Here is a 56,499-nt window from a genome sequence, read left to right as displayed (position 1 = left end):
CGATGTCGTGCAGGGCGGTGGTCAGGCCGGCCTCGCCGATGACGTAGGCGCTGCCGCCGGGCCGCTGGTCGTCCAGGAACTGGGCGGTGGCAAGCGCCGAGGTCCAGATGTTCTCCACCGGCACGTCGAGCCCCATCCGCCGCAGCCGTGCGTGCAGGTCACGGGCGGTGTAGATGGAGTTGTTGGTGAGCACCAGGAAGGGCCGCCCGGACTCCCGCAGCTTCTTCAGGAAGGCGTCCGCTCCGGGGATCGGAACCCCCTCGTGGATGAGGACCCCGTCCATGTCGGTGAGCCATGACTCGATGGGCTTGCGCTCTGCCATGTGGTGCGTCTCCTGGCGTGCGGATGGCGGACGTGCGGTCATGCATGAGCTGTCGTGCATGAGCCTGGGGCGCCGGAACCACGGCGTACCGACGCCCCCAGCCTAGCCAGGACCGCCTCAGTGCGACCCCGTCGATCACCCGGTATCAGTTGCTGCCGCCCGTGTACGACGTTTCCGTCGTGGGCGACGCTCACCGAGTCGAAGCGGATGCCGCTGGTCGTCCGAGCGCGCCCGGCAGGTCCGCGACGCTCTCCAGCACCCGGGTCGCCCCGGCCGCTCGCAGCGCGTCCGCGTCGTGCGCGCCGGTCAGCACCCCGGCGACCAGGCCCGCTCCGGCGCGGACGCCGGTGAGCATGTCGTAGGAGGTGTCGCCGACGACGGCGACCTGACGGACGTCGTCGGCGGCGGCCGTGCGCAGCAGCGCGGTGAGGACCATGTCGGGGTAGGGCCGGCCACGGCCCCCGGCGTCGGCGGGGCACAGGGTGAGCGGCACCAGGTCCTGCCAGCCGAGGGCGGCGAGGATCGCGTCCTGGGTGGCCCGGGCGAACCCGGTGGTGAGGACGACGGTGCGGCCGTCCGCCTGGAGCCTCTCGATGGTCTCGCGGGCGCCGGGCAGGGCGTGCACCAGGCCGCCGTCGACGAGTTCGGCGTAGGCCGCCTCGAAGGCCCGGTTGGCCTCCTGGGCCTTGGCCTCCGCCCCGAACAGGTGCCGGAAGACGGAGATCTTCGACTCGCCCATGGTGGCGCGGACGTGGTCGATCAGCCGGTCGGGGTCGGCGCCCAGACGGCGGGCGGCGGTCGTGAACGCCCGCTCGACGAGCCCGCCGTCCGCGACGGTCGTGCCGGCCATGTCGAGTACGACGAGCCGGATGTCCACGGTGGTCCCTGTCCTGTCGGTCATCTCTGTCACCAGCCCAGTTCGTCGGCGGTCGTCTCGGCTATCGCCGGCGAGCAGGTCATGCCGCGCCCGCCGGGCCCGGTGACCAGCCACACGCCGTCGGCCACCTGCTGGCGGTGCACGACCCGGGTCGGGTCGGTGCACTGCGCGTACACCCCGGCCCAGCGGTGCCGGATGCGCGGCAGCGGCCGGCCGAGGAGGGACTCGACGACCCCGGTGAGGTGCTCGTAGGGCTCCTCGACGGTGTCGAAGGCGAAGGGGTGCTCGTATGCGTGGGTGTCGCCGACGGTGAGGCCGCCGTCGGCGCGCTGCACCATGAGCAGCTGCATGCGGTGGGCCGCCGCCGTCTCCGGCTGCGGCGAGCGGGCGTTGAGCTCGTCCAGGGCCGGGGAGGCGTACGCCGGGTAGTAGCGGAAGCTGTCGGCGTCGGCGACCGAGGTGGGGAGGGGTTCGCCGAGCGGGTCGGTCTGCATCATCTGGAGGCGGACCCGGCGCACCGGCAGGTCGGGTCCGGCCAGCTCGCGGACCAGGCCGCCGAGCCAGGCACCGGTGCACAGGACGACGGCGTCGGCCTGGTGGACGTCGCCGTGGTCGTCGCGGACCGTGCCGGGGCCGGTCACCTCGCGGACCTCACGGCCCGGCAGGAAGGTGTAGTTCGGTGACTTCCGCAGCTCGGCGCGGAGGGCGAGCTGGGCGGTGCGCGGCTCGACGGCCGCGTCCCGCTCGCAGTACAGGGCGGCGTCGAACTCGCCGCGCAGGGCGGGGTTCAGGGCGCGGGCCTCGGCGGGGGTGAGCAGCTTGTGGCCGCGGGCGGCCGCGTCGTCGCGGGCCACGGCGGCCTCGGCGACGGCGAGTTCGTACGCGCCGCGCACCGGGGTCAGCGACCCGTTGGCGCGGAAGCCGAGCGCGGGCACCCGGCCGCCGATCTGTTCCCACAGTTCCCTCGCCCGCAGGGCGGTTCCGAGTTCCGCGCCGCCCGCGCGGCCGCTCACCCAGATCTGCCCGAAGTTGCGCAGCGAGGCACCGCGGGCCTCGGCCTCGCGCTCGATCTGTACGACCTCGTGGCCGCGTTCCACTGCCTGCCAGGCGTGCATGGTGCCCACCACGCCCGCTCCGACGACGGTCACTCTCACGACGGCCACGCTCCTCGCGACTGGGGAACCGGACGGGTCCGGCTGACAGGGAGAGCGTGAACCGGTCACCGCATTTGGGCTAGACCTGTTACCTATTCGTAATACTTAATCACGGCCGGAAACGCCGCAATCGATACTTTTCAGCCTCCGAGGTGGGCCGAGAACGAGAACCGGTCTCCCCGGTACAGCGACCGCACCCGCTCCAGCGGCCGTCCCCCGGTGTCCCGTGACACCCGGTGGATCAGCAGCATCGGCAGGGCCGGCGGGGTGCCGATGAGCAGCGCCTCGCGCGGGGTGGCCAGCACGGTCTCGATGCGTTCGTCGGCGTCCCCGAACGCGATGCCCTTCTCGTGCAGGTAGCCGTAGAAGGAGGAGTCGGGGTGGAAGTCGGTGTCGAGCTGCGGGACCCGGGCGACGGCCACGTACGTGCTCTCCAGGCCGACCCGCTCGTCGTCGGCGAGCAGCACGCGCTCCAGGTGCCAGACGGGTTCGCCGCGCTCCAGGCCGGTCTCGGCGGCGAGGGCGGCCGGGCAGGGGAAGCGGTCGAGGGTGACCAGGCTCCGGCCGGGGGTACGGCCCTGCCGCCGTACCCCCTCGGTGTAGCTGGCCAGGGAGAGCGGCTGCTCCAGCTTGGGCCCCGCGACGACCGTGCCCCGCCCCTGCCGGCGCAGCTTGCCCTCGAGGACCAGCTCGCGCAGGGCCTGCCGGACGGTCTCGCGGGCGACCCCGTACTCCTCCGACAGATCGCGTTCGGTGGGGATGACGCTGCCTTCCGCCAGCGCGCCGACGAGCTGGTCGATCCGCGTCTTCACCGCGTAGTACTTCGGGATGCGGCCGTGCTCCGGGATGCCGGAGCGGACGGGGGCGCCGGGGGCCTGGTCGTTCGGGTAGTCCACGCAGGGATCGTCGCAGACGGCGCGGTCCGGCCGGACCGGGGTCACCGCCGCCGGCGGGCCAGCAGGAAGGCGCTCGCCCCCACGGCGAGCAGGGCCACGGAGGCCGTGAACAGCCCGTGGGCCAGGCCCAGGCCGGTGCGGGCCAGTTCCCGGGCGCGCTCCCCGGCCTCCCAGGGTCCGTCGGCGCCGTCCCAGGCGCCTCCTCGGTCGTCCCAGGCTTCCCGGCCCTCTTGGCCCTCTTGGCCCTCTTGGCCCTCCCGGCGGCCGTCCGGGTTTCCGCCGGCCTCGTCGGTGAAGGGCGCGGCGCTGTCGCCGGGGGAGGCCGCGGGGGTGGCTCCGGGGCTGGCCCCCTGACTGCTGTCGGGGCTGGCGGGGCCGGTCCCCGAGGGTCCGGGGCTCTGCGAGGACGTCTCCGGGCCGGCCTGCGTGGATGCGCCGGACGGGACGGCGGGGGCGATGCTCGCGGGTGGCGGCGGGGGTTCACCGCCGATGCCGAAGCGGTAGTCGTTCGACTCCCCCACCCAGGCGCCGTCCGACCCCTGCCGCTGCACGGCGGCCGCGTTGGCCGTGACCCCGTTCCGTACGGCGTCGGAGGTGATCGCCAGTCTCACCTTGACCGAGACGGTCGCCCCGGGTGCCACGGTGAGCCCCGGGAAGTCGGTCCCGTCGAAGACGCCGACCAGCTCGGACTCGTCGGTCTCCGTCAGCGGGACCGGGCGGGTGCGCGGGCCGTCGTAGAACTCCAGCTCGGTCTGGGACGGCTTGAGGGCCTTCTTGTCGTCGACGAGGACGACGACCGGGTGGACGTCGGCGCAGGTGTGGCCGGTGGTGTTGGTGAGGTCGAGGTACCAGGTGCCGAAACCACCGCCGGGTTCGTAGGACGAGGGGCCGTCGTGCAGGCGGGTGGTCAGGGGGAAGCCCTGCTGATCGGCGACCGCGCAGGAGGCCTCGGCGACGGCGGGGGCGGCCGTCGCCTGCGGGGCGGGGGCGAGTACGGCGGCTGCGGCGGCCAGGCAGAGGGACAGGGGGGTGCTCAGTCGCATGCGCATGAACAGGTGAGCCTGCCGTGCACGGCCCAGCACCACCGAGCGCCACTCCGCAAAACCCCCCACACTCCGCCCAATCGGCCCTCCCTCGCGCCCGATCGGCCCTCCCCACGCCCGGTCCGCCTCCCTCGCACCCGGTTGACCGCGGCCGCCGGTTCGGCTGAACGCCGCACTTCCCCACCCCGCCGCGACGGCGACCAGCCACAACGGCGGATCCCGACGGCGCCGAACGGCCCACGGCGTCCTGCCGGCCGTTCGGCGCCGGCCGCGCAGCTCCCCGCACCCCTCGGGCGACCGCGCCCACGCTGCCCAGAACACCCCGCCAGTTCCACCGAACGCCGCACCCCCCACCCCGCCGCAACAGCCACCAGCCACAACGGCGGAACCCGGCGGCACCGAACGGCCCGCGAGGGCCGGCCGCGCAGCTCCCCGCACCCATCGGGCGACCGTGCCCACGGCGTTCAGAACGCGCCGCCGGTTCGGCTGAGCGGGACCCCGGTGACGGGCGGTCAGCTGGTCGCGCGGCCGAACAGGGGGGCGAGGAGGAGTTGGGCCGCGCCCTCGGCGACACCGCGGTCGCCGCCGGGAGCGAGGCGGACGGGGACGGTCGTGCGCAGGCTTCCCTCCCGTCGGGTGTGGGCGTCGAGGACGGCGGCGACCCCCCGTACGAAGGGCTCGGGCGTGGCGGCGATCGTGCGGCCGCCGAGCAGCACGAGGTCGATGTCGAGCAGGCCGGCCAGGTTCGCGGCGCCGACGCCGAGGACCCGCGCCGCCTCGGCCACGTCGCCCCGGGCCACCGCCGCCAGGCACAGCGCCTCGATGCAGCCGCGGTTGCCGCAGTGGCAGGGCGGCCCGTCGAGCTGGACAACCTGGTGGCCGAACTCCCCGGCCCCGGTGCGCGCCCCCCGGTGCACGCTGTCGCCGATCACCAGGCCGGCGCCCAGCCCGGTGCCGAGGAGCAGGCAGGCGAAGGAGCCGCCCTCGCCGCCGACGGCGAGTCCGAGGGCCGCCGCGTTGCTGTCCTTGTCGACGACGACCGGCACCCCGAGCCGCTCGGCGAGCGCGTCCCGCAGCGGGAAGCCGTCCCACTCGGGGAACCCGGTGACCCGGTGCAGCACCCCGCGGCTGTGGTCGAGCGGCCCGGGCGCCCCGACCCCGACCCCGAGCAGGGTGTCGCCACCGCGCTCCACCAGCTCACCGGCCAGTTCCACGACCGCGCCGAGGACGGCCTCCGCCCCGGCGCCCATGTCCACCGCCGCCTGCCGCTCCGCGACCACCGTGCCGTCGAGGTCGACGAGCACCGCCCGCAGTTCGTCCCGGTCGAGCTGGATCCCCACCGCGTGCCCGGCGTCCGGCACCAGCCGGAGCACGGTGGCCGGCTTGCCGCCCGTGGACGCGCGCCGCCCGGCCTCCGCCGCCAGCCCGTCCTCCCGCAGCCGGGCGGTGATCTTGCTGACCGCCTGCGGGGTGAGCCCGGTCCGCTCAGCCAGTTCGAGCCGGCTGATGCCGTCCTCCCCCGCCGTGCGCAGCAGGTCCAGCACCAGCGCGCTGTTGTGGCTGCGCATGGCCGGCAGATTCGCCCCGACCGCCCCGGGCCGCCCGCTCCTCGTCCTGTTCACGCCACTCATTCTCCCTCCCACTTGCACTTTGGCAACAGCGTTGCGAAAGTAGGACGCATGACAGCAGCTGCCACTCCCCTCCGCGTCGGCCTCATCGGCTACGGTCTCGCCGGATCCGTCTTCCACGCCCCCCTGATCGCCGCCGCCGAGGGCCTCGCCCTGGACACGGTGGTCACCTCGAACCCCGAGCGACAGGCGCAGGCGAAGGCCGAGTTCCCCGGCGTCCGGACGGTCGCCGGGGCCGACGAGCTGTTCGACCGGGCCGACGGACTCGACCTGGTCGTCATCGCGTCGCCGAACAGGACGCACGTCCCGCTGGCGACGACCGCCCTCAAGGCGGGCCTCCCGGTCGTGGTCGACAAGCCGGTCGCCGGCACCGCCGCCGAGGCGCGCGAGCTGGCCGCCCTCGCCGAGGAGCGCGGTCTGCTGCTCTCCGTCTTCCAGAACCGCCGCTGGGACAACGACTTCCTGACCCTGCGCGGCCTTCTCGACGAAGGCGCGCTGGGCGACCCCTGGCGCTTCGAGTCCCGTTTCGAACGCTGGCGTCCGCAGCCCAAGGGCGGCTGGCGCGAGTCCGGCGACCCGGCAGAGATCGGAGGTCTCCTCTACGACCTCGGCAGCCACGTCGTCGACCAGGCCCTGGTCCTCTTCGGTCCGGCCACCGAGGTGTACGCCGAGTCGGTGATCCGCAGGCCCGGCGCCGAGACGGACGACGACACCTTCATCGCCGTCACGCACGCCGGGGGCGTCCGCTCCCACCTGTACGTCTCGGCCACGGCGGCCCAGCTCGGCCCGCGCTTCCGGGTGCTGGGCTCGCGGGCCGGCTACGTCAAGTACGGCCTGGACCCGCAGGAGGACGCCCTGCGCAAGGGCGAGCGCCCCGGCACCGCGGCCGCCTGGGGCCACGAACCCGAGTCGCTGTACGGCCGGGTCGGCGCCGGCGAGTCCCCGGTCACCGGCGGCGGCCGTCCCGTCCCGACCCTCCCCGGTGACTACCCCGCGTACTACGCGGCCGTGGCCGAGGCCCTGCGGGGCGAGGGCCCCAACCCGGTGACCGCGCTGGAGGCGGCCGCCGCCCTGGACGTACTGGAAGCAGCCCGCCGTTCGGCGCGAGACAAGGTGACGGTGACCCTCTGATGCACCACCCGCAGCTCACCCCGAAGACCACTCCCGAACTCACCCCGCCCGTGGAGGAGTTGGAGAAGCAGGAACGCCGCCTGGTGTTCCGGCAGTTCACCTACGACGACGCGTGGGCGCTCGGCTCCCTGCTGGTGGAGATGGCCCGGGAGCGCCAGGCCCCCGTCGCCGTCGACATCCACCGCGCGGGCCAGCAGCTCTTCCACGCGGCCCTGCCCGGCTCCACCCCGGACAACGACGCCTGGATCACCCGCAAGCGCCGCGTGGTGGAGCGCTACGGCTCGGCCTCCTACCTGGTCGGCGCGCGCTTCCGCGCCAAGGGCACGACCTTCGAGGAGTCCTCCCGCCTGGACCCGGACGAGTACGCGGCCCACGGCGGCTCCTTCCCGATCACCGTGGAGAACGTCGGCGTCATCGGCTCGGTGACCGTCTCGGGCCTCCCCCAGCTCCAGGACCACCGCTTCGTGGTGGAGGCCCTGGAGAAGTTCCTGGAGCTGTAGACGCCGACGCCTGCAGCGCCCCTTCCGGGGCGCTGGGGGTACCCCCGGCCGAAGGCCGGGGGAGGAACTGCGCGACCAGCCGCACCCGGGCCGCGGCCGAACGACCGGCGCAGTTCCCCGGCCCTCCCGGCGGAGCGCCTACGCGTCCTTGAACTCCTGCCGCTGACGGCCGAGCCCCGCGATCTCCAGCTCCACCACGTCCCCGGCCCGCAGGTAGGGCTTCGGCTCCGGCGCCCCCATCGCCACCCCCGCCGGAGTACCGGTGTTGATGACGTCTCCGGGGTACAGCACCATGAACCGGCTGACGTAGCGCACCACTTCGGCCACCGAGAAGATCTGCTCGGCGGTGCTCCCGTCCTGCTTCGGCTCGCGGTTCACCCAGAGCTTCAGCGACAGGTCCTGCGGGTCGGCGACCTCGTCGGCCGTCACCAGCCACGGCCCGAGCGGGTTGAACGTCTCACAGTTCTTCCCCTTGTCCCAGGTCCCGCCCCGCTCGATCTGGAACTCCCGCTCGGACACGTCGTGCGCGACCGCGTACCCGGCGACGTACGCCAGCGGGTCCTCGTCGTCGGCCACGTAACGCGCCGTACGCCCGATGACCACCGCCAGCTCCACCTCCCAGTCGGTCTTCACCGACCCGCGCGGCACCAGCACGGTGTCGTTCGGCCCCACGACCGTGTCCGCGGCCTTGAAGAACACGACCGGCTCGGCCGGCGGCTCGGCCCCCGTCTCACGGGCGTGGTCGTGGTAGTTGAGCCCGATGCACACGACCTTCCCGATCCGCCCCAGCGGCGGCCCGATCCGCAGCCCGGTCGCGTCGAGCACCGGCAGCTCCCCGGTCTCGGCGGCCGTCCGGATCCGGCCGAGCGCCGCGGCGTCGGCGAGCAGCGCCCCGTCGATGTCGTCGACGATTCCCGTCAGGTCCCGCAGGACACCCTCGGCGTCGAGCAGCGCGGGCCGCTCCGCCCCCGCTGTACCGACTCGCAGCAGCTTCATGGTCGTCACCATCTCCCTTGACAGCAGTCGCCCGGCCGATGGGTGCAGCCATCGGAGGACTGGTCGATCCTCCAAGATGAGCGTGCAGCGGGCAAGAGTCTGTTCATGTACTGGACCGTAGGCATCATGGTCCTCACCTGTACAGCACCGCGCGCTCCACCGCGCTCCACGTCGTGCTGGTCACCACGTAGAGCGCGGCGGCGAGCGGTACCACGGCCACGGTGACGAGCGTGGCGTACGACAGGTACGGCATGGCCCTGGTGACCGCGCCGACCCCGGGCACCTGCTGGTCCGCCTCGCCCGCCACGGCCCCCGCTCCCGCGGCGGCCTGCCTGGCGCGCCGGAAGTTCACGGTGGCGACGGCCGCGACCACGGCGAACAGCGCCAGGTAGACCAGCCCGGCGCTGCCGAACCCTCCACCTCCCGCACCGGCGAGGACATCGCTCCACCGCCCGCCGAGCGGGGCGCCGAGCAGCTCGTGGGAGAGCAGGCCGTTGCCGTGACCGCCGATCGCCGGGTTGGAGAAGAGGTGGTAGAGCAGGAAGAACGCGGGCAGTTGGAGCGCTCCGGGCAGGCAGCCGGACAGCGGGGACACCTTCTCCGCCGCGTGCAGCTCCAGCACGGCCTGCTGGAACGCCTCCCGGTCCTTGCCGTGCCGCTTGCGCAGTTCGGCGACCCTCGGCTGGAGCGCGGCCCGGGCACGCTGCCCGCGGGCGGCCGCACGGGACAGGGGATGGACGAGCAGTCGTACGAGCGCGGTGAACAGGACGATCGCGGCGGCGGCCGCGGAGGCGTGGAAGAGCGGCTGGAGCAGGTCGGCGAGGTGCTGGACCAGGCCGGCGAAGACCGACATGGGACCGGACAGGTAGGCGGACATGGGTGGGAGCCCTCCGAGGGGTCTCGTCGTGCCGTGGATGAAGAGGCGGGACGGCGTGACGACGCGCGCGAGACCACCCGGGGCGCCGAGGGGCGGGAAGCCGGAGGCGGGGGCCGGGTGGGCTACGCGGGGGTCGCCGGGAGGGCGTGTCCAGGTGCTCGCGGGCGGCTGCGGCCCTTCGCGTCCGGGTCGCGCTGCGGCAGGAAGGCGGTGCGCCGGGCCCGGTCGCGGATCGCCGTGCGGACCCGGGTGGGCGGCACGGCGGGCGCGGATCGGGCGGCGCGCAGCGCGCAGACGGCGAGGGCCGAGCCGGCGGCGGCGGTCGCGGCGAGCGCGACGGTGGTGAAGAGGCTGCCGGAGTCGAGCAGCAGGAGGTCGAGCAGGAGGAGCAGCACAAGGGCGGCGGGCCGGGACGGCAGCAGCCAGCGGTTGCCCGACGTCAGTGCCCGACGGCTCTTCGACGCCGGCACCCGGCCGCTGTGCACGCGCATGTCCACCCCCCGGTCCTTCTCACTTCCGTTTATACATGATCCAGCTCCAGCGGCTCCAGGAGCCTCTTGGGCTTGAGGAGCGCCCTGCTGACCGGATCGGCCGGGTCGGGGTCGAGCCCCGGGCCCGGTGCGACGACGACGTCCGCGACGGGGACGACGGTTCCGCAGGCGGGGCATTCGCCGTGCGGGCCGAGCTCGGTCCCGCAGTCCGCGTGCCGGAAGTAGCGCAGCCGCCGGTCCATGAGGTGCTCGCGCCCCCAGACGGCGAGGGTGCGCAGGACGGGCCAGAGCTCCGTGCCGCGCTCGGTGATGACGTACTCGTCCCGGGGCGGCGACTCCTGGTACCGGCGCCGGTCCAGGATTCCCTCCTCGGTGAGCGTCTTCAGGCGGGCCGACAGGACGGCGCGGGGGATGCCGAGGTGGACGAGGAAGTCGTTGTAGCGCCGGACGCCGTAGAGCGCGTCGCGGATGACGAGCAGGGTCCAGCGCTCGCCGACGACCTCCAGTGCGCGGGCGATCGAGCACTCCTGTGTCGCGTAGTCCTTGCCCAGTGCCATGCGGACCACCTTAGTCACGTTCCCGATTGTGGGTTCAATGAACGAACCCACAGTGCTACGGTACCCCCATGCCTAGGTTCAATGAAAGAACCATCAAGCCCGCGGGTCCCGCACCCGCGCCTGTCACCGATCCGGCCCCCGCCCAGGGCGGCCGCCCCGCGCTGGCCCTCACCAGCGCCGCGACCGCCGTCGCCCTGATGACGTACACCGCCCCGGTGGTCACCCTCCCGAACACGGTCGCCGCCCTGCACACCCCGCTCTCTGCGCAGGCCTGGCTGCTGAACGGCACCCCGCTCGGCCTCGCCGCCCTCCTCCTGGTCGCGGGCAGCCTGGCCGACGACTACGGCCGCCGCCGGATCTTCGTCGCCGGCACCCTCGCCCTCGGCCTGACCACCGCCGCCGGCGGCCTGACGACCTCCACCTGGGCGTTCACCCTGGCCCGGGTCGCGCAGGGCGCGGCGAGCGCGGCGATCCTGGCGAGCAGCCTGGGCCTGCTGGTCGCCGCGTTCCCGAGCCCGCGCGGCCGGCTGCACGCGACGGGCGTGTGGGGCGCGTTCGTGAGCGGCGGCATCGCGCTGGGCCCGCTGGTCGCCGGCGCGATGCCCAGCTGGCGGGTGGCGTACGCCGTGCTGGGCGCCGCCGCCCTCCTGGTGGCCGCGGTCTCCTCCCGCACCCTGACGGAGTCCCGCTCACCGCGTGGCGGCCGCCCGGACGTCGCCGGCGCCCTCGCCTTCGGCCTCGCGCTGGTCTCCCTGGTGGCGGCCCTGACCCTGGGCCGGGACGGCTGGCTGCGCGCCCCGGTGGCCCTGCTGCTGGCGGCGACCGTCGTCATGCTGGGCGCCTTCGCCCTGATCGAGCGCCGCTTCGCCGCCACCCCGATGATCGACCTGGCCCTCTTCCGCGCCCCCCGTTTCCTGGTCTCCTCGCTCAGCGGACTGGTCACGGGCCTGACGGTGATAGGCCTGTTCAGCTATCTCCCGGCGCTGCTCCAGCAGACGCTGCGGATGTCCGCGATGGACACGGCATGGCTGTTCCTGCTCTGGTCCGGGCTGTCCTTCACGGTGGCCCTGCAGGCGAAGCGCCTGGCCGGCCGGGTCTCGCCCCGCCGGCAACTGGCCGCCGGTTTCCTGCTGCACGCGGTCGGCGCGCTGACCATGCTGGGCGCCCTGGACGCGGGCTCCTGGCCCCGCCTGCTGCCTGGCCTGGTCCTGGGCGGCGCCGGCAGCGGCCTCCTCAACGCCGCGCTCCCCCTCCAGGCGGTGGAGTCGGTCCCCGCCGCCCGAGCCGCGATGGGCTCGGGCGCCCAGCAGACCTTCCGCTACATCGGCTCCTGCGCGGGCGTGGCCCTGACCATCGCCCTCGCCACGTCGTCCGGCGGCGGTCCGGCGCACGGGGCGGACGTGGCGATGGCGGTCTCGGCCGGCCTCGCGGTACTGGGAGCGGCGGGGGTGGTGGGGCTGCGGGAGCGGGCGTGACTACCCGGCGGCGACGACCTGACCGGCCGTGACCTGGGGCGGGTTGGGAAGCAGCGACGCGAGCTGGTCCCGCACGAAGGCGGCGGCCCTCCTGACCGACTCCTCGGCGCCGGCCTGGTCGTCGTAGACGCTGGTGGAGAGCATCACCCCGTCCCCGGCGTCGACCCAGTAGTAGGCCACGAAACCGGGGACCTGCCGGAGGAGGGCGACGAACCCCTCGTCCACCCGGCGTCCCGCCTCGGCAGGATCCGTCACCCCTTCGTACCGCCGAACCACCGCGTACATAGCCGATCTCCTCACGGATCTGCCGAAGTCACCTTCCTCGCTTCGACATTTCCCCCGACGTGCGCCTCCCCCTCGCGGCAGGTCCGGAAGCCCCCCGGACAGCCGCACCGGTCACCTGGACCACCGCGGCCGCGTTCCCCGCCCTACGCCCGCGGCCGCGTCGACACGAGCTTCCCCCACACCACCATCCGGTACCGGGACGTGAACTCGGGCGTGCAGGTGGTGAGCGTGATGTAGTACCCCGGCTCCCGGTACCCGTACGACGGCTTCACGACGGAGCGCGGTACGGGCCGTACGACCCCCGAGTCACGCGCCGACGTCTGCGGCAGGATCTGGTCGACGACGTACGTGTAGGTCGCCGACGCCGTCTCGACCTCGACCGGGTCCCCGAGCCGGAGCCGCGGCAGGTACCGGAACGGCTCGCCGTGGGTGTTCCGGTGCCCCGCGAGCGCGAAGTTCCCGGCCTGGCCGGGCTGTTGGGTGCCGGGGTAGTGGCCGACGTACCCGTGGTTGAGCACCTTCGGCTTGCTGACCCCCTCGGCGACCGGGACGCGCAGCCCGAGCCGCGGGACGACGAGGACGGCGTACGCCTGGGAGGCGACGACCCGGGTGGTGTACGACGTCCGCGCCCCGCCGGAGCCGGCGGCCCCGCCGGACGCCGCGGACCCGGCGGCACCGGACCCGGCCTTCCCGCCGCCGCCCCCCGGTGCCCCGGAGCCCTGCACCGCCCCGCCCGCACCGCCCCACTCCCGCTCCAGGGCCTCGACCTTGCGCGCGGCCCCCTGCTTGGCCTCCCGGTTGGTCCACCACAGCTGGTGCACGACCAGGAGCATCAGCACCACGCCCACCGTGACGAGCAGTTCGCCCCCGGTCCACAGCGCCCGCCGCCGCCGTGCCCGCCACCGCCGCTCACCGTGCCCCACGACCCGCACCACGCACCTCCCGCCGGCCCCCGGCCGGTCCCGCACGATAGGGGGCCCGCCGCGAACTCACCAGAGCCGCGGGGATTCCCGTCCGCGGGAGCCGGCCGCCACCGGTCCGGCGCACGCGCCGTGATCAGCTCTCGGTGATCCCGGCGCCGTCGAGAAGAGCCGTGTACGCGCCCTCGGCGAGACGGCCGGGAGCCGTGTCCTGCGGGGTGTGCGCCAGGAACTCCGACGTGGTTCCGGTCTGCAGGATCCGGCCCGCGTGGAGGACCGTGACGTGGTCGGCCTCCTCCGCGAGATCCTGGATGTCGTGCGTGGACATCAGGATCGTCACCTCACCCGACAGTGCGGCCAGCACGTCCCGGAACGCCCGGCGCTGCTGTGGGTCAAGGCCCGCGGTCGGCTCGTCCAGGAGCAGCACCCGGGCATCGTGGACGAGCGTGGCGGCCACCCCGAGCCGCCGCAGCTGCCCGCCCGAGAGCCGGTGGGTCTTCACCCCTGCCTGTCCGGAGAGATTGACCCGGTCGAGCGCGACGGCGGCCCTGTCGTGGGCCACGCCCGTCGCCATTCCCTTGAGCCAGCCCGCGTAGGCGACGTACTCGTGCGCGGTGAGCTGTGGCATGGGCTGCACGTGCTGCGGCAGCCAGCCGACCAGGCGCCGGTACGCGCGGGCGGTGGAGGGTGTCCCGTCGAGTGTGACCGTGCCGCGGGCCGGCCGGGCGGTACCGGCGGCGAGCCTCAGCAACGTGGACTTCCCCGCCCCGTTGGGCCCGAGGAGGACGGTCAGCCCGCCGGGAACCGTGTAGGTGAAGTCGGCGAGGACCGGTTTGCTCCAGCGCCGGTACGCATACGTCACGTCGTCGATGCGGATCGTCATGAGAGCTCCTGGCGGGCACGGAGGAGAACGGTCAGGCCGGCGACCAGCGCAACGGCCGCCGCGACAGCGGCATGCCCGGACGCGGCGGGTTCGGGCAGGACGGTCCAGGGGTCCGGATCGGGATAGGGACGGTGCGAGAAGAAGACGACGAGCGCGATCCAGACGAGCGGGACCGTCACGGCCGCCTGCCGTGCCCACGGCCTCGCCAGCAGCATCAGCCCGGTCAGGAAGGCGGCGTTGCGGGCCACGGACACCCCCGTCGCCGACCGGAGGACCGCGGCCAGGAGCAGGCATGCGGCGATCGCCGCCAGGACCAGCAGTACGTCACGGGCCGGCACGCGGCGGACCGCGGCCGCCTCGACGGCGGCCAGCCTCGAGTCCAGGGACAGCGCGAGCGCCGCCACGACGGGGACGGGAAGGAACACGGTCAGTACCGCCTGCTGGCTGCTGGAGAAGAAGGACGGCAGCAGGACGTACTCGCCGCCGATCCACACCGTCAGACCCATCGACAGCACGATCAGTCCCGCGAGGACGGTCGACGCGCGCCGCGCCTTGAGCCACCACCACATCAGGCGCACGCCTTTTTGGAGGTGCTGAGGAACCAGGCGGCCTGTTCCGCGGGCGGGCGGCTCAGGACGCTGCGGAGCACGCCGTCGACGTCACCGGGCGAACCCTGCCGGTCGATGATGTCCCGCAGTCGTTCCCAGGACCGGGTGGTGCCGGTGATGTGGGCGGCCCATGCGATGGCCTCCCGGCGCAGGAGGGGGTCGGGGCGCGCGCAGTTCATGTCCGTGGCGGCGACGGCGACGGCGAACACGGCGTCGTGGCGACCGGTCGCGACGGTGAGGGAGACCCGCCACGTCGAGGCCGTCGACGGCAGGGCGAAGCGTCCCTCGGGCAACGTGTCCACCACGGTCTCCGGGTGGCGCGGGACACCGGCACGCTCGAAGTCGGCCAGCACCGTGCGGGTGGCGGCCACGGCCTGGGGCAGTGCGCCGGCCGTCTGTTCGGGCATGCAGACGGCGGTCGGCCCCGCGTGCCCGCATGTCATCGTGACCGCGTAGTTGCGCAGGGGCGGCGTGTAGTCGTAGTCCTTGACCGCCTCGTAGGTGCTCGTGACACCGGCGACGGCGACGACCAACGCGGCCGTGGCCACCGTCGCGGGGCGCAGCACCGGGGACCAGGCCACGATCAGGGCGACGGCGATGCTGCCGGTGAACGCGACGTGCGGCCACAGAGCGCCCCAGGTCGGCGCTTCGCCGAACATCAGCTCCTCCGGGAACGCGCCGGACACGTGGCGTACCCAGGGCGCGTCGACGGTCACGGTGAACGCCACGGCGACCCAGGTCACTACCGCGAGTACCGGTGCCGCGATCACCTTGGGCAGCCGTCGGCCGACGGTGAAGCCGATGACGGCGTGCTCCACGCACACGACCATGCCCACGACCAACGGCGAAACGCTGTCCCAGGTCGGCCACGCCCCCGCCACGGCCAGCGCGACCGCCGCGGGGAGGATCAGCATCAGCCAGGCCAGCGTGACGACGGGGAGCAGGGCCTGGGCGGCGATCCGGTACCGGGACCTGGCGTGGTTCATGTCCCACACGCCGGCCTGCCGCAGCGTCCCGGACACCCAGGCGGCCAGCGCCGAGGTGACGGCGTAGGCGAACGGGTAGGCGAAGCGCAGCGGGTACGACGTGATCTCCGGCGCGTAACCGTAGGTGCCAGGCGGCGGGTGCCCCGGGCCGCCCAGGTAGTACAGCAGCGGCAGGGCGAGGGCGACAGGGGCCGCCCACAGGGCGGGGGACGTGCGGTACAGGGTGGTGAGCTTCACGGTCTTCCCGGTCGGAGCGGTGAACGAGACGGGTGGCCGTCCCCGTTCTTCCGACGGGGACGGCCACCGACTTGCGCGGTTCGCACAGGTTCTAGTCCGCCGCGGTGTTGTCGACCATGATGACCTCGACGTCCAGCTTCCCCACGCCGCCCCATACGCCGTTGACACTGAAGTAGTAGTCGCCCTTGGGGAGATCGTGCCATGCACCGTCGCTCTGGTGCATGTAGCCCTTGAAGCACTCGGTGTAGGTCTTGGTGTCGTAGTCCGCATCCGGCCAGGCCGAGATGTCCCGGTGCATCTGGATCGTCGTCTGGTACGGCGTGCTGCCGCCCGAACTCTCGGGGCCGCTGCAGTTTCTGTACATGACTTCCGAGTACTGCTCGTCAGCCCACCTGCGCGACTCCTGCCCCTTGCTGACGTTGTAGAAGTAGCTGCTCCACAGGAAGTCCTCGGCACACGCCGTCGACATGGACAGCATGGTCACCCCCGCCGTCACCGCGGCGACGATCCCCCCGCGTCGTATTCGCACGTACTCAGCCCCCACTGGTCGTCTGAATATGTCAACACCCGCACCGAACCGATCAAGTTCGGCCAGGAGCGCGGCACTCTAGCCACGTGATCGACACCGGGTCCAGGTATTAGTACCGAACATGACAAGCCCGAATGACCAAGCGGAAACCCTCTGTCCACCCCCCGGACGCCCAGGTGCGCCTCATACGTCACACGCCTCCCAGGAAGCGGAACAACCGGAGCCCTGCCGAAGAGACGGAAAGGTGGCCGAAACCCGCCGCCGGACGCGCGACTCACCCACCGTCCCTGACCACCGCCGGACACCCCGGCAGCCCGTTCCTCCATGGGTTTGAGAAACCACTGTCAGAAACCGCTGTCACAACCCTCGACAACCTCACGCACCACACCTGATGCTTCCTGTTGGCATGCGGGGGGACGAGTCGACACCGGTTCGGGAACCGGTGTTCGAGCCGCACGGAGAGGTTGAGAAACAGCCATGATCCGACGCAGAACACTCCTGGCCGCCGCGGGCGGGGGCCTCCTGGGCAGCGCCCTGGCCACCGGCACGGCCCGCGCCGACGCCACCATCGCCGTCAGCCCGTCCACCTCCTACGGCACCTGGGAGGGCTGGGGCACCTCCCTGGCCTGGTGGGGCAACGTCTTCGGCACCCGCGACGACTTCGCCGACATCTTCTTCACCACCAGGTCGACGACGTACAACGGCACTTCACTGCCCGGCCTCGGCCTGAACATCGCCCGCTACAACCTGGGCGCGTCCAGCTGGAACAGCGTGAACGGCGAGAGCATGGTCGCCTCCGCCAACATCCCCGCCTTCAAACAGATCGAGGGCTACTGGCAGGACTGGAACAACGAGGACCCCACCTCCTCGGCCTGGGACTGGACCGCCGACGCCACCCAGCGCGCCATGCTCGTGAAGGCCGTCAACCGCGGCGCGACCGCCGAACTCTTCGCCAACTCCCCCATGTGGTGGATGTGTTACAACCACAACCCGTCCGGCGCCGCCGACGGCGGCAACAACCTCCAGTCCTGGAACTACCGCCAGCACGCCTCCCACCTCGCCTCCGTGGCCCTCTACGCCAAGAACAACTGGGGCGTGAACTTCGCGACGGTGGAGGCCTTCAACGAACCGTCCTCCTCCTGGTGGACGGCGACGGGCACGCAGGAGGGCTGCCACATCGACTCGACGGTCCAGTCGGCCGTCCTCCCCTACCTGCGCAGCGAGTTGAACAGCCGGGGCCTGACGTCGACCAGGATCTCCGCGTCGGACGAGACGAGCTACGACCTGGCCCGCACCACCTGGAACTCCTTCTCCTCCACCACGAAGGGCTACGTGGACCGCGTCAACGTCCACGGCTACCAGGGCTCGGGCGGCCGCCGCGACCTCCTCTACACCGACGTCGTGACGACGGCCGACAAGGCCCTCTGGAACTCCGAGACCGGCGACAACGACGGCACCGGCTACACCATGGCCTTCAACCTGCTCTACGACTTCCGCTGGCTGCACCCGACCGCCTGGGTCTACTGGCAGGTCATGGACCCCTCCACGAACTGGGCGATGATCGCGTACGACGCGGACACCCTGGCGGCCGGCGCGGTCACCACCAAGTACTACGTGATGGCCCAGTTCAGCCGCCACATCCGCCCCGGCATGAAGATCCTCGACACGGGCGTGAGCAACGCCGTGGCCGCCTACGACAGTTCGGCCAAACGCCTGGTGATCGTGGCGCTGAACACCGCCACCTCCGCCCAGACCTTCACCTTCAACCTCTCCGGCTTCACGACGGTGACCGGCGGCACGAACGGCCTGGTCCCCCGCTGGAACACGGTGACGACGGGCGGCGACGCGTACAGGTCGTACGCGGACACCTACCTGTCCGGAAAGACGGTGGCGGTGTCGGTGGCGGCGAAGGCCGTCCAGACCCTCCAGATAGACGGCGTGACGATCTGACCCGGCCCGGCCCGGCCCGGCCCGGCCCGGCGGCGGGGGCACGCAGCTCACCGCACCCCCGCCGCCGTGGCCGTCGCCGCCGCCGTGGCCGTGGCCGTGGCCGTGGCCGCACGCCTACCCGACCCGGACCCGCATCACCACCCGCACCTCGTCCCCCGCCTCCACCCCCTGCGCCTTCCGCACCGCACTCTTCAACGGCAGCAAGTACCCCCCGTCCTTGGGAAACAAGGACGTCTCGAACACCACCCCACCCACCCCACCCACGCCACCCAAGGTCACTTCGACAGGCACGACCCCCCACCCGTACGAGGCCATGCCCGCCACGGCCCGCACCTCCTCGCACTCCTCCTCCGGCACCGGCACGAAGTAGTACGGAGCAGGCCCCCGCCACTCCACGACAGACCCACCGAACTCGAACCGCACGGACGACTCCCCTCACCACCGACTGCGTCTACTGCACCGACTGCCCCCCATCCCTATCTCTTCTTTGTCACCGCCGGGCAGTACCGTGTCGTTCATGCGCCCCGACACGCCTGCCGAGAACGTCGACCACACCGCCGAGGCGGCACGCCTGGAGCGGACCGCCGACCGCTACCCCGAGGACGCCGAAGCCCTCCTCCTCCAGGCCGCGGCCCACCTGGAACTGGCCGACGACCGCCCCGCCGCCACCGCGCTCTACGACCGCCTCCTCGCCACCCCGGACACCCTGGAGAACGCGCCCCTGGTCCGGGCCCTGAAGGCGTCGAACCTGTGGGAGTACGACCACGAGGCAGAGGCCAGGGCGATCATCGAGGGCATCCGCACCACGGCGCCCCGCGACCCGGCCCCCTGGGTGATCGTCGCGGAGTCCCTCGAAACCCACGACGAGCTGGAAGCGGCCCACGATACGTTCACGGAGGCGGCGACCCTCCTCCTCACGGACGTGGCCGAACCCCCTTACGCCACGCACCCGGTGTTGTTCGGCCGTCACAGGGTCCGCCGCATGCTCGGCCTCCCCCACGACGACTGGGACGCCCGCGCCGACACCCTCCACTCGTCCCCCGTCTCCCTGGACGAACTCCACGACCCCAAGCGCGTCTGGTCCCTGGGCTCCGACAACCCGCAGGAGCTGGAGGCCGAGATCTCCCGCCTCCGAGCCGAACTCGGCACCTACCGAGAGGCCCTCTCCCGCCCCTTCCCGGTGGCGGTCCTCCACTGGCCGGCGGGCGAACTGTCGGAACTGCTCTCGGCCTACCCGGCCCTGACCACCGAATACCCCTCCCACCCCGAGCACCTCGCGACCATAGAGACCTCCCTGCGCGAACTCTCCGTCTCCGGCACCGGCAACCTCGGCATCGTCACAGGCACCGTCCCCTCCTACGAGGCCTTCGCCGCCTCGGAGGGCTCGTCCCCGTCGGACACGACCCTGCTCCCCCAGTACGCGACGACGCTCGCGGCACGGGGGCGTGCGGTGGCCTGGCCGCCGCAGCGGACCTCGGACTGCTGGTGCGGCCAGCCGCAGCCGTACGCCGCCTGCCACGGCACCGCGTAAGCCGCCCCGCACCCGACGCGCCCCAACCCCGCCCCGGAACGCAGCCGGCCCCGCCGGCTCACCCCGGAAGCCGCCCACTTTCCCCGGGCCGCCCGCCCGCTTCTCCCCCGTGCCGGAGCGGCCCGGGTCAAGGGTGGCCCGCAGGGCCATCGGCGCAGCCGACGCGAAGCGCCCTTGAGGCGGGGCGTGGAGGCACGACACTGAGGAAGAAGCGGGCGGCCCTACGACAGCTCCGCCGGACTGTGCTCCCCCGGCAACGTGACGCTGCTGCCGCGATATGGACCCCGGGGAGTTGAATCGGCATCGTTTGCCCCGATCCCCCTGTTCCTCCGCAACTGGCTCACGCTAACGTCACATCTGACCAGCTGAACCGGCATGCCCAGAAGCGTTCCAGGCGTGTCCTAGTCCGCGAGGAACACCCGTATGCCGCCCTACCAGCCATCTTCCGACTGGCAGTTCGACGTACCCACCACCGGGAGCAAGCGACTGCCTCCGGCGGCACGGTCGTTCGAATCGCTCGCGCACCAGGGCTACAGCTTCGAGGCGGCCATCGCCGACCTGATCGACAACTCGATCGACGCTCGAGCCCACAACGTCGTCGTGAGCTTCCTGCGGGACACGGGTGAGCGCGGCGGTCGCGACCGCCTGGTCGGCCTGCTCGTGGTCGACGACGGCGAGGGCATGGACGAGTCCGGACTGGACACTGCGATGACCGTCGGCGGACGCGAGAACTACGCCGCCGGCGCCTTGGGGCACTTCGGCGCCGGTCTGAAGGCAGCCTCGCTCTCACACGCAGACGCACTCACCGTGATCAGTCGGACCAAACGCAGCCCTTCGGCCGGACGCCGCTGGCTCACCGCACGCGCGCAGGCCGACTTCACCTGCGACATCGTGGATGCGGCGTACTGCCAGAGCCTGGTCGACCGCTACGACGGGATCATCGACTGGCAAGGCACGATCGTGCGCTGGGACCAGGTCCGCGCGTTCGAGACCATCACGGACGGGCAGACCGACCGTTACCTCAACGACGCGATCGAGCGGCTCGAGACCCACCTCGGTCTCCACCTCCACCGCTTCCTCGCCCGCGACGGCTTCCACATCGACATCGTCGTCGAGGACGTCCACACCCGGGAGGAGCTGGACCACCGGGGAGTCGAGCCCATCGACCCCTTCGGCTACCGCGTTCCGGGCCGCGCCGGTTATCCGCGCAGGTACTTTGCGCCCGTCGAGGGCGTCGGTGACGTCACGCTCACGGCGCACATATGGCCGCCCAAGTCACCGCTCGTCGCATACCGAGGCATCGGGCCGCTCGCCGAGCGTCAGGGCTTCTACGTCTACCGCAACGACCGGCTGGTCCAGGCCGGTGGCTGGAACGACACCCGCAGCCCTGAAGGCCATCTCGCACTCGCCCGTATCGCCGTGGACCTGCCGCCCGAACCCAACGACGTTTTCGCCCTGACCGTCAAGAAGGACGGCGTCCAGGTCACGCCGGCGTTCGCCAGAGGGTTGGAGCAGGCGACCGACCCGACCGGCCACACCTTCACCGCGTACGTCCACGAGGCCGAGACGACCTATCGCGAAGCCGCCAAACGGCGCACCGAGGTCAAACGCATGGCCGTCATCCCGCCGGGCAAGGGACTCGACCCGAAGCTGAAGCGGACGCTGCGCGACGAGCTACCGCAACTCGAGGGCGACGATCCGATCACCTTCACCTGGGCCAGGCTGGACGTGCCGCCCGGCGTCGATCCCGCCGAGCTGATCTTCACGATCGACCACAAAGAGCGTCGGATCGTCCTCAACAAGGACTACCGGCACGTCTTCAACGGCGGCCGGCGCGGAGGGTCCAACGACGCCCCGGTTCTCAAGAGCCTCCTCTACCTGATGCTCAACGAGATCTTCCAGAAGGAGCGGGTCTGGGCGAACCAGACCGACAAGGTCGCCCTGTGGAACAGCGTGCTGGTCACCGCTGCACGGGCCGAGATCGCCCGCACCGAGGGCTAGCCCGACCCGTCTCCTCACCACCGCCCGTCCCCAAGAGAGGCCGATCAGTCGCCGTGACCGCCGAGAACGCCCCCGCTCCTGACCACCTCACCGACCTCCACGGCGAGGTCCTCGACGCGATGAGCCGGCGCGGGCCCAAGCACTTCGCCAAGCTCGCCCTCGTACTCGCCGACACCGACGAACAAGCGGACACGGACCTGTTCCACTTCCGCGACCGGATCATGGCCTCGAACCCCGGCGACGAGTTGCTCACCCTCTGGCGCCGAAAGCTCACCGCATGGGACTTCGAGCAGTCCCCCTCGTGGTCGGTGACCGAGCCCCGCACATCGGAGCGCCGTACCGAGGTCTACGACAAGCTCGCGTTCGGCACGGATCTGCGCAAGGCACTCGATGCCGCCGTCCCGGTCCACAAGGAACCGGGTCCGGTCACCATCAGCCGCGAGTTCCAGGCCTGGTACACCCGGGAGCAGGCTGCGAACCGCTCCTTCTACTGGACCTCGTACGAGCGACTGCTGCGCCGCAAGGGCTGGAGCGACGCGGCCGTCTCCAGTCTGGACGAGGCCTCCCATGCGGTCGTGGAGCGGCTTGCCGACCCCACCCGTGACGACGCCTACGGCGCACGCGGACTCGTCGTCGGCTACGTGCAGTCCGGCAAGACGGCCAACTTCACCGGCGTTACCGCAAAGGCCATCGACGCGGGCTACCGCCTGGTCATCGTGCTGGGCGGCACCCTGAACCTGCTGCGCGGCCAGACCCAGCGCCGCCTCGACATGGAGCTGATCGGCCAGGAGAACATCCTGGGCGCCGCCGATCCGGATGACCCGGACGCTTTGGTCGGCATCGATTACCAGGACGACGAGGACTGGCCCGCGAAGTTCGTCTCGTTCGGCGGCCGGCCCTCCGTCCTCGGCGCCTTCGACATCGAGCGTCTGACCTCACGCGACCGCGACTACATGACGCTCGAACGAGGCATCAGTGCCCTGGAGTTCGAGAAGTCTGACCGCACCCGTCGCCTGTACGACCCGGCGAACCTGCACACGGCCCGCGCCCGCGTGATGGTCGTGAAGAAGAACAAGTCGGTGCTGGAGAAGCTGGTCAAGGACCTTAAGAAGATTGGCCCGATCCTCGGCGAGATACCGACCCTGATCATCGACGACGAGTCCGACCAGGCTTCGGTGAACACGACCGACCCGAAGAAGTGGGAGGACGGCAAGGTCACCCGCACCGCGATCAACGGCCAGATCAGCAGGCTTCTCAGCCTCCTGCCCCGCGCCCAGTACGTCGGCTACACCGCGACTCCGTTCGCCAACGTGTTCATCGACCCGGGTGACGAGGAGGACATCTTCCCGCGCGACTTCCTGATCTCCCTTCCTCGCCCCATCGACTACATGGGCGTACAGGACTTCCACGACCTGGACAACGTCGGCAACGTCGAAGGTGAGGCCGAGAAGGCGTACGTCCGAGGCATCTACGAGGCCACGGGCGACCGCCTCCAAGAAGCCCTGGACGCCTACGTCCTCACAGGCGCTCTGAAGGTCTACCGCGAGAAGCACGGTGTCCCCGGCGACTTCCGGCACCACACGATGCTCGTGCACGAATCGGTCCGTATGGCTGAACACGCCGCACTCGCCGAGCGCATCAAGACCATGTGGCGCAACGCCGCGCACACGGGACCCGAGGGGCATGCGCGCCTGGCGGCCCTCTTCGACAAGGACTTCCGACCCCACGCCGACGGCCCCCTGCACACGCCCGCTGCGTACGCGGACCTCAAACCGTACGTATCCCGCGCCATCCAACTGATCAATCGCGGCGGCAGCCCTGTCATGGTCGTCAACGGTGAGAGCGAGCGCGACTACGCCCAGCCTGACCTGGACTTTGCCCGTACCCCGAACGTCTGGAAGATCCTCGTCGGCGGTACCAAGCTGTCCCGCGGTTTCACGGTCGAGGGCCTGACAATCACGTACTACCGACGCACCACGCAGCAGGCCGACACCCTGATGCAGATGGGCCGCTGGTTCGGCTTCCGCCCCGGCTACCGAGACCTCGTGCGCCTCTACATCGGCCGTGAGGAGTCGCTCGGCCGTGGCCGCAACGCCAAGACGGTCGACTTGTACGAGGCCTTCGAGGCGATCTGCCGCGACGAGGAGCTCTTCCGCGAAGAGCTGGCGCGGTACTCAGCGCTTGTGGATGGCCACCCGCAGGTCACCCCCGCCCAGATCCCGCCGCTGGTAGCGCAGCACTTGTCCTGGGTAAAGCCGTCAGCCCGGAACAAGATGTTCAACGCGGAACTGGTCGAGGTACGTTCCCCGGGCAAGCCGATCGAGCCGGCAGCATATCCGCAGGACGCCGATATGACCGAGGAGAACACCAAGCGCTGGAAGCCCGTCCTCGCAGCACTCGGCGGCACTCCAGCAACCTGCGTTCTGCGTCCAGATGCGTCCTCACCGCTGCCCCGCAGTTTCCAGGCGGCAACCGCGGTCATCCCGCACACCCAGCTCCTTTCCGTGCTCAGCTCGCTGGAGTGGGAGGAGGGCAATGTCCTCGGCCCGCACTTGACCTATCTGTCCCAGCTCGACGGTCGCCTGGCCAGGGTCGACGACTGGCTGGTCATCGCTCCGCAACGCACGCAGCGCAACCGGATCGAGGCAACTGTGCTGGACAAGGGCCCCTTCTCCTTGTTCCGCCGAAGTCGTCAGTCCAACAAGCTGTCCTTCGGCCGCATCTCGGGCCTGGAGCACCGTCTGTATGCACAGCAGCTGATTGACCAGCCAGGCGAAACGCCGACTGAAGACAGCGCCCTCGGGCCGCATCGCGGCGTAGTCCTCCTCTACCCCGTCGTCGACGCCCAGCATGACGATGAGGTGAAGGCCGTTGCCGCAACTGGGTCGGCTGCATCTGACAAGGTCATCATGGCGTTCACCGTGATTCCACCGAAGTCGGCAGTCGACTCGAAACGTCAGCTCGTGCGCTTCCGGACGAGGGACTCTTCCCGTCCGGATGCGGTTATCGTCGATGCGTTCTGAGGCATCCCAACTTCATGCTCGACGAACGAGTCACCAACGGGGGAAACATGCTTCCTTTCGAAGAGGCCGACATCATTGCCGCCACGTCGGTCGCCCTGCACGACGTGACGGCCCCGCCAGATCCTGAACTGGACCAGGTCTACGAGCACGTCAAAGCGCTCGATCCCACGGGCCGGCGGTTCGCCACGGTCCTCCGCGACACCATCGACCAACTGCTCAACGGTGAGGTGACCGGGCGGTACGACTGGAAGACCCTCTTCAAGACCGAGAAGACGCACGCGGGGACCCTGGTAGAGATCAACCTGCAGCGCGAGTTCAGGTTCGCGGACGGCGAGGCCATGGACTACCAGATCGTGGGCATCGACGTGGACTGCAAGTACTCACAGCAGTTCGGTGGCTGGATGATTCCGCCGGAGGCAGTAGGTCACCTCTGCCTGCTGGCCTGGGCGGACGACTACAGGTCGCGCTGGAGCATCGGTCTCGTCCGGATACGTGGTGAGTGGCTGAACACAGGCAACAACCGTGATCTCAAGCTCACCATCAAGGCCGCGCACCGAGACAAGATCCACTGGCTGTGGCGTGACGAACCGCTGCCCGAGAACGTGCTTCTCCACATGGATGCCGCCGATCGCGACGCTGTGTTCGCCGCGGGTTCGGGCCAGCGGCGCTTGAACGAACTTTTCCGGCGAGTTCAGAAGCGGCGCATCGGCCGCAACGTGGTGCGCACCGTGGCCCAGCAGAAGGACTACATGAAACGGGTGCGCGGCAACGGCGGCTGCCGGTCAGCTCTGGCACCCGAGGGAATCGTCATCATGGGCCACTACGCCAGTCATCGCGAGATCGCCGGACGACTCGGACTGCCGCTTCCCGACGAAGGCGAATTCGTCAGCGCCCGCCTAGTCCCGGCGGGACCAGATCACCGGCACACCACGCGTGTCATCCTCGACGGCGGGGAGTGGGTTCTCGCCCAGCCAGGCGACGCCGTCGTACCCGCCCCGCCGTTGCCTCCGCACACCAGGGAGGACTGACCATGAACGCGCCGTTCGCGACCAGCCTCCTCGGATGGAGGAAGACAGACAAGACAGGAAAGCTCGTCCCTAACAACGCCGACTCCGACAGCAATACGTCGAAGCTCCTCGCGCGGGGCGTTCTTGAGGCACTCGGTATAGAACCCGAGATCGTGCTTGCCGACGCCCCGGACAGCCTTGGCCCGGCGCTGGAACAGGCAGTGTGCCACCACCTGAAGACAGCACTGCCTGCTGAGGTTCCAGACCGTCTGTGGCATGTCGACCACAAGAAAACCGTGGCCGACTTCACGCAGTACCAGCACTTGGACAGAGTGGCCAAAGCCGTGCGCGAGAACGCGACCCTCCGTGTCGACCTGGGCCGCGACTACCTCATCAGACCCGACGTCACCGTAGGCGTCACGCAGTCGGCCGCAGACACCTCCGCCCTCCCATATCTGCACGCGGCGGTATCCTGCAAATGGACAATCAGGTCAGATCGCGTCCAGAACGTACGGCACGAGTTCCTCCAGATGATCAGGCATCGCCGCGGCCGGCTCCCGCACCTCGTCGTAGTGACCGCGGAGCCCATGCCCAGTCGGATTACCTCGATCGCCCGAGGGACGGGGGAAGCCGACGCCATTTACCATGTCGCCTTCGACGCGCTGAGGAAGGCGGTGGCCGACTTCGGCAACAGCAAGCAAAAGGACGATCTCAGCGAGATCATCGAACAGGGCCGCCTCCTCCCGTACGGAGCGCTGCTGCCGACCCTGTCTGGCTGCTAACCCACTCACGACAGATGACTACTCCCGGATCCGAGCCAGAAGAGCCGCAGGCCGCATGGACGCCCCCAGAGGGCTCCTGGGCCTCTTCCGCCGCACGTCGCCGCAACATGCAGGCGATCCGCAGCCGCGACACCACGCCGGAACGCCTAGTACGCCGACTGGTGCATGCCCAGGGACTGCGGTACCGAGTCGCGGCCCGTCCCCTCTCAGACCTCCGCCGCACCGCAGACATGGTCTTCCGGCCCGTGAAGGTGGCCGTCTTCATCGACGGATGCTACTGGCACGGCTGCCCCCAGCATTACGTTCCCCCGAAGACCAACCCCGGCTACTGGTCCGACAAGGTAGCCCGGAACATGGCCCGTGACCGTGATACGGACGAACGTCTGCGAGCCGCCGGCTGGCTCGTCCTGCGGTTCTGGGAACACGAGCCTGCGGAGGAGTGCAGTGAGTCGATCTGCCAGGCGGTGGTTTCCCGGCGCCCGTCCACGAACAGACGCAGACCGGAAACCCCTACCGAGTAAGAGACATCTCGAGCAGGCGCCGGGCCATGGCGTTGTTTTCGACTTGAATGAACTCGTAGGCGATCTGTGCGAGTTCATGCCCATCGCGACCGGACTGCACATACCGGAGAATGACTTCTGCCTCCGAGCGCAGGCCGCGGGCCCTGCACACGGTCACTGCGTGCGCCACTTCCTCCGGGCTCGCGGTCATACCGAGGTGCCGCAGAACGCCGGCGATGTCCTCGCTTCTTCTGTTCTGCTTCATGGCCAACAGGGCCAGCACGTTAGGCCACCGTCCTTGCCCGTGTTGCCGGTCCCCCATCGGCTGGGGGACCGGCAACACGGGCGAACCGCACTCAACGCAGAGGGGCGCCGGCGGTTTACATGCCTCCCGCCACAGAGTTTTGAGCTCCTCCCAGCCGATCGGCATGGGGAGCCGCTTCTCCCGTGCGATGGTCTCCGCCAGACCATAGAGCGCCTGGACCACACTTTCCTTCGGCTTGCTCACACGCGCATTTAGCAGGTCAGAGAGCGCGCTCGCCGAAGCGTCACAACCACTGTTCCGCAGCTCCAGCGCCTCATGCGTCTTCCTCAACGACAGCCCGATCACCAGCATCAAACGCCGCAAGGCTTCCGTGAGAGCCTTTCTTCCATCCGGAATATCGGCTTCCAGCTCCCTGAAGCGGCCATGTCTCGGCACACCAACTCCTCGGACCACATCGCACGTAAACAGCATCCGACAACAGTCTGCCTCCGCCCATCACCAACTCGCTCCCCAGATATGTCCGGATACCCATCCGGACACCCAGCCCCTTCCGGTTCAAGTGAGCTTGGAGTTGGGTGGTGTCTCACGGGCCGATGCCAGAGACTCACTGCCCTGGCATCCATCCGGACTGGCCCACTCAGACTCTGTGAGGTGGCGGATGAGCACGGCCTTGCCTTCATGGCAGGACAGCAAACTGGGCACGATGAAGCGCACCGCTCTCTGGCTCGTCCAGGTGGTCGGCGAAGGGTGCATTTTCACTAAATCGGAGTTGCGCGAGGCATTTCCCGATGTGGCCCAGATCGACCGCCGTATGCGTGATCTCCGAGATTTCGGGTGGAAGATCGACACCAACCGGGAGGACATCGAACTCGGCGCCAACGAACAGCGCTTCGTACAGAGCGGCGTACCCGTCTGGGAGCCTGGCCGCGGCACACGGCCCAGGAGCACCATCACGGTGACCCAGCGCCGAGAGCTGCTGGTCAAGTACAACAACAAGTGCAGTTCGTGCGGCGCCACCCCGGGTGACAAGTACGCCGACTCCGAGGTCACGGCTCAGCTCGATGTCGCCAGACGCGAAGTCCTGATGCGGGACGGCACGAAGGCTCTCCAGTACGTCATCGAGTGCAATCGCTGCCGCGTGGGCGGCATTGGTTCCACGTACGACGTGCCGACCCTGCTCTCCGAGGCCGGGGCGCTGCCCGCACTCGAACTCGACATCCTCAGGTCGTGGATCAAGCAGGACGCCCGCACGTTCAGTGCTGTCGAGGAGCTTTGGGCGAAGTACCGCGCCCTGCCGGCTGAGGCACGGGAAGCCTTCCGTGACAATCTGAACTGACCCGGAACTTAGCCCGTTTCCAGCGCTTGCCATCATCGGTTCCCACAGCACAGCCCAGTTACGAGAGGTACCCATGCCGTCGGACTTCGGCGTCCCCCCTATCGCAGACGAGAACCGCGCCCAGGTCGAACAGCGGCTCCAGGACGCGCGGGCGGGTGACTCAGTACCCGAGACGCTCCGCGTGGAGTTCCGGGGCCGACCCATCCACGTCGAAGTCATCGACATGCCCGTGGACCGGCTTTTCTACAACCCTGCTACGCACAGGGTCAGTGCGCAGCGCGCCTACGACCGGGCCCAGGAAGAGGAACTGGCAAAGGATTGCTGGTCCGATGCCGGCCAGCGCTACCTGCACCATTTGCTGATGGCGAAGCCATCCAACCCGCACCAGCGCGACCCCGACTTCGACAAACTGATGGAAAGCCTCCGCGATCATCAGCAGAACGACCCGGGCCTCATCTCGCGTGAGGGTGTCCTCGTAAACGGCAATACACGCCGGGCCGCTCTCAAGGAGCTGGGTGTCCGGTCCATCCGTGTGGGTGTCCTGCCGGCCAGCTGCAGCTGGGACGATATCCGCTCTGTCGAACTCTCCTTGCAGCTCAGGCCGGATCGCCGACGAGAGTATTCCTACATCAACCGGCTAATGGCCATCGAGGAGCAGACCAAGCTGGGACTGCCGTTCGCCGCTATCTCCAAGCTGTTCCACACCTCTACGCCGGCACTGGAACGGGACACCTGGGTTCTCGGTCAGTTGCGTGACTTGGTCAAGCGCAGCGAACACGGGCAGATCAAGCTGCGGCTTATGGACTTCGAGGACGCGCAGGAAAGCTTCGCCGAGTTGTACCGGACCTATATCAAGGAAAAGGCCAAGGGGAAGGAGAAGGCCGACACTCTTCTTGAATACCGGCTCGCCGCTATCGTCCTCGATATCGCAAAGACCGACATCCGTGCAATCCGTACCGACTTCCGGGACAAGTACCTGGATCACCGGCTTCCTGAGGGGTTGCGGGCGGCGGTGCTCGAAGCGCCCCGGGCAGTCTCCATCCCCGGCCTCAACCGCTCGGTTCCAGCGCCGAGTTCGGAGACGGCCAAGGCCCGTGCCCTCACTGACACCCTTCTCAAAGCCAAGGCCACGAAGAAGTCCGGGACCGTTGCGACTGCCGAGGAGGTCACGGCCGCCAATCGCTCCTGGTCCCTGCTAGAGGAGGCCTTCGACGAATCGATCCGGGCCGCTCACAAGGTGAACCGTGAACAGAAGAAGCGGCTCGCAGCCCCCGACCGCATCATCGCCGCAGTCGACAACCTGCAGCAATGCGTCACGGACCTGGTGATGGCTCGGGGCAACAACAGCCTGGATGAGGGAGCCTTTGACGATGCACTTGTCTCGCTCAAGCAGGCGCTGGGCAAGGTATCGGTTGAGGCCTCTCGGAGCATCCCGCTTCCGGGCGAGGGCTTGGCGTGGCTCCGCGAGGCGGCAGGAAGCCAGCAGTGAGTCACCCTGACACGCCGTCTCTCCGTATCGCCTTCGACATCACACGAACGCGGGCCGTGCTCCGTGCCCGTCCAGGGCTTGAAGCGGACTTCGGGCTGCTGGCCACCCGGGTGACCCCTGGCGGCCAGCGGGGCCCATTGACGTCGGAAACCGATCTGGACAGTTTCCTGTCTTCCATTGGCGAGCTGGCGGAGTGGCCGCACGACGACGTCGAGTGGGAACCCGAGCTTGCCACCCTGGTCACGGGCGTTCTAGACGACTCCGAGACCGTCGAGGCCCGGCTCAGCTCACCGTCGGCCGGCACACCTCAGACGCCTCTCTCGTCCGAGGGCGTCGACTCGTTGCTGGGCGCGGGCTGGCAGGCGGATCTCACCTCGTTCCAGCTCCGGGATATCGGGGAGCTGCTGTCCCTCGGCCATGGTGCAAACTTCAGTGTTCCAGGAGCCGGAAAGACCCGCACGGCACTGGCTGTGTTCAGTGCCCTGCGGGAGCAAGGAGAGGTCCGCCGACTTCTCGTCATCTGTCCCAAATCCGCCTATGAAGCGTGGGCATTCGAAGCAGACACCTGCCTCAAGGAACCCCTGCTGACGTCCGTCATGGACAACGGATATCTTGCCTCCGAAGCCGATGTCGTCCTCGTCAATTACGAGCGTCTGGCCGGCTCCGTAAACCAGCTGTCAGAGTGGCTGCGCACCATCCCGACGATGCTTGTACTGGACGAAGCGCACCGCATGAAACTCGGGGCCCGTGGAACTTACGGCGCCGCATGCCTCGCGTTGGGACCGCTCGCCCAACGACGTCTCATTCTCACCGGAACTCCAGCCCCCAACGGAGCCCGCGACCTGGAAAGCCTGCTTTCGTTCGTCTGGCCTGGACGCGGCAAACAGCTCGTTGTCGAAGCTGTCAGCGGCGGCGACCTCGCCTACGCGAGCAGGGTGTTGCGTCCGCTGTTCACCCGGACAACAAAGAAGGAGCTGGGTCTCCCTCCCTTTGAGCCCGTGGTCCGCTATGTCGAACTCCCTCCGTTGCACCGCGAGTTGTATGACGCGATCAAGGGAACTCCGTCGTCCCGCCGCGGCGACCTGGCCTCTCTTGGCAAGGCAGCCATGCGCTTGCTCATGGCGGCGATCAGTCCGGCTCTGCTCGCTCGCAGCGACGACCCGCATGATCCGCTTGCCTTTCAGCTGCCGTCGGCTGAGCCTGCAGCCCAAGACACACTGCGCACCCTGCTTCATCGGCTTCCTCAGCACGAGCTCTCACCGAAGTACGCGGAAACAGTGCGCATTGTGGCCCAGAATGCGCGGGCCGGCCGCAAGACCCTGGTGTGGACTGGCTTCATCCGCAGCCAGAGGACGCTGGAGCAGCTCCTGGCCCCGCACGCCCCGGCTTCCGTTTACGGCGCCACGTCGGGCCCGGACCGGGAAGCTGAGCTCCGCCGTTTCCGCGAGGACCCTTCGTGCATGGTCCTGATCTCCAATGCCGCGACCCTCGGAGAAGGCATCAGCCTTCACCAAGTCTGTCACGACGCGGTGTACGTGGACCGTGACTACATGGCTGGGCGCTTCCTTCAGAGCTTGGACCGCATCCATCGGCTAGGTCTGCCGCCGGGCACCGATACGCGTGTCACCGTACTCGCGGCCCGGGGCACGATCGACGAGCTCGTCGCCCTCAGCCTGGAAAAGAAGCTGGACTTCCTGGGAAGCGTGCTTGACGACCCTGCCGTGCGGCAGCTCGGCGATCTCCAGGAGGAGGAGACCACGGGGCTGGGGATGGACGCCGCTGACATCCATGCCCTTCTCGCGCACCTGGCCAGCCCGCTCTCGTGACGGACGGCTGACGGGCAGTGCCGCGCTACGGCGGCGCTGCCCGTCAGCCGCTCACCGTCATCGGCTCGTGTCACGCGCCCGGTCGGCCTTGAGCACTTCCATGATCGATTCGCCGATGGCCTGCGCGACGGGCGGTGGAAACGCGTTCCCGACCTGCCGGTACTGGGCCGTCTTGCCTCCCGTGAACTCCCAGTACATCGGGAACCCCTGGATGATCGCCGCCTGGCGAACCGTGAGCATGGGCCCCCCGGCACGGAACAGATCGCGGTCCTCGGTGCCGGTCGGCTTGCCGTCCACTGGCGCGTTGGCCACGCCCAGGCCCGAGACGCCCAGCTTCGCCCATGCCTTCTTGGCGCGGCTGGGACCGAGGTCAGCGCCGCCGTGCTTCTTGGAGCCGCCTACGAGCGTGGGAGCGACGGTCCCGCTGGCAGCGTGCTTCTTCCACTGCTTGAGCACGTTGTTGGCCTCATCTTCCCGAGGGCCGCCCTTGAACACGGCAACGCGCTCCGCCATCGTCTTCTCAAGCCTGTCCAGCACAGTTGCCGTCTTGCCATTGGGCGTCGGAGCTTCGTACTTGAGGTCTTTGAGCACGTCTTTCCGGAAGGCGACCAGAATGGAGCGCGGCCGAAGCTGTGGAACACCGAACTCCGCCGCCTCGTAAACTTTCCACCCCACGACCTCGTAGCCTGGACGGCCGTCCTCGTCGGGCTCCATCTCCTCAAGACTGGCCTGGATCCGCGCCCGGTAGTCGTCGAACTTGGGGTCCATGAGGCCGCGGACGTTCTCGATCATCACGGCGCGGGGGCGGATGAGTTCGGCCAGCTCCAGGATGCGCGGGAAGAGATCACGCTCATCGTCCTCGCCGAGCTGCTTGCCAGCATGCGAGAAAGGCGGGCACGGCACACCCCCGGCAAGCAGGTCAACTTCACCCCGCTTGTAGAGGCCGACGCTCTTCACCAAGTCACGCGCAGGGTCGAACTCCGTCACGTCCTGGCAGAGGACATCGCAGTTGGCGCGCTCCCAGTCCCACTTCGGGTGCACTTCGATGTTTTCGCGCAGCGTCGCCGCCGCATACTTGTCGATCTCCACGAGGGCGAGGTGTCTGAAACCCGCCAGGTGCAGTCCGATCGCCTGTCCGCCAGCACCGGCGCAGATCTCGATTGACGTGTAGTCCTGGTCAGTGCCCGTCATGGCCCCTCCTCTTGCACGATTTTCCAATGACGCCTCATACGGCAGCCATCACAGAGGGTGACATGCCCCACTGACACTGCGACTCGACACGGCGGCACACACCAGTGTGCGGCATCCTCTGCCCCACCTTGGTCACCAACAGCATGGCAATTTCGAATACTCGTACGATACCGCTGTGGCTAAAATCAACTGGACGCGTGACGAGCTGTTGCTGGCTTGCGCGCTCGTTGTCGAAAACCGCTGGCGCGAGCTGCGGCCAGCCGACAAGCGGGTGCAAGACTTGTCCCAGATCCTCAGGAAGCTTCCGTTGCACGATGGCGCGGCGGCAGATCCGAGGTTCCGCTCCCCTGGCAGCGTCAGCCTCAAGACCGGCAACATCGTGACTGCCCGTACCGGGTACCACGGGGTCGCCATGAAGGGCGGCCAGCTGACCCGTGAAGTAGTGGCCGACTTCACAGAGCGCCCCGACGAGATGCTCGCCGCCGCCAAGGCCCTGCACGCTGGCGTTGCATCCGCCAAGATCATCGGCATACCCGCCCAGGAGGGCGAGACCGAAATGGCACGCGAAGGACAGCTCCTCAGACGCTGGGCTCTCTACCGTGAGCGTAACAAGCCCCTGCGCGACCGGAAGATCCAGGCGGCCCTGGAAGAGGGCATACCTCTGCGGTGCGAGGTGTGCTCGTTCGACTTCACTGCTGCCTACGGCGAGCTGGGAGACGGCTACATCGAAGTCCACCACAGCCTGCCTCTCCACATATCGGGGGTGACAGAGACCCGGCTCCTGGATCTTGCTCTTCTCTGTGCCAACTGCCACCGCATGTGCCACAAGGGTTTCCGCGGAGAATCCTGGCGCACGCCTGACGCCCTTCGCGAGCAGATACGGAAGCTTGGACAGTGAGCCACCCATCAGGCCGCATCCGCTTCAGCCTCGTAGTGCATCTGGGCCAAGTCCAGAAGGTCATCGGGGGCCTGACCGCGGGCGGCGGTCCAGTGGAGCAGGTCGGCAATAAGTTCGATAGCCGACTCCTCGATACCTGCCTCCGTCATCGTTCCGTGCCGGCCGCCGCAGCCAGCCCGGTAACCCTCCAGAGCCTCGGCTGCCCGCTCAACGCGGCGGCAGCTCTTCCCCGCACTGAGCGGAATCTCGCACCACACCGCCTTGCCGGCTGCGGTTAGGACGGCTCCCCAGTCCAGCGCGCATGCCGCGATGAGGTGCAAGCCCCGGCCGCATTCCACGTCGCACTCAGTCGACCTCAGCTCCGGGATCGCACGACTCTTGTCGTGCACCTCTACCCGCAGCCGCTCGCCTCTCCATTCGAGGATCAAGGTTGCCGACACACCTTCGCCGACGTGTTTGAGAACGTTCGTCGCCAGCTCCGTCACCAGTAGCGCGGCCTCGTCGGCGGCAGCAGGCAAGCCCCATCGCCCTAGCTGACCGATCACCGCTTTCCGAAGCAGGCGCACCTCCGCCGGCGCCGCCTCGAAGGGCATAACGCAGCGGAGCAGGGACTCGGGAGCCTCGCAACCAGACATGTCGACCCTTCCCTCCCGGCCACGCGCATGCTGCGCCCGCCGTATGCATACGACTGCACCGCGTAGCAATCAGTAAGACGAGGATGACACAGAGAAATCTCTCTATGTAACTTCTCATGAGAATCCATCGAGTGAATCTGGTGGTTAGCCAGTTCCCCGCTACCTAGCCTGAGGGCGATCACCGGGCCATACCCGGGCGTGAACGAAGGAGTCGCATGGCCGAGCGGACCACAACTCGCCGCCGTCAACTGGGCGTGATGATGCGCAAGTTGCGTGCCCGCAAAGGCCTGACACTCGAGGAGGCTGGAGGGCTGGTCGGCGTGTCCAAGGCCACGGTCAGCCGGTACGAGACCCAGGCGGGGCCAGTCAAATGGATCGTCGTCGACGCCCTGTGTCGGGAGTACGGGGCGACTGAAGCTGAGCGCCGGGCGGTTGTCGGACTGGCGAAGGACGCAAAACAGCAGGGCTGGTGGAGCTCCTTCGCGGACTCCATCCCCGAGAGCATGAATCTCATGCTCACGCTTGAGGACGAAGCCACGAGCGAAAGCCATTTCTCCTGCGTCTACGTCCCTGGTCTCCTGCAGACCCGCGCCTACAGCACCGCGCTGCAGAAGGCCAACGAAGTCCCCCTCGAGGCCGACGAGATCGAGCGACTGGTCGACATCCGCATGAAGCGGCAGGACATCCTCAACCGGACCAGGCCGCTGCGGCTGTGGGCGATCCTCGACGAGTCGGTGATCCGCCGGGTCGTCGGGTCTCCACAGATCATGAAGGAACAGCTCGACCGGCTCCTGGAAGCAAACGAGTCTCCTCACGTCACCCTCCAGGTGCTTCCCTTCTCCAAGGGAGCCCACGCCGCCGCCCTCGGCAGCTTCGTCATCATCGGCGGGACCGAGCCGACACTCGACGTGGTCTACGTCGACTTCCACACCGGCTCACTCCTCCTGGAGAAGGACGAGGAACTTGACCGTTACAGACTTGCGTTCGAGTACCTTCGCGCCCAAGCGTTGGACATTGAGGCTTCTTCGTCCGTGATCCAACACATCCGCCAGGAGTTGTGAATGCCCCCAGTCACCGATGGAGTTACCGAAGAGCTCGGGTGGTTCAAGTCGTCATACAGCGGAGGAAACGCGACAGAGTGCCTTGAGGCGGCGTTTGGCCAGGTAGGGGTACTCATACGCGATTCCAAGCGGCCAGCCGGTTCTCGCCTGAGCATCTCGGCCAAGACATGGAGCAGGTTCGTGGCCAACGTCGTGGAGTAACCGGCTGGCGGCTCCCCCACTCGACGTTGTTGGCAACTTCCGTTCAAAATGCCAGAGTTGCTGATGTCGGCCGAGGCGCGGGGGGAGCGAGCGGGCTGTGGTGCAGAGGCGTCGGCAGGTCGTGTTGTGCGTGTGTGCTGTCGTACTCGCGGTCGTGGCGGTCCTGTATCCGCGCAGCGCCGATGACGTCGTGGCCGCCACCCAGTTCAGCATCGCGTTCTTCGCCACGCTGCTGACCGGCGAGGCCGTGATCTTCGCGCTCACCTTCTCGGCGGCCAGTTCCTGGCCCTCCTTACAGGCGATAGACAGCCATATCGCCTTCCGGGAGTGGGTGCTCATCGGATGGTTCGCCGCGCTCTTCACCGCCTGTGGGTTGCTCGGCGACAACAGGGTCAGCGCGACCTACGGCGCGCTGCTGTTCCTGCTGGCCAACATCTTCGGGATCTTCTCCTTCGTCCAGCTCTTCGGCCTGGCGAGCGTCGGCGGGCGTAACCGGCTGCTGTGCCGGACGCTCGCCGGGGAGCTCGGACAGGCCGGTACCGGAGGCGGCGCGCCGGGCGGCGACTTCGAGAACGGTTCCGTCGTCAACGCCTACCTCAGTGCCATCAGCCAGGCCGTGACCAGCAACGATCCGACGGCTGTACGGAATCTCGTGGACCAGTTGGCCGGGGCGGAGGTGAGTGTGGTGGCGGCCGAGCGTGCGATCACGCTTCATATCGACGTTCTGCACCGGCTCGCCCGCGCCGCCCTCGTCAGCGGGGCCGATCCGATCCAGGCGACCGCCTGCGCCGACGTCCTGATCGACTCCGTCGTCCGGCTGTGCCGGCGGCTGCCCGATCCGGCTCCGCCGCTCGGTGCGCTCAGCCGCTATCTGGCCTGGCTGGCCAACACCGCGCTCCTGATGTCGGTCCGGGGCGTCGCCTCCAACAGATCCGCCCGTGAGCTGGTCGCGCTGAGCACCGACGCCCGGTCGCGGATCCTGCGTTGTGTCGACCCGGACCCGAAGTCGGCCAGCGGGCCGGACGAACTCGGCACCCTGCTCCCGAGGCCACTTCAGGCCCTGATGTGGAGTGCGGACTTCGCCGAGTTCCATGGCGCACATCAGGCCGGGGCCTTGTACGGCGTGTACGAGATCCTCACCGGCACGAAGTTCATGGGGAACTACTGGGACGGTGCGTCTATCCTCACGCAGTTGCGGCTGGCGCTGTTCGGGGGCGAGGACGCCGTGACGACGTCGGCGGCGGACGCCGCGCGTACTGCCTTCGGGAGTGTCGAGGAGTACGACCGCTTCTGGGCCCTGACTTCGGTGACCGCGCTCGCGACCCTGCGGGACTGCCGTGTTCCCCACCCTCCGGAGCTCGTGCGGCCCGAGTTCACCCCGGATCATCAGCTGCTGGGGGCGTACCTGCGGACATTCGCGACTCACCGCTACTTCGCTACGGCCGAGGAGGCGCGTACCGCCCTGCTCGGGCTCATCTCCCATACCGCTGTGAGCGGGTCGGCTGGTCAACACGTGCACCATGGGCGGGTCGGGCGTGCCTACCGAGTACCCGCCCCGCATGTGGAGCCGCAGCTCCGGCCCGCCGCCGTGATCCTGGCCGTCGCGTGCCGGCTGGCTCCGCTCGCGCCCGCCGGGGACGACACGCAACTGCGTGGCTTCCTCACCACGCTGCCCTCGGTCAGCCTGAGGATCACCGCAGGTCTGGCCGCCCGCGTCCTGCCCGGAGCGGCCGAGGTCACGCAGACGGATCCGGTCGAGGCCATCGTCGTAGGCCTGAAAGTCCTGACACTGGTCGGGTCTCACACCCGGGAGGGGGCATGACGGATCCGGCTATAGACACGGCCGCCTGGCGTGAGCGCATCGCCGCGTTGGATTCGGACGCGGTAAGGGCCGCCGTCATCGTGCAGTGCGATCTGACGTGGCTCCGGCCCGGTCTCCTCGCTATCCGCAACGAGATCGACCAAGCCGTCATGAAGGCCCAGTTGCGCCGCGGTGACGGCCTCACCGTGGACCGGGTGGTCCTGCACAGTCTGCCGGTCGAATCCGCGGCCGCTGTCAGGGCGTTCGAGGAATGGCAGCTCCGGATGTCGGCCGCCGCTCTGCTGCTCTGCGCGGACGGTCGGCCGGCGCCCAGGATCCACCGTCTCATCCTCGGGGGTGACCAGTCGTCCGCGCCCATCCCGGATATGGTCGAAGTGCTGGACAACGGCGACTGGACCGACCACCAGCGGGCCGGGCTGGCGCTGGACATCATCCATAGGGCCGGCGCAACCACACCCCTCACGGGCTACGACATGGACCTGGACGGCCCCTTCGGCGACGCCGATCCCTCCGTCTACATGTGAGAGTGGCAGCGAGCGGCCCGCCAGAGACTTGGAGACCAGGTGCCTTTCTCCCCCGAGACCCCCGAGGACCACGTCTTTCTCGCCCAGGCCATCGAGCTGTCCCGGCACGCCCTGGAGGACGAGGGCAAGACTCCGTTCGGTGCCCTGGTCGTCATCGACGGGGAGGTCGTCGCCACCGGCACCAGTTCGGTCGTCGAGCTGCGGGATCCGACCGCGCACGCCGAGGTCATGGCCCTCCGCGCCGCCGGCGGCAAACTCGGTCGTCACCTCATGGAGGACGCCGTGATGTACTCCAGCAGCGAGCCGTGCCCCATGTGCCTGGTGGCCTGCTACTGGGCCCGTGTCTCTCGCCTCGTCTACGCCGCGACCAGTCACGATGTCGCGGTCAGTGGGTTCGAGGATCTGCAGTACTACCGAGAGCTCAGCGTCCCCAACGCGGAGCGGGCCCTGCTCCGGGAAACCGCGGTCGGCGGTGAGACGCGGGAGATCGCGGCGGCGGCCCTGGCCAGTTGGGCCGACAAGCTGCCCTTCCCCGTGGAGCCCAAGCTCTGACGTTCAGGAGGGCGCGCCCGGTCACCCACTTCTTCGGCAGTGTCGTGCCTCCATGAGGCGAGGAGAGGGTGGCCAGGAGGGGCGGGGTGGGGGCTGCGTCGGGTCTCCCCTGACAGGTCAAGGCGCCAGGTTGGTGCCCCGGATGGTCTGGCCGCGGGAGGCCGGTGGGGCCGACGTGAGGTGCTGGACGCCTTCACCCCGGAGCGTCACGAAGGCCGTGACGCCGGTGTCGAGGGCCGGGACCCGGTGTCCGTAGACGAGGACCTCTGTCAGGGTCAGGTCGAGGGCCTTCGCCGAATCGCCGAGGCGGTCGAAGCGGGCGCCGCGGCGGACCGGTCCGCGCAGGCAGCGCACGTGGACCGTGGCCTGTTCGAGGGAGGCGACGATGACCCGCTCGATCTGCAGTTCCACGCTGCTGTGACAACTGTCGGGGCTCGCGGTCTCGTTCACGCGGCTGCCTCCTCCCGCTCGGCCGGGGCACCGTGCCCGGCCGCCTTCGCTTGATCGTTCAGGGAATGTACGCCCCTTCCGCGTGCCCTCCTCGTCCGGGCCCTGCGTATGCCGGACTTGTGACCGGGCCTTCCTGGAGGCTCCTCGGGCAGGGTTCCGGAGTCCGCGCGGGCAGGGTTCCGGGGCCTCTTCGGGCAGGCTTCCGGGGCGCTCCCCCATGGCTGCGGCCGTGTGGTCGGTGGTGGACGTCCTGTGTGGGGTTCTCCTCGGGTCGTTCAAGTGCAGTTTGAAGAGGTTAAGTTGACTCCACTTCTTGCACAGGGGGATCATCCACTTCCAGGCGTCGACGGACGGAGCCCCGCGTAGGGCGCGGAGCCGTGCGCGTACCGGGTCGGGCGATGTGAACCGATGGCCCCTCGTATGCATCCTCCATTCCGCCATTTGATCCTCCGAGGTCCGGGGACTTTTTCATGAGCTCAAGCAATTCCAGACGCGGGGACGCCGCGTCGAAGCGTCGTAGCCGGCCGGTTCTGCTGACCGCCGTCGCCGCGCTCGCCGTCGCGGGCGGGGCGGCTGTGCCGGTGCCGGCCCTGGCCGACGGTGGGACCGCGGACGCCGGGACCACGCTGCAGCAGGAGTTCGCGACCGCGGCCGACGCGTACCACGTGCCGCGGCAGGTGCTGCTGGCCGTCGCGTACGAGGAGTCGGCGTGGGACACGCACGCCGGACAGCACAGCACCGACGGCGGGTTCGGCCCGATGCACCTCACAGACGTGACTCCGGCCATGATGGCCGGCGGCGACGCGGGGGCGGCGGGGCGTGCGGACGTGGCGAAGCTCGCCGCCGCTCCCGCCCTGCACACCCTCCAGGCCGCCGCGAAGCTGACCGGGTTGCCGGTGGCGCAGTTGCGTACCGATCCGGCTGCCAACATCCGTGGGGGTGCCGCGCTGCTCGCCTCCTATCAGGAGGCGGTGGCCGGTTCCCGGTCGGCCGAGCCCGGCGACTGGTACGGGGCCGTGGCCCGTTACAGCCAGGCCGAGGAGCGGCAGGGCGCCGCCGCCTTCGCCGGGCGGGTGTTCGCGACCATCGAGAAGGGCGTCAGCCGCACCACGGCGGACGGTGAGCACGTGCGGCTGGCGGCCGACAGCGATGTCGACCCGGCCGGCGGCCAGTTGAAGGCCCTCGACCTGAAGTCGGCGGCGGACACCGGTACCGAGTGCCCGGCCACCGTCGCCTGTACGTTCGTGCCGGCGTCGCCGTCCAACGGCCAGGTCTCCAACCGGCCCGCCAACGGCATCCGCATCGACAGCATCGTCATCCACGACACGGAGACGTCGTACGACGCGGCCGTCAACCTCTTCACGCAGCCGGGCGGGTCCGCCGCGCACTACGTCATGCGGTCCTCGGACGGCGCGGTGACGCAGATGGTGCCGACGAAGGACCTCGCCTTCCACGCGGGCAACTACTCGACCAACATGCACTCGATCGGCATCGAGCACGAGGGCTACGCCGCGCACGGGGCCACCTGGTACACCGAGGCGCAGTACGAGGCCACGGCCGAGCTGGTCAAGTACCTTGCCGCGCGGTTCGACATACCCCTGGACCGCGAGCACATAGTCGGCCACGACAACGTCGCCGGGCCGAACTCGTCCCTTGTCTCCGGCATGCACTGGGACCCGGGCCCGTCCTGGGACTGGAACCGGCTCATGAGCCTGCTCGGGGTGCGCACCGGGCGGCACGGTGTCGGGCCCGTCGGCTCGGTGGTGACCATCGCCCCCCGGTTCGAGACGAACCTGCAGACCGTGCAGATCTGCCCCTCCGACGACCCGACCGGTGCCACCACCGCGTGCACCGAGACGCAGGAGCCGTCGAACTTCGTCTACCTGCGCACCGCGCCCAGCGACACGGCGCCGCTGTTCGGTGACCAGGCGCTGCACCCGGGCGCGGCCGGCACCGACCGGATCAACGACTGGGGTGCCATGGCCGCGGCGGGACAGCAGTTCGTGGTCGCCGACCGGGACGGTGACTGGACCGCGATCTGGTACGGCGGCTCGAAGGTGTGGTTCTACAACCCGCACGGCTGCAACACCGCGCCCGCCCACGGGGTGAAGGTGATCTCGGCGGCCGGCGACTCGGCGGTGGCGGTGTACGGCTCCAGCTACCCGGACGCCTCCGAGTACCCGGCCGGTCTGTCTCCGTCGAAGCAGGCCCCGCTGAGCATGTACACCGTCCCGGCCGGTCAGGCGTACGTGGCCACCACGGCGCCGTCCCTCACGGACGACTTCTTCCCGTCCAGCGGCACGGTCGTCACCGGCGCCAAGGCGATGTACACCGTCCAGTACAACCACCGGGTCGCCCTGGTGTACGCCGGGGACGTCACGGCGACGGACGGCTGAACGGTCCGCCGACCGCACACCGGCGCACAAGAGACAGTGCCCAGGGGGTTCCGGCCTCCTGGGCACCGTTCGTTCAGCGGTCGGCGCCGGCCGCGAGCCGCCTGGCGGTCTCGGTCCTGACGGTCTCGTGCAGTTCCTCCGGTGTGAAGCCGAGGTCGCCGAGGATCCGGGCGGCCGGGCTGTCCGTGACGCGGATCAGGCCCAGCAGGGTGTGTTCCGTGCCGACCCAGTCGTGGCCGAGGTCGGCGGACGCGCGGCGGGCCTGGCCGATGGCCTCCTTGCTCTCCTCCCGGAACGGGATGTGACCGCGCAGCGCCTTCTCCCCGGCCGGCGGCAGCGCTTCCTGGACCGCGTCGCGGACGCGTTGTTCGGACCCGCCCTTGGCGACCAGGATCTCGTACGCCAGGCCGCGCGGTTCGCCGAGCAGGCCGAGCAGGAGGTGTTCGGTGCCGATGGAGTCGTGCCGGTGCGTGCGGGCGGCCTCCTGGGCCAGCACGACGCCGTGCCGGTTCAGGTTGGTGAACCGCTCGAACGCGGCGGGTGTGTGGCGTTGCTGGGCGGCCTGCTTGGACACCCCGATGGCGTCGCCGATCTCGGTCCACGACGCCCCGTTCTGCTTGGCCTTGCTGACGTAGTGGTCGATGAGCTGGTCACCGAGGTCGGACAGGGTCTGGGCGCGCAGTCGCGCCTCGCTGACGCGGGCCAGTTCGCCGGCGTCGGGGAGTTCCTCGTCGAGTCGGGCGATCAGGTCGGCAAGACTGATGTCGAGTGGGCTCATGCGTCAACTTTAAATTGACGAGCCCTTGCCGTCAACTTGTTCTTGACGATGCCCGTTCCGGGACCGTGCGGACCGGACCCGGTGCCAGGATGAGGGCATGACGACCATCCACGGGGAAGTGGCCGACGGGTTCGAGGGTGTACGGGAGGCGTTCCGCGCCAACTTCGCGGAGCGGGGGGACGCAGGGGCCGCCGTGTGCGTGTACCGGGACGGGCGGCCGGTGGTGGATCTGTGGGGTGGGGTGGCGGATCCGGAGACCGGGCGGGAGTGGCAGCGGGACACCTTGCAGCTGGTGTACTCCGCGACCAAGGGGGCCACCGCCACGGTGGCCCATCTGCTCGCCCAGCGCGGGGAGTTGGACCTCGACGCCCCGGTGGCCGACTACTGGCCGGAGTTCGCGGCGGCCGGGAAGGCGGGGATCCCGGTGCGGTGGCTGCTGTCGCACCGGGCCGGGGTGGTCACGGTGCAGCCGCCCGTGCCGCTGGCGGACGCGCTGCGCTGGCAGCCGATGGCCGACGCGCTCGCCGCGCAGCGGCCGGAGTGGGAGCCGGGGACAGCGCACGGGTACCACGGGCGGACCTTCGGATGGCTGGTCGGCGAGGTCGTACGGCGGGTCTCGGGGCGCACCCCGGGGCGGTTCTTCGCGGAGGAGGTCGCCGAACCGCTCGGCCTCGACTTCTTCATCGGGCTGCCGGCGGCCGAGCGCGGGCGGGTCAGCCGGATGGTGTACCCGAAGCCGGAGGTCGATCTCACGACCGTACCGCTGGACCTCGTGCCGCCGGAGGCGCGGGAGTTCGTCGCCGCCCTGCAGGATCCGCGGTCGCTGGGCAACCGGGCGTTCGCCGTCACCGACCCGGCCGAGATCGACTTCAACTCGGCCGAGGTGCAGGCCGCGGAGCTGCCCGCCTCCAACGGGATCGGCACCGCGCGCGGCCTCGCCCGGATGTACGCGGCGCTGATCGGGGAGGTGGACGGGGTACGGCTGTTCAGTCCCGAGACGCTCGCGTCGGCGACCGCGGAGCAGGCCGCCGGGGTGGACAAGGTCATCATGTTCCCGGTCCGGTTCGCCTCCGGGTACATGCTGCCGGTCGAGACCAGCCCGCTCACCGGTCCCCGCGCCTTCGGGCATCCCGGGCGCGGCGGGTCGCTGAGCTTCGCCGACCCCGAGCACGGCATCGCCTTCGGGTACGTCATGAACAGCATCGTCGAGGGCGCGGAGGACACCCGGGCCGCCGCGCTCGTCGAGGCGGTGCGGGCGGCGCTGTGAACGCCTACCGGAACGCCGGCAGGTTGCGGCCGACCCATCCCGCGAACCCGCCCGCCGGGCGGCCCAGCACGGTCGCCACGTCCGTGCTGACCCTCGACTCCGCGGGAAGCGGTGCGCCGAGGACGTCCAGCGTGCCCGCGACCGCCTCCTCCGGCATGAAGCGGGCCATGGCCGCGTGGGCCTCCGCGCGCGAGAGCTCGACGAACGTCACCTCCTCGCCCAGCGCGGCGGAGATGGCCGCCGCCTGCTGACGCGGACTGACCGGCTCCGGGCCGGTCAGCTCGTAGACGCGGCCCCCGTGACCGCCCGCGCCGGCGGCGCCGTCCGCGCGGAGCGCCTTCGCCGCCACCGCCGCGATGTCCGCCGGGTCGACGACCGGGAGGGCCACGTCGGCGAAGGGAGCGAAGACCGTGCGCCTGGTGCGGATGGTGTCGGCCCAGGCGAGGGCGTTGGAGGCGAAGCCGCCGGGGCGCAGGATCGTGGCGTCGAGGCCCGACGCGCGTACCGCCGCCTCGAACTCGCGCAGCCGGGCGTGCGAGGGGGCCGCCGGGCGGGTCGCACTGACCTGGGAGGAGACCAGGACGACCCGTTCCACGCCGGCGTCCGCGGCCGCCCCGAGCAGCAGCTTCGGGTCCTCGCCGAAGGCGTTGAGTTCGCCGCCCAGGACGATGAACAGGGCCGACGCCCCGGTCAGCGGCGCCCGCATGCCCGCCGCGTCCCCGACATGGCCCTCGGCCCACCGGACGCCGGGGACGCCCGGTGCGCCGGGGGTTGCGGTGGACGCCTGCCGGGGGCGGCGGGACACCGCCACCACCTCCTCGCCCGCCTCGGCCAGCAGGTCGACCAGCGTCCGGCCGATGGTGCCGGTCGCGCCCGTCACTGTGATCATCAGTTCCCCCTGCTTGTTAGTCAGCCGACTGACTTAGTCGGCGGACTCAGAACCTAGCACGGTCGACTCCCCTGCTGTCTATAGTTAGTTGGGTGACCAACTCAGTGGACCGGCGCGTACGGGCGTCGCAGAAGCGGCAGCGGCTGATGGCGGCGGCCGCCCGGGTCCTGCACGAGCAGGGCGTCGAGCGCACCACCCTCGCGGACATCGCGCGGGAGGCCGACGTCCCGGTCGGGAACGTCTACTACTACTTCAAGACCAAGGACGAACTGGTCCGGGCAGCGCTCGGCGAACACACCGCGCACCTCGACGAACTCACCGCCCGTCTCGACCGGTTGCCCGACCCGCGCGACCGGCTCAAGGCGCTGGTCGGGGCCTGGGTCGAGCAGCGTGAGGTCGCCGCCCGGTACGGCTGCCCCACCGGCACCCTGGCCGCCGAGCTCGGCAAGCGCGCCGACGGCAGCCTCGACGCCGAGGCCGGTGCGGTGATCCGGCGGCTGCTGGACTGGGCGGCACTGCAGTTCCGCGAGCTGCGGCTGTCCGGCGCGGGCGACCCGGACGACCTGGCCGTCACCCTCGTCTCCGGCTACCAGGGCATGTCACTGCTGGCCAACGCCCTGCGCGACCCGGGCGTCATGACCCGCGAGGGCGAGCGGCTCTCCGACTGGCTCGACTCGCTCCGGTGAGCCGCCCCTGAGAATCCTTTGAAACATTTACCCCGGCCCACCGCATCAATGAGGTGGTACGGCAGAGCGCCGGAGCCGGGGACGGGGGAGCGTGCGGATGAGTCAGAGGACCGGGGAGGACTACGCGGAGTTCGCCGCGGCGCGGGCCGGGCATCTGTACCGGTCCGCCTGCCTGCTCACCGCCGGGGACACCTACCTCGCCGAGGACCTGGTGCAGGAGGCGCTCGGGCGGATCTACGTCCGCTGGGGCCGGGTCTCCCGCGCCGAGAACCCCGCCGGGTACGCGCAGACCGTCCTCACCCGCACCTTCCTCGCCCACCGGCGGCGGTTCAGCAGCAGGGAGCGGGCGAGGGACTCGTTCCCCGAACTGGCCGACACCGGCACCGATCCCGGTGGCGCCGACCCCTCGCTGCGGCTGACGTTGCTCGACGCGCTGGCGCGGCTGCCGGCCAAGGACCGGGCCGTGGTCGTCCTGCGGTACTGGGAGGACCGGTCGGTGCACGAGACCGCGGACGCGCTCAACATGAGCTCGGCCGCGGTCCGTACACGGTGCGTGCGCGCCCTCGGGCGGCTGCGCGAGCTGCTCGGCGCGGACCTCGCCGAGTACGCCCGCCCCTGACATCAACCTGCATCAATCTGCATCAACTTGCATCAACCTGCATCGACCTTGTGGAGACGGTGGTTCGTCATGCCCGTGGAGCGGCAGCACAACGACAGTGACAGCAGCGGTGAGCACGCCTTCGAGGCACGGCTCTCCGCCGCCCTGCACGACGCCGGGGACACCTTCGAGGCCGACCGGCGCACGCTCGTCGCCGGCGGTACGGTGCGGGGGCGGCGGCTGTGGCTGCGGCGCCGGGCGACCGTGCTGGGCGGGGCGGCCGGGGTCGCGCTCGCCGGGGTCGGCGGGGCGATGCTGGTGCCCCGGAGCGCGTCGCCCGCCGGACGGCCGCCGTCCGCCGTGAGCACCACCCCGCGCCCCGCGGCCTCCCCCACCGCCCGCGCCGTCACCGCGGACGGGATGATCGGCATGCTGGAGAAGCTGCTGCCCGAGGGGAAGTTCGGCAAGCCGTCGGGCCGGGGCGTCGACGCGAGCGCGCCGCTCGTGGCGCCGTACGCGCAGGTCGTGTTCGACGACGGGCGGGGCCCCGGCGCCGTCAGCGTCGCCGTGAACCGGGTGCTGCCGGGCGGGTCCGACGCCCGGCAGGCCGTGCAGTGTCCGGACCGGGTCTACACCCCCTACGACAGCTGCGTCACCCGCCATCTGCCCGACGCGTCCGTCGTCACCGTCGTCAAGGGGTACGAGTATCCCGACCGGCGGGTGGACACCAAGCTCTGGACGGCGAACCTCGTCACCCCGGACGGCCACCACGTCTCCGTCAGCGAGTGGAACGCCGCCGCCGAGAAGGGCGCGCCGGTCAGCCGGGACGAACCGCCTCTGTCGGCCGATCAGTTGATGGGTCTGGCGGCCGCGCACGAGTGGCGCGGGGTCGTCGACGCCATTCCGGCGGACCCCCGGCAGACCGAGGAACCACCCGCGGCGCAGGGGAACGGCACCTCCATCCGGAAGACCCTCACCTCGCTGCTGCCGAAGGGGCTGAAGGTGGTGGCGCACGGGAGCGACGACGACCAGTTCAGCTACGTCGTGGTCGACGACGGCAAGGGGCGGAGTCTCGTCCAGATCAACGTGCAGCCGGACATGTCCGACGTCGCGCACCAGCTGTTCGGGTCCGGGTCCGAGACCCTTCCCGACGGGACCATGGTCGCCGGGCGGAAGCAGCCCGGGGAGAAGGGCGGCGCCGGGGTCGTCATGTGGACGGTCGACACCATGCGCACCGACGGCTTCCGCGTGGTGGTCAGCGCCTTCAACTCCGGCTCGCAGCACAGCGCCGCGACCCGCAAGGCCCCGGCCCTGACCATGAAGCAGCTCCGCGCGATCGCGCTCAGCGCGAAGTGGCGGCCGTGACCGGGCGGGGTGAGCGGGGGCCGGCGGCGCGGTCCTTCCCCGGCGCCCGGCCGGGGGTACCCCCGACACCTCTGCGGCCGTCGCCGCGTTAGCCTCGGGAATCAGGCAGAAAGCGGCAGAAGGAGACACACATGGCCAGGGTTCCCAGTTCGGTGATCGCCGCGGGCGGCCTCGTCGGGGGTTACGGCGTGGCCCGGTGGACGAAGCAGCGGCCGCTGGGCGGGGCCGTGCTGGCCGTCGCCGGGGCCGCCGCCGCGCAGCAGTGGCGGCAGCGGGCGGGCGGGAAGGCGGCCGGGGCGCTGTGCGCCGCGTACGTCGCCGCGTTCGCGGGGTCGCATCCGCTGGCCAGGAAGGTCGGCGCGTGGCCGTCCGTGCTCGGGGTGGCGGGAGCGGTGGCGCTGGCGTCCTGGGCGGTGGCGGACCGGCGGGCCTGAGCGCCGAGCGCTCCGCCGGGAGGGCCGCGAGGTACCGTGTGCCGGCCTGCCGTCTTCCGACTGCGGCGCCGTCGCGGCTGGTCGCGCGGCTCCCCGAGCCTTCCGGCCGGGGGTGGCCCCAGCGCCCTCTGCCAGGGGTACCCCGGCGCCCTCTAAGGAGCGCGGAAGGCCCGGCGGTAGGCCTGCGGGCTGGTGCCGACCACCCTTCTGAAGCGCTCGCGGAAGGCGGTCGGGGAGCCGAAGCCCGACTGGGCCGCGATGCGTTCGACGGGGTGGGCGGTGGTCTCCAGCAGGTGCTGGGCCCTGCGCACCCGGGCCCGGTGCAGCCACTGCAGCGGGGTCGTGCCGGTCTGGTCGCGGAAGCGGCGGTTGAGGGTGCGGGTGCTCATGCCGGCCCGGTCCGCGACCTCGTCCAGGGTGAGGTCCCGGTCGCAGTTGTCCTCCAGCCAGGCCAGGAGCGGCTCCAGGGTGGCACCGGCCGGGGCCGGCGGCTGGTCGTGGACGATGAACTGGGCCTGGCCGCCCTCCCGTTCCAGCGGCATGACCGACATCCGGGCGGTGTGCGCGGCGACCGCCGAGCCGTAGTCCTTGCGGACCATGTGCAGGCACATGTCCATCGCCGCGGCCGCGCCCGCCGAGGTCAGGAACTGGCCGTTGTCGACGTACAGGACGTTCGGGTCGACGTCGACGCGCGGGTGCAGCGCGGCCAGGGCGTCGGCCGCCGCCCAGTGCGTGGTGGCGCGCAGGCCGTCCAGCAGGCCGGTGGCCGCGAGGACGAACGCCCCGACGCAGACCGACGCGATCCGCGTGCCGTTCGCCGCCGCCGCGTGCAGGGCCGCGGTGACCTCGGGCGGCAGTGTGGGGGCGGGATCCGCGACGCCCGGCACGATGATCGTGTCCGCCTCGGCCAGCGCGTCCAGCCCGTACGGCGCCTTCACCGTGAACGCGCCGCCCGCCGCGGTCACCTCGGCCGCGGAGCCGCACACCCGTACCCGGTAGGCGTCCCGGCCGTCGGGCAGCCGGGCCCAGCCGAAGGTGTCGATCGGCACGGTGAAGTCGGACGGGACGACCTGGTCCAGGACGAGTACGGCGACGGTGTGCATGGCAGGAACCTAGCCGTTCGACGGGTTGTCGCCAAGCGCCCGCCCGGTTCCCGCACACCGGCACCCGATGCCTGGCGAGAATCCGTCGAAGGGTGGCAGTATTGCCGCTTCTGCGCGATCATCCGGCCGCCTACGGTCGTCGCCGTGACCAAGTTCCTCCTCGCCGTCCATGTCCTCGCGGCGATCGTCGCGATCGGTCCCGTCACCGTCGCCGCCAGCATGTTCCCGCCGGCCGCCCGCCGCGCCATCGAGGCGCCGGACGACGTCCGGGCCGCCGAGACCGTCCGGCTGCTGCACCGGATATGCCGGGTGTACGCCGTCGTCGGCGTCGCCGTCCCCGTGTTCGGGTTCGCCACGGCGAGCAACATGCGGGTGCTGGGCAGTGCCTGGCTGATCACGTCGATCGCGCTCACCGCGGTCGCGGCGGTCGTCCTCGCCGCGCTGGTACTGCCCCGGCAGAGCGCCCTCGTGGAGGCCGGCGCGGGCGGCGGCACACGGCAGGCGACCGCCCGACTGGCCATGTTCACCGGGGTGTTCAACCTGCTGTGGGCGGCCGTGACGGTACTGATGATCGTACGGCCGGGGTCGACGACCGGCGCCTGAGCCTCGTACCGGACTGCGGGGTTTCTGTTGTCGGGGGGTGGGCCGGTCCGTCTGCCGGGGTATGCACGTGGCTCGACAGACCAGCCGCCGGAACATGTCGGAGGCCTCGGGCACGGCCGCGGGGATCGCCGCGGTGGGCGCGGCCGCTCCCGCAGCCGCCGCCGGGACCGCCGCCGGGACGGAAGCCGGGACAGGAGCCGGGACCTTCGCCCATCCCGGCCTGCTGCACACCCGTACCGGCCGCGACCGGATGGCCGCCAAGGTGAAGGCGGGCACCGCGCCCTACGCGGCCGGGTTCGCCAGGCTCACCGCCAACCGGCACGCGCGGAGCGGCCGGCAGGCGCGGCCGCAGGCCGTGGTGTTCCGGGGATCGGGCACCCCGGAGAACTACTCGCTCCTCTACAACGACATCCACGCCGGGTGGGCGGCGGCGACGGGGGTCAGGGCGCCGGCGGGTGGGTTGCTGTTGCCACGGAGGCGGGGGCGGGGGCGGGGCGCTGGGATGGCTAGGGGCGGTTCGAAAGCGCCGGGGGCGGGCCGGGACGGCCAGGGACGGCCAGGGACGGTCCGGGACGCCGGGGGCGGTCCCGGCGCTCCCGGAGGGCCAGGGGCGGTCCGGTGGCCCCTGGCGCGGGCGCCGGAGTGGTAATGGCAGGTTCCGGTCAACAGTTGTCCAAATCCCGTACACCCTCTGCCGCCGGTGATCGGGTGCTGTGCAACGGCTGTAGGACTGCCCGCTTGGGAGGATCTGGTGTCAGCATCGACCCGTAAGAGACGGTGGCTCACGATCTGGGCCATCACCGCGTCCGCCGCACTCGTCGCGATACCCGCGGGCGCCGCACCCGGCGGGAGCGGCAGCCCGTTCGGCGCCCGCGCACTTGCCCGGCTCGCCGCCGAGCGCGAGCAGTCGGTGGGCGCGGTCACGCCCAAGGTGACGGCCGAGGACGATGACGGCGGCAACGAGGCGGACGAGATCGCCGAGGGCGCGGACCAGTACGCCGAGGCCCGCACCTCCCCCGGCATCGTCGCTCCCGGCGCCTACGGCGCCGCCTGGAAGAGCCTGGCGAACCTGCCTGCCAGCGGCGGCAGTTGGCGGAACATCACCGACCTGCCGTACAACTCCGACGACGCCCGCTACCGCGACATCGACTCCAACTCCAGCGGCGGCTCCGGCAACGTCACCGGCCGCATGGCCGCGATCGCCGCGGACGACGACGGGTACGTGTACGCGGGCAGCGCGGGCGGCGGGGTCTGGCGCTCGCGCACCGGCGGCGGACGCTGGCGGCCCATCAGCGACCGGTTGCCCTCGCAGTCCACCGGCGCGCTCGCGCTCGACGGCGCGGGACGGCTGTGGCTGGGCACCGGCGAGGCCACCACCAACGCGGACGCCTACCTCGGCAGCGGCGTCTACGTCCTGTCCGACCCGCACCACGGCACCTTCTCCGCCCGCAGCCGGGTCGGCGGCGACGAACTGGAGTCCACCACCATCCACGAACTCCGCTTCGGCGGCGGCAAGGTGTGGGCGGCCACCAGCGAGGGCGTGTGGAGCCACTCCACGAAGAAGCTCACCGGAGCCTGGAAGCTCGAGTTCGCCCCCAACCCCGACTACCTGCCGGGCGGTTCACTGGCGAGCGACCCCTCGGCCGCGTACAAGAACATCGCCAACGACATCGCGATCGACCCGAAGAACCCCGGCAAGGTGGTCCTGGCCGTCGGCTGGCGCAGCGGCGACGACTACAACGGCTTCTACACCAAGGGCGCAGACGGCACCTGGACCCGGATCACCGGCGGACTGGGCGACCTGCCGGCCGACCCGGACGACGTCGGCAACGTCACCTTCGCCCGCTCCGCCGACGGCTCCCGCTACTACGCCGTCGACCAGTCGCCGGAGCAGCTGAACACCAACCCGGACAGCGGCCTGGAGGGCATCTACGTCTCCAAGTCCGGTTCCCCCACCGGTCCCTGGACGAAGATCGCCGACTACCGGGGCCTGGCCGCCGACGGCTCGGCGCTGACGACCAGCGGCTACATGCCGGGTGTGCAGGCCTGGTACAACCAGTTCCTGACCGTCGACCCGGCGGACCCGGCGCACGTCTACGCGGGTCTGGAGGAGGTCTACGAGACCAAGGACGGCGGCAGCACCTGGTCCACCGTCGGCCCGTACTGGAACTTCTCCTTCCCCTGCTGGTCCATCGATCCCTCGAAGCAGAGCGGTGACTGCAGCCAGACCACCCACTCCGACCAGCACGGCGTCGCGATCGGCAGCTACCACGGCAAGAGCTTCGTGTACGTCGGCAACGACGGCGGCGTCTACAAGCGCCCGCTCAACGGCTCCCAGGACCCGTCCGGCCACGCCACCGACTGGACATCCCTCAACGACGGCACCATCGACACCCTCCAGTACTACTCGGTGGGCATCGGCAAGGACCTCGCCCACGGCGGTGTCTCCGTCACCGGCGGTCTCCAGGACAACGGCCAGTCGATCCTGCGCAGCAACGACAGGGTCATGGGCTCGAACTTCGGCGGCGACGGCGGCGACACCCTCACCGCCCCGGCCAACGGCTGCGACATCGCGCAGGAGTACGTCTACCTCGCGATCCAGGTGACCGAGAACTGCGCTGTCAACGACGGAAGCTGGACGGCGGACCCGGCCAAGGCGACGTCCTACAACGTCGCCCCGGCCGACAACGCCACCGGCGAGGCCCGCTTCATCGCCCCGCTCGCGGCCGACGACAGGAACAGCTCGACGTGGGTCGCGGGCGGCCGGCACGTCTGGGTGCAGACCCACGGCTACGCCATCCGCAGCGGCTCGGAGTGGACCAGCGTGTACGACCTCGGCGCCGGCCGCACCGCGACCGCCGTGGCGGTCTCCGGCGGCAAGGTCTACGCGGCCTGGTGCGGCCCGTGCAACAACCAGGGCTTCGCCCGTGGCATCTCCGTCGGGAACGCGGACGGCACCGGCTGGCACGACATCACTCTGCCGGTGGACGGGACCGTGCCGAACCGCTACCTGAGCGGCTTCGCCGTCGACCCGAAGAACGCCGACCACGTCTTCCTCGCCGTCAACGGCTTCTCCCGGCACTGGACCGAGGGCCCCGGCGCCGGCGTCGGCCACGTCTTCGAGTCCAAGGACGGCGGCACCACCTGGACCGACATCTCGGCGAACCTCCCCGACGTACCGGCCGACTCCGCCGTCGTCACCGCGAACGGCGGCCTCGCCGTCGCCACCGACCTCGGCGTCGTCTACCGCGCCCCGGGCCGTACGACCTGGCAGCGGGTCGGCTCGCTCCCGGCCGTCGCCGTCCTCCAGCTGAAGCTCGGCCCCGACGGCAGCACCCTGTACGCGGCCACCCACGGCCGCGGCATCTACACCGTCAGAGTGCGTGATCTCCGCTGACGCACACCGCGGGTGAACGGTGAGGGGTGGTCCCGGTGCGCCGGGGTCACCCCTCCCGCGGGTACGGCACCACGGTCACGTCCAGTGTGAACGCGCCGCGCGCCGCGCCCGCCACGTCCGGCGCCTTCGCCAGAGCCGTGATCGTGGCAAGGCCGCCCCGGGTGCCCGCGCAGCGCAACACGGCGTGCGCCGTGCCGTCCGCGTCCACCCGCCATCCGGCGACCAGGACCGAGGCCGGTGCGGAACTCCGCACCGCCGTCCACCTCCGGTCGTCCGTCCGGGGCTCCAGGACGAGGGACACCTCCGTCCCGGGCCGCACGCACAGCCGTTCCCCGACCGCTTCGCCGGGCGCGACGGTGACCTCCGCCTTTCCGGCGGCACAGGGCCGCGCCGACGAGGACGGGCGCGCCGACGCCCCGGCCGACGGCACCGACGGGTCGCTTCCTGTCACGCCGCCTCCCGTGGTGCCGCACGCCACCAGGGCGGCCGCCCCGACAGCCGTCCAGACCCCGGCCCAACACCGCATCCCAGCACCTCCCGGCGGCCCGCACAGTAACCAGCATGCCCCGCCGGGACCGAGGGGAGAACGGTCTCGCCCGGTGCGGGGCCCCGAAGTAGCCGGCCGTCGCCCTCGGGTGGGGCGCCGTCGTGGCTGGTCGCGCAGTTCCTCCCCGCGCCTTCGGCCGGGGGTACCCCCAGCGCCCCTTCGGGGCGTGGTCCGTTTGCTCCACCCGTGGGGCCTGGCCCCCCGTTCGGCCGTATGAGGGCGGCTTGGGGGCTTCTGTCCCGGTCGGCAGACGCCAGGATGGCCGGAGGATCACGCCAAGGAGCGTCTGGAGACACACACCGGTGACCGTTCTCAACGAGCCCGAGCCCTCGGCCGTCCCCCACTACGACACCGAGGTGCCGCTGCGGGGCCGGCAGCCCGGCAACGTCGTGGTGAAGTGGATGACCACCACCGACCACAAGACGATCGGCACGCTGTACCTGGCGACGTCGTTCGCGTTCTTCCTGATCGGTGGCGTGATGGCGCTGCTGATGCGCGCCGAGCTGGCCCGGCCGGGCCTGCAGATCATCTCCAACGAGCAGTACAACCAGGCGTTCACGATGCACGGCACGGTGATGCTGCTGATGTTCGCGACCCCGCTGTTCGCCGGGTTCACGAACTGGATCATGCCGCTGCAGATCGGCGCGCCGGACGTCGCGTTCCCGCGGCTGAACATGTTCGCCTACTGGCTCTACCTGTTCGGCTCGACCATCGCGGTGGGCGGCTTCCTCACCCCGCAGGGCGCGGCCGACTTCGGCTGGTTCGCCTACTCCCCGCTGTCGGACGCGATCCGCTCGCCCGGCCTCGGCGCCGACATGTGGATCATGGGTCTGGCCTTCTCCGGCTTCGGCACCATCCTCGGCGCGGTCAACTTCATCACCACGATCATCTGCATGCGGGCCCCCGGGATGACCATGTTCCGGATGCCGATCTTCGTGTGGAACGTGCTGCTGACCGCGACCCTGGTGCTGTTCGCCTTCCCGGTGCTCGCGGCCGCGCTGTTCGCGCTGGAGGCGGACCGCAAGTTCGGCGCCCACGTGTTCGACGCGGCGAACGGCGGACCACTGCTCTGGCAGCACTTGTTCTGGTTCTTCGGGCACCCGGAGGTGTACATCATCGCGCTGCCGTTCTTCGGCATCGTGACCGAGGTCATCCCGGTCTTCTCCCGCAAGCCGGTCTTCGGCTACATGGGTCTGGTGGCCGCGACCATCTCGATCGCCGGTCTGTCCATCACGGTGTGGGCCCACCACATGTACGTCACCGGTGGTGTGCTGCTGCCGTTCTTCTCCTTCATGACCTTCCTGATCGCGGTCCCGACCGGTGTGAAGTTCTTCAACTGGATCGGCACCATGTGGAAGGGCTCGCTGTCCTTCGAGACCCCGATGCTCTGGGCGGCCGGCTTCCTCGTGACGTTCCTGTTCGGTGGTCTGACCGGTGTCATCCTGGCCTCGCCGCCGCTGGACTTCCACGTCTCCGACTCGTACTTCGTCGTCGCCCACTTCCACTACGTGGTCTTCGGTACGGTCGTCTTCGCGATGTTCGCCGGTTTCCACTTCTGGTGGCCGAAGATGACCGGCAAGATGCTCGACGAGCGGCTCGGCAAGATCACCTTCTGGACGCTGTTCGTCGGCTTCCACGGCACCTTCCTGGTCCAGCACTGGCTGGGCGCCGAGGGCATGCCGCGCCGGTACGCCGACTACCTGGCGGCCGACGGTTTCACCATGCTGAACACGGTCTCGTCGATCGGTTCGTTCCTGCTCGGCCTGTCGATGCTGCCGTTCCTCTACAACGTGTGGAAGACGGCCAGGTACGGCAAGCCGGTCGGCGTCGACGACCCGTGGGGGTACGGCCGTTCGCTGGAGTGGGCGACCTCCTGCCCGCCGCCGCGGCACAACTTCGTCACCCTGCCGCGGATCCGCAGCGAGTCCCCCGCGTTCGACCTGCACCACCCCGACCTCGCCCTGACCGAGGCCGAGGCCCACGGCGTCCACTCATGACCGACCCGGGACACCGGGTGGGCGGCGGGCCGCGGCCGGGAGCCAGCGAAGACCTCGGCAACGAGGTGGAGGGCTACCTGCTGTGGCGGGCCAGGATCGCGGAGGCCGAGCAGCGGGCGCGGGAGTTCACCGGGCGCATGGACTGGCTGACCACGGGCCAGCGCGACGAGGTCGAGCGCCACTACGTCGACGACGGCCTCCGGCGCGCCCGGCAGGACCTCGAACGGATCGCCGCCCGGTGCGCGTCCCTGCGGGACGAGTACGAGCGGCGCTACCGGATGCTGCGGGCGCGCTGCGTGGGCTGGGCGGTGGCCGTGTGCGGAGGTGTCGCCTTCGTGGCGACGGCAGTGACGGCCGTGTCGCTGAGCCGGTGAGCCACCGCTGAGCCGGTGGGCCGCTGAGCCGGTGGGCCGCTGAGCCGGTGGGCCGGTGGGCCGGTGCGTCGCCGGGGGGCCTGCTAGGCGGGCGCCTTCGCCGGTCCGTCCTTCTCCGCCGCCGCGACCGTCAGCGGACGTGCGACGTCCTCCAGGGACCGGCGTTCCGCGTTCACCGCGCACACCGCCGCCACCAGACCCGCCGCGCACATCAGGCCCGCCCCGATCTGGAACGCCAGCACCGTGTCGGCCACCTTGCCCGTCCCGGTGAGGTCCGCGAAGAGCAGCGGGCCGCTGATGCCGCCCGCGGCCGTGCCCAGGGCGTAGAAGAACGCGATGGACATCGCCCGCGTCTCCATCGGGAAGATCTCGGAAACGGTCAGGTAGGCGCTGGAGGCTCCCGCCGAGGCGAAGAAGAGGACCGCGCACCAGCAGGCGGTCAGCGTCCCCGCCGTCAGCACGCCCCGGTCGAACAGCCAGGCCGTGAGGAAGAGCAGCAGGCCGGAGAGCAGGTACGTCGACGAGATCATCACCCTCCTGCCCACCGTGTCGAAGAGCTTGCCCAGCAGCAGCGGGCCGAGGAAGTTGCCGACCGCGATGACCACGAAGTAGTAGCCGGTGTCCCC

The 56,499-nt window shown here is 70.3% G+C and carries 56 protein-coding genes (2 of these 56 cut by a window edge); 30 read left to right on the top strand and 26 right to left on the bottom strand.

Translation table 11 applies throughout. The features are described from left to right. The 6 genes from AB0472_RS16835 to AB0472_RS16810 form a co-directional block, all read right to left on the bottom strand. On the bottom strand, positions 1-322 hold the beginning of the coding sequence (locus AB0472_RS16835; RefSeq protein WP_366357204.1) for an HAD-IIA family hydrolase. 458 nt of this gene lie to the left of the window's left edge; the window shows 322 of its 780 coding nt (coding positions 1-322); its start codon is at positions 320-322; the stop codon falls past the left edge of the window. A 190-nt stretch (positions 323-512) separates the two neighbouring features. After that, positions 513-1,223, bottom strand: coding sequence for a phosphonatase-like hydrolase (locus AB0472_RS16830; protein WP_366357203.1), 711 nt, complete (start codon positions 1,221-1,223; stop codon positions 513-515). A 5-nt stretch (positions 1,224-1,228) separates the two neighbouring features. After that, entirely contained in the window at positions 1,229-2,353 is a 1,125-nt protein-coding gene (locus AB0472_RS16825; RefSeq protein ID WP_366357202.1) for a TIGR03364 family FAD-dependent oxidoreductase, read from the bottom strand. Positions 2,354-2,493: 140 nt separating this feature from the next. After that, positions 2,494-3,249, bottom strand: a complete 756-nt coding sequence (locus tag AB0472_RS16820) for a GntR family transcriptional regulator (protein ID WP_366357201.1) — start codon at positions 3,247-3,249, stop codon at positions 2,494-2,496. Positions 3,250-3,290: 41 nt separating this feature from the next. Continuing rightward, on the bottom strand, positions 3,291-4,292 hold the full coding sequence (locus AB0472_RS16815) for a hypothetical protein (RefSeq protein WP_366357200.1): 1,002 nt from the start codon (positions 4,290-4,292) through the stop codon (positions 3,291-3,293). Positions 4,293-4,804: 512 nt separating this feature from the next. Then, positions 4,805-5,923 (bottom strand): ROK family transcriptional regulator, encoded by a 1,119-nt coding sequence (locus tag AB0472_RS16810; RefSeq protein WP_366357199.1) that lies wholly within the window; start codon positions 5,921-5,923, stop codon positions 4,805-4,807. 48 nt (positions 5,924-5,971) lie between these two features. On the opposite strand from AB0472_RS16810, the gene AB0472_RS16805 reads away from it, so the two are divergent. Further along, the gene (locus tag AB0472_RS16805; RefSeq protein WP_366357198.1) at positions 5,972-7,051 is read left to right on the top strand and encodes a Gfo/Idh/MocA family oxidoreductase; all 1,080 of its coding nucleotides are present in this window, start codon (positions 5,972-5,974) and stop codon (positions 7,049-7,051) included. Beyond that, a complete protein-coding gene (locus AB0472_RS16800) occupies positions 7,051-7,551 on the top strand; it encodes a heme-degrading domain-containing protein (protein WP_366357197.1) in 501 nt (166 codons plus the stop codon). The genes AB0472_RS16805 and AB0472_RS16800 overlap by 1 nt, the downstream gene beginning before the upstream one ends. Before the next feature lie 138 nt (positions 7,552-7,689). Here the strand turns inward: AB0472_RS16800 and AB0472_RS16795 are convergent, their stop codons facing one another. From AB0472_RS16795 to AB0472_RS16780, 4 genes are all read right to left on the bottom strand, one after another. Then, positions 7,690-8,547, bottom strand: coding sequence for a fumarylacetoacetate hydrolase family protein (locus tag AB0472_RS16795; protein WP_366357196.1), 858 nt, complete (start codon positions 8,545-8,547; stop codon positions 7,690-7,692). Between the two features lie 133 nt (positions 8,548-8,680). Next, on the bottom strand, positions 8,681-9,400 hold the full coding sequence (yidC, locus tag AB0472_RS16790; RefSeq protein ID WP_366357286.1) for a membrane protein insertase YidC: 720 nt from the start codon (positions 9,398-9,400) through the stop codon (positions 8,681-8,683). Positions 9,401-9,546: 146 nt separating this feature from the next. Further along, positions 9,547-9,915, bottom strand: coding sequence for a DUF6412 domain-containing protein (locus AB0472_RS16785; protein ID WP_366357285.1), 369 nt, complete (start codon positions 9,913-9,915; stop codon positions 9,547-9,549). A gap of 29 nt (positions 9,916-9,944) precedes the next feature. Further along, complete coding sequence (locus tag AB0472_RS16780; RefSeq protein ID WP_366357284.1) at positions 9,945-10,481, bottom strand: helix-turn-helix domain-containing protein; 537 nt, start codon at positions 10,479-10,481, stop codon at positions 9,945-9,947. Between the two features lie 59 nt (positions 10,482-10,540). Between AB0472_RS16780 and AB0472_RS16775 the strand changes: the two genes are divergently transcribed. After that, a complete protein-coding gene (locus AB0472_RS16775) occupies positions 10,541-11,947 on the top strand; it encodes an MFS transporter (RefSeq protein ID WP_366357195.1) in 1,407 nt (468 codons plus the stop codon). Here the strand turns inward: AB0472_RS16775 and AB0472_RS16770 are convergent, their stop codons facing one another. From AB0472_RS16770 to AB0472_RS16745, 6 genes are all read right to left on the bottom strand, one after another. Then, complete coding sequence (locus tag AB0472_RS16770; protein WP_366357194.1) at positions 11,948-12,232, bottom strand: hypothetical protein; 285 nt, start codon at positions 12,230-12,232, stop codon at positions 11,948-11,950. A gap of 143 nt (positions 12,233-12,375) precedes the next feature. After that, entirely contained in the window at positions 12,376-13,155 is a 780-nt protein-coding gene (locus AB0472_RS16765; protein WP_366357193.1) for a class E sortase, read from the bottom strand. 133 nt (positions 13,156-13,288) lie between these two features. Then, positions 13,289-14,035: an ATP-binding cassette domain-containing protein gene (locus AB0472_RS16760; protein ID WP_366357192.1), complete on the bottom strand. Its 747-nt coding sequence runs from the start codon at positions 14,033-14,035 to the stop codon at positions 13,289-13,291. Then, positions 14,032-14,604, bottom strand: a complete 573-nt coding sequence (locus tag AB0472_RS16755; protein WP_366357191.1) for a hypothetical protein — start codon at positions 14,602-14,604, stop codon at positions 14,032-14,034. The genes AB0472_RS16760 and AB0472_RS16755 overlap by 4 nt, the downstream gene beginning before the upstream one ends. Then, complete coding sequence (locus tag AB0472_RS16750) at positions 14,604-15,866, bottom strand: hypothetical protein (RefSeq protein WP_366357190.1); 1,263 nt, start codon at positions 15,864-15,866, stop codon at positions 14,604-14,606. The genes AB0472_RS16755 and AB0472_RS16750 overlap by 1 nt, the downstream gene beginning before the upstream one ends. A 91-nt stretch (positions 15,867-15,957) precedes the next feature. Further along, positions 15,958-16,395 carry a hypothetical protein gene (locus AB0472_RS16745; protein ID WP_366357189.1) on the bottom strand — a complete coding sequence of 146 codons (438 nt, stop codon included), beginning with the start codon at positions 16,393-16,395 and terminating at the stop codon, positions 15,958-15,960. Between the two features lie 477 nt (positions 16,396-16,872). Between AB0472_RS16745 and AB0472_RS16740 the strand changes: the two genes are divergently transcribed. Continuing rightward, entirely contained in the window at positions 16,873-18,345 is a 1,473-nt protein-coding gene (locus AB0472_RS16740) for a beta-1,6-galactanase (RefSeq protein WP_366357188.1), read from the top strand. 114 nt (positions 18,346-18,459) lie between these two features. Here the strand turns inward: AB0472_RS16740 and AB0472_RS16735 are convergent, their stop codons facing one another. Further along, positions 18,460-18,768, bottom strand: coding sequence for a DUF1905 domain-containing protein (locus AB0472_RS16735; RefSeq protein WP_366357187.1), 309 nt, complete (start codon positions 18,766-18,768; stop codon positions 18,460-18,462). A gap of 94 nt (positions 18,769-18,862) precedes the next feature. On the opposite strand from AB0472_RS16735, the gene AB0472_RS16730 reads away from it, so the two are divergent. From AB0472_RS16730 to AB0472_RS16705, 6 genes are all read left to right on the top strand, one after another. After that, on the top strand, positions 18,863-19,876 hold the full coding sequence (locus AB0472_RS16730; RefSeq protein WP_366357186.1) for a hypothetical protein: 1,014 nt from the start codon (positions 18,863-18,865) through the stop codon (positions 19,874-19,876). A gap of 423 nt (positions 19,877-20,299) precedes the next feature. After that, the gene (locus tag AB0472_RS16725) at positions 20,300-21,877 is read left to right on the top strand and encodes an ATP-binding protein (protein WP_366357185.1); all 1,578 of its coding nucleotides are present in this window, start codon (positions 20,300-20,302) and stop codon (positions 21,875-21,877) included. 119 nt (positions 21,878-21,996) lie between these two features. Further along, a complete protein-coding gene (locus tag AB0472_RS16720) occupies positions 21,997-24,900 on the top strand; it encodes a Z1 domain-containing protein (RefSeq protein ID WP_366357283.1) in 2,904 nt (967 codons plus the stop codon). A gap of 14 nt (positions 24,901-24,914) precedes the next feature. Beyond that, positions 24,915-25,928: a NaeI family type II restriction endonuclease gene (locus tag AB0472_RS16715; RefSeq protein ID WP_366357184.1), complete on the top strand. Its 1,014-nt coding sequence runs from the start codon at positions 24,915-24,917 to the stop codon at positions 25,926-25,928. A 2-nt stretch (positions 25,929-25,930) separates the two neighbouring features. Continuing rightward, positions 25,931-26,689, top strand: coding sequence for an NgoMIV family type II restriction endonuclease (locus AB0472_RS16710; protein ID WP_366357183.1), 759 nt, complete (start codon positions 25,931-25,933; stop codon positions 26,687-26,689). A gap of 14 nt (positions 26,690-26,703) precedes the next feature. After that, positions 26,704-27,210 (top strand): very short patch repair endonuclease, encoded by a 507-nt coding sequence (locus AB0472_RS16705; RefSeq protein ID WP_366357182.1) that lies wholly within the window; start codon positions 26,704-26,706, stop codon positions 27,208-27,210. On the opposite strand, the gene AB0472_RS16700 is transcribed toward AB0472_RS16705, so the two are convergent. After that, a complete protein-coding gene (locus AB0472_RS16700) occupies positions 27,200-27,889 on the bottom strand; it encodes a hypothetical protein (RefSeq protein WP_366357181.1) in 690 nt (229 codons plus the stop codon). The two genes, AB0472_RS16705 and AB0472_RS16700, sit on opposite strands and share 11 nt — an antisense overlap. A 223-nt stretch (positions 27,890-28,112) precedes the next feature. On the opposite strand from AB0472_RS16700, the gene AB0472_RS16695 reads away from it, so the two are divergent. The 3 genes from AB0472_RS16695 to AB0472_RS16685 all read left to right on the top strand — a co-directional run bounded on the left by AB0472_RS16695 (position 28,113) and on the right by AB0472_RS16685 (position 32,105). Continuing rightward, on the top strand, positions 28,113-28,790 hold the full coding sequence (locus AB0472_RS16695; protein ID WP_366357180.1) for a hypothetical protein: 678 nt from the start codon (positions 28,113-28,115) through the stop codon (positions 28,788-28,790). Between the two features lie 73 nt (positions 28,791-28,863). Next, positions 28,864-30,279, top strand: coding sequence for a ParB N-terminal domain-containing protein (locus AB0472_RS16690; protein WP_366357179.1), 1,416 nt, complete (start codon positions 28,864-28,866; stop codon positions 30,277-30,279). Then, positions 30,276-32,105, top strand: a complete 1,830-nt coding sequence (locus AB0472_RS16685; RefSeq protein ID WP_366357178.1) for a DEAD/DEAH box helicase — start codon at positions 30,276-30,278, stop codon at positions 32,103-32,105. Before AB0472_RS16690 ends, AB0472_RS16685 begins: the two co-directional genes overlap by 4 nt. A 57-nt stretch (positions 32,106-32,162) precedes the next feature. Here the strand turns inward: AB0472_RS16685 and dcm are convergent, their stop codons facing one another. Next, the gene (gene dcm, locus AB0472_RS16680; RefSeq protein WP_366357177.1) at positions 32,163-33,296 is read right to left on the bottom strand and encodes a DNA (cytosine-5-)-methyltransferase; all 1,134 of its coding nucleotides are present in this window, start codon (positions 33,294-33,296) and stop codon (positions 32,163-32,165) included. Between the two features lie 175 nt (positions 33,297-33,471). On the opposite strand from dcm, the gene AB0472_RS16675 reads away from it, so the two are divergent. Next, the gene (locus AB0472_RS16675) at positions 33,472-34,194 is read left to right on the top strand and encodes an HNH endonuclease (RefSeq protein WP_366357176.1); all 723 of its coding nucleotides are present in this window, start codon (positions 33,472-33,474) and stop codon (positions 34,192-34,194) included. Between the two features lie 8 nt (positions 34,195-34,202). Here the strand turns inward: AB0472_RS16675 and AB0472_RS16670 are convergent, their stop codons facing one another. After that, the gene (locus AB0472_RS16670) at positions 34,203-34,787 is read right to left on the bottom strand and encodes an ATP-binding protein (protein ID WP_366357175.1); all 585 of its coding nucleotides are present in this window, start codon (positions 34,785-34,787) and stop codon (positions 34,203-34,205) included. A 257-nt stretch (positions 34,788-35,044) separates the two neighbouring features. Between AB0472_RS16670 and AB0472_RS16665 the strand changes: the two genes are divergently transcribed. From AB0472_RS16665 to AB0472_RS16645, 5 genes are all read left to right on the top strand, one after another. Continuing rightward, entirely contained in the window at positions 35,045-35,890 is an 846-nt protein-coding gene (locus AB0472_RS16665; RefSeq protein ID WP_366357174.1) for a helix-turn-helix transcriptional regulator, read from the top strand. Then, the gene (locus AB0472_RS16660) at positions 35,891-36,091 is read left to right on the top strand and encodes a DUF397 domain-containing protein (protein ID WP_366357173.1); all 201 of its coding nucleotides are present in this window, start codon (positions 35,891-35,893) and stop codon (positions 36,089-36,091) included. A gap of 130 nt (positions 36,092-36,221) precedes the next feature. After that, complete coding sequence (locus AB0472_RS16655) at positions 36,222-37,913, top strand: hypothetical protein (protein WP_366357172.1); 1,692 nt, start codon at positions 36,222-36,224, stop codon at positions 37,911-37,913. Next, the gene (locus AB0472_RS16650) at positions 37,910-38,437 is read left to right on the top strand and encodes a hypothetical protein (protein WP_366357171.1); all 528 of its coding nucleotides are present in this window, start codon (positions 37,910-37,912) and stop codon (positions 38,435-38,437) included. The genes AB0472_RS16655 and AB0472_RS16650 overlap by 4 nt, the downstream gene beginning before the upstream one ends. A gap of 39 nt (positions 38,438-38,476) precedes the next feature. Then, positions 38,477-38,989, top strand: coding sequence for a nucleoside deaminase (locus tag AB0472_RS16645; RefSeq protein ID WP_366357170.1), 513 nt, complete (start codon positions 38,477-38,479; stop codon positions 38,987-38,989). A gap of 117 nt (positions 38,990-39,106) precedes the next feature. Here AB0472_RS16645 and AB0472_RS16640 read toward each other — a convergent pair whose 3' ends face one another. Next, on the bottom strand, positions 39,107-39,439 hold the full coding sequence (locus AB0472_RS16640) for a hypothetical protein (protein ID WP_366357169.1): 333 nt from the start codon (positions 39,437-39,439) through the stop codon (positions 39,107-39,109). Between the two features lie 470 nt (positions 39,440-39,909). Here AB0472_RS16640 and AB0472_RS16635 point away from each other — a divergent pair, with 470 nt between their 5' ends. Further along, a complete protein-coding gene (locus AB0472_RS16635) occupies positions 39,910-41,835 on the top strand; it encodes an N-acetylmuramoyl-L-alanine amidase (RefSeq protein WP_366357168.1) in 1,926 nt (641 codons plus the stop codon). A 73-nt stretch (positions 41,836-41,908) separates the two neighbouring features. On the opposite strand, the gene AB0472_RS16630 is transcribed toward AB0472_RS16635, so the two are convergent. After that, entirely contained in the window at positions 41,909-42,613 is a 705-nt protein-coding gene (locus AB0472_RS16630) for a Clp protease N-terminal domain-containing protein (RefSeq protein ID WP_366357167.1), read from the bottom strand. Between the two features lie 97 nt (positions 42,614-42,710). On the opposite strand from AB0472_RS16630, the gene AB0472_RS16625 reads away from it, so the two are divergent. Further along, a complete protein-coding gene (locus AB0472_RS16625) occupies positions 42,711-43,880 on the top strand; it encodes a serine hydrolase domain-containing protein (protein WP_366357166.1) in 1,170 nt (389 codons plus the stop codon). A gap of 4 nt (positions 43,881-43,884) precedes the next feature. Here the strand turns inward: AB0472_RS16625 and AB0472_RS16620 are convergent, their stop codons facing one another. Continuing rightward, positions 43,885-44,769, bottom strand: a complete 885-nt coding sequence (locus AB0472_RS16620) for an NAD(P)H-binding protein (protein ID WP_366357165.1) — start codon at positions 44,767-44,769, stop codon at positions 43,885-43,887. A 92-nt stretch (positions 44,770-44,861) separates the two neighbouring features. Here AB0472_RS16620 and AB0472_RS16615 point away from each other — a divergent pair, with 92 nt between their 5' ends. The 4 genes from AB0472_RS16615 to AB0472_RS16600 all read left to right on the top strand — a co-directional run bounded on the left by AB0472_RS16615 (position 44,862) and on the right by AB0472_RS16600 (position 47,852). After that, positions 44,862-45,455 carry a helix-turn-helix domain-containing protein gene (locus tag AB0472_RS16615; RefSeq protein WP_366357164.1) on the top strand — a complete coding sequence of 198 codons (594 nt, stop codon included), beginning with the start codon at positions 44,862-44,864 and terminating at the stop codon, positions 45,453-45,455. 97 nt (positions 45,456-45,552) lie between these two features. Beyond that, on the top strand, positions 45,553-46,074 hold the full coding sequence (locus AB0472_RS16610) for a SigE family RNA polymerase sigma factor (protein ID WP_366357163.1): 522 nt from the start codon (positions 45,553-45,555) through the stop codon (positions 46,072-46,074). Positions 46,075-46,143: 69 nt separating this feature from the next. Continuing rightward, the gene (locus AB0472_RS16605; protein ID WP_366357162.1) at positions 46,144-47,418 is read left to right on the top strand and encodes a hypothetical protein; all 1,275 of its coding nucleotides are present in this window, start codon (positions 46,144-46,146) and stop codon (positions 47,416-47,418) included. Positions 47,419-47,549: 131 nt separating this feature from the next. Continuing rightward, complete coding sequence (locus AB0472_RS16600; protein WP_366357161.1) at positions 47,550-47,852, top strand: hypothetical protein; 303 nt, start codon at positions 47,550-47,552, stop codon at positions 47,850-47,852. 152 nt (positions 47,853-48,004) lie between these two features. Here the strand turns inward: AB0472_RS16600 and AB0472_RS16595 are convergent, their stop codons facing one another. Further along, positions 48,005-48,955 carry a helix-turn-helix domain-containing protein gene (locus AB0472_RS16595; protein WP_366357160.1) on the bottom strand — a complete coding sequence of 317 codons (951 nt, stop codon included), beginning with the start codon at positions 48,953-48,955 and terminating at the stop codon, positions 48,005-48,007. Positions 48,956-49,099: 144 nt separating this feature from the next. Here AB0472_RS16595 and AB0472_RS16590 point away from each other — a divergent pair, with 144 nt between their 5' ends. The 3 genes from AB0472_RS16590 (at position 49,100) to AB0472_RS16580 (ending at position 52,955) form a co-directional block, all read left to right on the top strand. Further along, positions 49,100-49,558 (top strand): hypothetical protein, encoded by a 459-nt coding sequence (locus AB0472_RS16590; RefSeq protein WP_366357159.1) that lies wholly within the window; start codon positions 49,100-49,102, stop codon positions 49,556-49,558. A 67-nt stretch (positions 49,559-49,625) separates the two neighbouring features. Further along, positions 49,626-50,207, top strand: a complete 582-nt coding sequence (locus AB0472_RS16585; protein WP_366357158.1) for a hypothetical protein — start codon at positions 49,626-49,628, stop codon at positions 50,205-50,207. A 102-nt stretch (positions 50,208-50,309) separates the two neighbouring features. Further along, positions 50,310-52,955, top strand: coding sequence for a glycosyl hydrolase (locus AB0472_RS16580; RefSeq protein WP_366357157.1), 2,646 nt, complete (start codon positions 50,310-50,312; stop codon positions 52,953-52,955). Between the two features lie 46 nt (positions 52,956-53,001). Here AB0472_RS16580 and AB0472_RS16575 read toward each other — a convergent pair whose 3' ends face one another. After that, a complete protein-coding gene (locus tag AB0472_RS16575) occupies positions 53,002-53,406 on the bottom strand; it encodes an acetyl-CoA synthetase (protein WP_366357155.1) in 405 nt (134 codons plus the stop codon). Positions 53,407-53,804: 398 nt separating this feature from the next. On the opposite strand from AB0472_RS16575, the gene ctaD reads away from it, so the two are divergent. Continuing rightward, positions 53,805-55,499, top strand: a complete 1,695-nt coding sequence (gene ctaD / locus AB0472_RS16570; RefSeq protein WP_366357153.1) for a cytochrome c oxidase subunit I — start codon at positions 53,805-53,807, stop codon at positions 55,497-55,499. Next, positions 55,496-55,873, top strand: a complete 378-nt coding sequence (locus AB0472_RS16565; protein WP_366357151.1) for a cytochrome C oxidase subunit I — start codon at positions 55,496-55,498, stop codon at positions 55,871-55,873. The genes ctaD and AB0472_RS16565 overlap by 4 nt, the downstream gene beginning before the upstream one ends. Positions 55,874-55,956: 83 nt before the next feature. Here the strand turns inward: AB0472_RS16565 and AB0472_RS16560 are convergent, their stop codons facing one another. Further along, positions 55,957-56,499, bottom strand: the final stretch of a protein-coding gene (locus AB0472_RS16560) for an MFS transporter (protein WP_366357149.1). Its footprint extends 999 nt past the window's final position; 543 of the gene's 1,542 nt are visible here — the last part of the coding sequence; the start codon falls outside the window, past its right edge; the stop codon is at positions 55,957-55,959.

This window comes from Streptomyces sp. NPDC086777 (assembly GCF_040702065.1).
GTDB lineage: Bacteria > Actinomycetota > Actinomycetes > Streptomycetales > Streptomycetaceae > Streptomyces.
The sequence above is the reverse complement of the archived record's forward strand: the minus strand, read 5'-3'. Positions and strand labels throughout refer to the sequence as shown.

Coding starts and splice junctions, on each gene's coding strand:
- AB0472_RS16830 (WP_366357203.1), bottom strand. CDS start 1,223: ATGACCGACAGGACAGGGACCACCGTGGACATCCGGCTCGTCGTACTC.
- AB0472_RS16815 (WP_366357200.1), bottom strand. CDS start 4,292: ATGCGACTGAGCACCCCCCTGTCCCTCTGCCTGGCCGCCGCAGCCGCC.
- AB0472_RS16810 (WP_366357199.1), bottom strand. CDS start 5,923: ATGAGTGGCGTGAACAGGACGAGGAGCGGGCGGCCCGGGGCGGTCGGG.
- AB0472_RS16805 (WP_366357198.1), top strand. CDS start 5,972: ATGACAGCAGCTGCCACTCCCCTCCGCGTCGGCCTCATCGGCTACGGT.
- AB0472_RS16800 (WP_366357197.1), top strand. CDS start 7,051: ATGCACCACCCGCAGCTCACCCCGAAGACCACTCCCGAACTCACCCCG.
- AB0472_RS16795 (WP_366357196.1), bottom strand. CDS start 8,547: ATGAAGCTGCTGCGAGTCGGTACAGCGGGGGCGGAGCGGCCCGCGCTG.
- yidC (WP_366357286.1), bottom strand. CDS start 9,400: ATGTCGGTCTTCGCCGGCCTGGTCCAGCACCTCGCCGACCTGCTCCAG.
- AB0472_RS16785 (WP_366357285.1), bottom strand. CDS start 9,915: ATGCGCGTGCACAGCGGCCGGGTGCCGGCGTCGAAGAGCCGTCGGGCA.
- AB0472_RS16775 (WP_366357195.1), top strand. CDS start 10,541: ATGCCTAGGTTCAATGAAAGAACCATCAAGCCCGCGGGTCCCGCACCC.
- AB0472_RS16770 (WP_366357194.1), bottom strand. CDS start 12,232: ATGTACGCGGTGGTTCGGCGGTACGAAGGGGTGACGGATCCTGCCGAG.
- AB0472_RS16760 (WP_366357192.1), bottom strand. CDS start 14,035: ATGACGATCCGCATCGACGACGTGACGTATGCGTACCGGCGCTGGAGC.
- AB0472_RS16755 (WP_366357191.1), bottom strand. CDS start 14,604: ATGTGGTGGTGGCTCAAGGCGCGGCGCGCGTCGACCGTCCTCGCGGGA.
- AB0472_RS16740 (WP_366357188.1), top strand. CDS start 16,873: ATGATCCGACGCAGAACACTCCTGGCCGCCGCGGGCGGGGGCCTCCTG.
- AB0472_RS16730 (WP_366357186.1), top strand. CDS start 18,863: ATGCGCCCCGACACGCCTGCCGAGAACGTCGACCACACCGCCGAGGCG.
- AB0472_RS16725 (WP_366357185.1), top strand. CDS start 20,300: ATGCCGCCCTACCAGCCATCTTCCGACTGGCAGTTCGACGTACCCACC.
- AB0472_RS16720 (WP_366357283.1), top strand. CDS start 21,997: ATGAGCCGGCGCGGGCCCAAGCACTTCGCCAAGCTCGCCCTCGTACTC.
- AB0472_RS16715 (WP_366357184.1), top strand. CDS start 24,915: ATGCTCGACGAACGAGTCACCAACGGGGGAAACATGCTTCCTTTCGAA.
- AB0472_RS16710 (WP_366357183.1), top strand. CDS start 25,931: ATGAACGCGCCGTTCGCGACCAGCCTCCTCGGATGGAGGAAGACAGAC.
- AB0472_RS16705 (WP_366357182.1), top strand. CDS start 26,704: ATGACTACTCCCGGATCCGAGCCAGAAGAGCCGCAGGCCGCATGGACG.
- AB0472_RS16695 (WP_366357180.1), top strand. CDS start 28,113: ATGAGCACGGCCTTGCCTTCATGGCAGGACAGCAAACTGGGCACGATG.
- AB0472_RS16690 (WP_366357179.1), top strand. CDS start 28,864: ATGCCGTCGGACTTCGGCGTCCCCCCTATCGCAGACGAGAACCGCGCC.
- dcm (WP_366357177.1), bottom strand. CDS start 33,296: ATGACGGGCACTGACCAGGACTACACGTCAATCGAGATCTGCGCCGGT.
- AB0472_RS16670 (WP_366357175.1), bottom strand. CDS start 34,787: ATGCCCTTCGAGGCGGCGCCGGCGGAGGTGCGCCTGCTTCGGAAAGCG.
- AB0472_RS16665 (WP_366357174.1), top strand. CDS start 35,045: ATGGCCGAGCGGACCACAACTCGCCGCCGTCAACTGGGCGTGATGATG.
- AB0472_RS16660 (WP_366357173.1), top strand. CDS start 35,891: ATGCCCCCAGTCACCGATGGAGTTACCGAAGAGCTCGGGTGGTTCAAG.
- AB0472_RS16650 (WP_366357171.1), top strand. CDS start 37,910: ATGACGGATCCGGCTATAGACACGGCCGCCTGGCGTGAGCGCATCGCC.
- AB0472_RS16635 (WP_366357168.1), top strand. CDS start 39,910: ATGAGCTCAAGCAATTCCAGACGCGGGGACGCCGCGTCGAAGCGTCGT.
- AB0472_RS16630 (WP_366357167.1), bottom strand. CDS start 42,613: ATGAGCCCACTCGACATCAGTCTTGCCGACCTGATCGCCCGACTCGAC.
- AB0472_RS16625 (WP_366357166.1), top strand. CDS start 42,711: ATGACGACCATCCACGGGGAAGTGGCCGACGGGTTCGAGGGTGTACGG.
- AB0472_RS16620 (WP_366357165.1), bottom strand. CDS start 44,769: ATGATCACAGTGACGGGCGCGACCGGCACCATCGGCCGGACGCTGGTC.
- AB0472_RS16610 (WP_366357163.1), top strand. CDS start 45,553: ATGAGTCAGAGGACCGGGGAGGACTACGCGGAGTTCGCCGCGGCGCGG.
- AB0472_RS16605 (WP_366357162.1), top strand. CDS start 46,144: ATGCCCGTGGAGCGGCAGCACAACGACAGTGACAGCAGCGGTGAGCAC.
- AB0472_RS16600 (WP_366357161.1), top strand. CDS start 47,550: ATGGCCAGGGTTCCCAGTTCGGTGATCGCCGCGGGCGGCCTCGTCGGG.
- AB0472_RS16595 (WP_366357160.1), bottom strand. CDS start 48,955: ATGCACACCGTCGCCGTACTCGTCCTGGACCAGGTCGTCCCGTCCGAC.
- AB0472_RS16565 (WP_366357151.1), top strand. CDS start 55,496: ATGACCGACCCGGGACACCGGGTGGGCGGCGGGCCGCGGCCGGGAGCC.